Source organism: Nocardia sp. NPDC050412 (genome assembly GCF_044458825.1).
Lineage (GTDB): Bacteria > Actinomycetota > Actinomycetes > Mycobacteriales > Mycobacteriaceae > Nocardia.
Window position 1 is genome coordinate 112,318 of record NZ_JBITIJ010000017.1, and the last position, 50,609, is coordinate 162,926.

General features: G+C 64.7%; 48 protein-coding genes and 3 pseudogenes (1 of these 51 running past the window's edge). 29 read left to right on the plus strand and 22 right to left on the minus strand.

All coding sequences use genetic code 11. The features are described 5' to 3' along the window. The 3 genes from otsB to ACIBI6_RS34605 form a co-directional block, all read left to right on the plus strand. Positions 1 to 3,076 carry the 3' portion of a trehalose-phosphatase gene (otsB, locus tag ACIBI6_RS34595; protein WP_396959092.1) on the plus strand. The gene continues 890 nt to the left of window position 1, outside the view, so only the last 3,076 of its 3,966 coding nucleotides appear in the window; its start codon lies off the left edge, out of view; it ends in the stop codon at positions 3,074 to 3,076. 46 nt (positions 3,077 to 3,122) lie between these two features. Further along, positions 3,123 to 3,593: a nitroreductase family deazaflavin-dependent oxidoreductase gene (locus ACIBI6_RS34600; RefSeq protein ID WP_396959094.1), complete on the plus strand. Its 471-nt coding sequence runs from the start codon at positions 3,123 to 3,125 to the stop codon at positions 3,591 to 3,593. Positions 3,594 to 3,803: 210 nt separating this feature from the next. Next, complete coding sequence (locus ACIBI6_RS34605; protein WP_364348329.1) at positions 3,804 to 5,171, plus strand: wax ester/triacylglycerol synthase family O-acyltransferase; 1,368 nt, start codon at positions 3,804 to 3,806, stop codon at positions 5,169 to 5,171. A 96-nt stretch (positions 5,172 to 5,267) separates the two neighbouring features. Here ACIBI6_RS34605 and ACIBI6_RS34610 read toward each other — a convergent pair whose 3' ends face one another. The 4 genes from ACIBI6_RS34610 to ACIBI6_RS34625 form a co-directional block, all read right to left on the minus strand. Further along, on the minus strand, positions 5,268 to 5,669 hold the full coding sequence (locus ACIBI6_RS34610; protein WP_396959096.1) for a DUF302 domain-containing protein: 402 nt from the start codon (positions 5,667 to 5,669) through the stop codon (positions 5,268 to 5,270). Further along, positions 5,617 to 5,958: a DUF2892 domain-containing protein gene (locus ACIBI6_RS34615; RefSeq protein ID WP_396959172.1), complete on the minus strand. Its 342-nt coding sequence runs from the start codon at positions 5,956 to 5,958 to the stop codon at positions 5,617 to 5,619. Before ACIBI6_RS34615 ends, ACIBI6_RS34610 begins: the two co-directional genes overlap by 53 nt. Before the next feature lie 31 nt (positions 5,959 to 5,989). Then, positions 5,990 to 6,259 carry a metal-sensitive transcriptional regulator gene (locus ACIBI6_RS34620; RefSeq protein ID WP_364348323.1) on the minus strand — a complete coding sequence of 90 codons (270 nt, stop codon included), beginning with the start codon at positions 6,257 to 6,259 and terminating at the stop codon, positions 5,990 to 5,992. 90 nt (positions 6,260 to 6,349) lie between these two features. After that, the gene (locus tag ACIBI6_RS34625) at positions 6,350 to 8,509 is read right to left on the minus strand and encodes an MMPL family transporter (protein WP_396959098.1); all 2,160 of its coding nucleotides are present in this window, start codon (positions 8,507 to 8,509) and stop codon (positions 6,350 to 6,352) included. A 150-nt stretch (positions 8,510 to 8,659) separates the two neighbouring features. On the opposite strand from ACIBI6_RS34625, the gene ACIBI6_RS34630 reads away from it, so the two are divergent. The 6 genes and pseudogenes from ACIBI6_RS34630 to ACIBI6_RS34655 all read left to right on the plus strand — a co-directional run bounded on the left by ACIBI6_RS34630 (position 8,660) and on the right by ACIBI6_RS34655 (position 15,159). Next, positions 8,660 to 9,115 (plus strand): disulfide bond formation protein DsbA, encoded by a 456-nt coding sequence (locus ACIBI6_RS34630; RefSeq protein WP_396959174.1) that lies wholly within the window; start codon positions 8,660 to 8,662, stop codon positions 9,113 to 9,115. 540 nt (positions 9,116 to 9,655) lie between these two features. Continuing rightward, positions 9,656 to 12,029: pseudogene (locus ACIBI6_RS34635) on the plus strand (heavy metal translocating P-type ATPase). A gap of 180 nt (positions 12,030 to 12,209) precedes the next feature. Next, positions 12,210 to 12,887: a response regulator transcription factor gene (locus tag ACIBI6_RS34640; RefSeq protein ID WP_396959100.1), complete on the plus strand. Its 678-nt coding sequence runs from the start codon at positions 12,210 to 12,212 to the stop codon at positions 12,885 to 12,887. 47 nt (positions 12,888 to 12,934) lie between these two features. Next, positions 12,935 to 14,095, plus strand: a complete 1,161-nt coding sequence (locus ACIBI6_RS34645) for a sensor histidine kinase (RefSeq protein ID WP_396959102.1) — start codon at positions 12,935 to 12,937, stop codon at positions 14,093 to 14,095. A gap of 91 nt (positions 14,096 to 14,186) precedes the next feature. Beyond that, positions 14,187 to 14,690 (plus strand): hypothetical protein, encoded by a 504-nt coding sequence (locus ACIBI6_RS34650; protein ID WP_364348308.1) that lies wholly within the window; start codon positions 14,187 to 14,189, stop codon positions 14,688 to 14,690. Between the two features lie 157 nt (positions 14,691 to 14,847). After that, positions 14,848 to 15,159: a hypothetical protein gene (locus tag ACIBI6_RS34655; RefSeq protein WP_396959104.1), complete on the plus strand. Its 312-nt coding sequence runs from the start codon at positions 14,848 to 14,850 to the stop codon at positions 15,157 to 15,159. Here the strand turns inward: ACIBI6_RS34655 and ACIBI6_RS34660 are convergent. Next, a complete protein-coding gene (locus tag ACIBI6_RS34660; protein ID WP_396959106.1) occupies positions 15,101 to 15,784 on the minus strand; it encodes a cutinase family protein in 684 nt (227 codons plus the stop codon). The genes ACIBI6_RS34655 and ACIBI6_RS34660 overlap by 59 nt on opposite strands. A gap of 52 nt (positions 15,785 to 15,836) precedes the next feature. Next, positions 15,837 to 16,856, minus strand: a complete 1,020-nt coding sequence (locus ACIBI6_RS34665; RefSeq protein WP_396959108.1) for an NlpC/P60 family protein — start codon at positions 16,854 to 16,856, stop codon at positions 15,837 to 15,839. Between the two features lie 249 nt (positions 16,857 to 17,105). On the opposite strand from ACIBI6_RS34665, the gene ACIBI6_RS34670 reads away from it, so the two are divergent. Continuing rightward, on the plus strand, positions 17,106 to 18,902 hold the full coding sequence (locus ACIBI6_RS34670; protein ID WP_396959110.1) for a recombinase family protein: 1,797 nt from the start codon (positions 17,106 to 17,108) through the stop codon (positions 18,900 to 18,902). On the opposite strand, the gene ACIBI6_RS34675 is transcribed toward ACIBI6_RS34670, so the two are convergent. The 3 genes from ACIBI6_RS34675 to ACIBI6_RS34685 all read right to left on the minus strand — a co-directional run bounded on the left by ACIBI6_RS34675 (position 18,808) and on the right by ACIBI6_RS34685 (position 21,704). After that, a complete protein-coding gene (locus tag ACIBI6_RS34675) occupies positions 18,808 to 19,878 on the minus strand; it encodes a tyrosine-type recombinase/integrase (RefSeq protein WP_396959112.1) in 1,071 nt (356 codons plus the stop codon). The two genes, ACIBI6_RS34670 and ACIBI6_RS34675, sit on opposite strands and share 95 nt — an antisense overlap. Next, the gene (locus ACIBI6_RS34680; protein ID WP_396959114.1) at positions 19,875 to 20,408 is read right to left on the minus strand and encodes a hypothetical protein; all 534 of its coding nucleotides are present in this window, start codon (positions 20,406 to 20,408) and stop codon (positions 19,875 to 19,877) included. The genes ACIBI6_RS34675 and ACIBI6_RS34680 overlap by 4 nt, the downstream gene beginning before the upstream one ends. 906 nt (positions 20,409 to 21,314) lie before the next feature. Then, positions 21,315 to 21,704, minus strand: a complete 390-nt coding sequence (locus ACIBI6_RS34685) for a hypothetical protein (RefSeq protein WP_396959116.1) — start codon at positions 21,702 to 21,704, stop codon at positions 21,315 to 21,317. On the opposite strand from ACIBI6_RS34685, the pseudogene ACIBI6_RS34690 reads away from it, so the two are divergent. Beyond that, a pseudogene (locus ACIBI6_RS34690) lies at positions 21,645 to 21,965 on the plus strand (acyl-CoA dehydrogenase family protein); the annotation flags it as partial. The gene ACIBI6_RS34685 and the pseudogene ACIBI6_RS34690 overlap by 60 nt on opposite strands. A 47-nt stretch (positions 21,966 to 22,012) precedes the next feature. Here the strand turns inward: ACIBI6_RS34690 and ACIBI6_RS34695 are convergent. Further along, a complete protein-coding gene (locus tag ACIBI6_RS34695; protein WP_327100392.1) occupies positions 22,013 to 22,801 on the minus strand; it encodes an IclR family transcriptional regulator in 789 nt (262 codons plus the stop codon). 190 nt (positions 22,802 to 22,991) lie between these two features. On the opposite strand from ACIBI6_RS34695, the gene ACIBI6_RS34700 reads away from it, so the two are divergent. Together ACIBI6_RS34700 and ACIBI6_RS34705 are read left to right on the plus strand one after the other, a co-directional pair. Continuing rightward, complete coding sequence (locus ACIBI6_RS34700) at positions 22,992 to 23,657, plus strand: helix-turn-helix domain-containing protein (RefSeq protein ID WP_329407893.1); 666 nt, start codon at positions 22,992 to 22,994, stop codon at positions 23,655 to 23,657. A 227-nt stretch (positions 23,658 to 23,884) separates the two neighbouring features. After that, positions 23,885 to 24,526 (plus strand): XRE family transcriptional regulator, encoded by a 642-nt coding sequence (locus ACIBI6_RS34705; RefSeq protein ID WP_327100390.1) that lies wholly within the window; start codon positions 23,885 to 23,887, stop codon positions 24,524 to 24,526. 142 nt (positions 24,527 to 24,668) lie between these two features. Here ACIBI6_RS34705 and ACIBI6_RS34710 read toward each other — a convergent pair whose 3' ends face one another. The 8 genes from ACIBI6_RS34710 to ACIBI6_RS34745 are packed head-to-tail and all read right to left on the minus strand — an operon-like array spanning position 24,669 to position 32,012. Further along, positions 24,669 to 25,124, minus strand: coding sequence for a hypothetical protein (locus ACIBI6_RS34710; protein ID WP_396959119.1), 456 nt, complete (start codon positions 25,122 to 25,124; stop codon positions 24,669 to 24,671). Further along, positions 25,121 to 26,713, minus strand: a complete 1,593-nt coding sequence (locus ACIBI6_RS34715) for a long-chain fatty acid--CoA ligase (RefSeq protein ID WP_396959121.1) — start codon at positions 26,711 to 26,713, stop codon at positions 25,121 to 25,123. The genes ACIBI6_RS34710 and ACIBI6_RS34715 overlap by 4 nt, the downstream gene beginning before the upstream one ends. Positions 26,714 to 26,743: 30 nt before the next feature. After that, positions 26,744 to 27,577 carry an SDR family NAD(P)-dependent oxidoreductase gene (locus ACIBI6_RS34720; RefSeq protein WP_327100387.1) on the minus strand — a complete coding sequence of 278 codons (834 nt, stop codon included), beginning with the start codon at positions 27,575 to 27,577 and terminating at the stop codon, positions 26,744 to 26,746. After that, a complete protein-coding gene (locus tag ACIBI6_RS34725; RefSeq protein ID WP_396959124.1) occupies positions 27,574 to 28,464 on the minus strand; it encodes an alpha/beta fold hydrolase in 891 nt (296 codons plus the stop codon). Before ACIBI6_RS34725 ends, ACIBI6_RS34720 begins: the two co-directional genes overlap by 4 nt. A 16-nt stretch (positions 28,465 to 28,480) precedes the next feature. After that, positions 28,481 to 29,047 carry a 3-phenylpropionate/cinnamic acid dioxygenase subunit beta gene (locus ACIBI6_RS34730; protein ID WP_327100386.1) on the minus strand — a complete coding sequence of 189 codons (567 nt, stop codon included), beginning with the start codon at positions 29,045 to 29,047 and terminating at the stop codon, positions 28,481 to 28,483. A gap of 60 nt (positions 29,048 to 29,107) precedes the next feature. Next, complete coding sequence (locus ACIBI6_RS34735; protein ID WP_396959126.1) at positions 29,108 to 30,322, minus strand: NAD(P)/FAD-dependent oxidoreductase; 1,215 nt, start codon at positions 30,320 to 30,322, stop codon at positions 29,108 to 29,110. Further along, positions 30,319 to 30,657 (minus strand): non-heme iron oxygenase ferredoxin subunit, encoded by a 339-nt coding sequence (locus ACIBI6_RS34740; RefSeq protein WP_327100384.1) that lies wholly within the window; start codon positions 30,655 to 30,657, stop codon positions 30,319 to 30,321. Before ACIBI6_RS34740 ends, ACIBI6_RS34735 begins: the two co-directional genes overlap by 4 nt. Beyond that, positions 30,654 to 32,012, minus strand: a complete 1,359-nt coding sequence (locus tag ACIBI6_RS34745; protein ID WP_327100383.1) for an aromatic ring-hydroxylating dioxygenase subunit alpha — start codon at positions 32,010 to 32,012, stop codon at positions 30,654 to 30,656. Before ACIBI6_RS34745 ends, ACIBI6_RS34740 begins: the two co-directional genes overlap by 4 nt. Before the next feature lie 164 nt (positions 32,013 to 32,176). Between ACIBI6_RS34745 and ACIBI6_RS34750 the strand changes: the two genes are divergently transcribed. The 8 genes and pseudogenes from ACIBI6_RS34750 to ACIBI6_RS34785 all read left to right on the plus strand — a co-directional run. Then, positions 32,177 to 33,160, plus strand: a complete 984-nt coding sequence (locus tag ACIBI6_RS34750) for a zinc-binding dehydrogenase (protein ID WP_396959128.1) — start codon at positions 32,177 to 32,179, stop codon at positions 33,158 to 33,160. Between the two features lie 34 nt (positions 33,161 to 33,194). Continuing rightward, positions 33,195 to 34,133, plus strand: a complete 939-nt coding sequence (locus tag ACIBI6_RS34755) for a 3-carboxyethylcatechol 2,3-dioxygenase (RefSeq protein ID WP_396959130.1) — start codon at positions 33,195 to 33,197, stop codon at positions 34,131 to 34,133. Then, positions 34,130 to 34,960: an alpha/beta fold hydrolase gene (locus ACIBI6_RS34760; protein ID WP_396959132.1), complete on the plus strand. Its 831-nt coding sequence runs from the start codon at positions 34,130 to 34,132 to the stop codon at positions 34,958 to 34,960. Before ACIBI6_RS34755 ends, ACIBI6_RS34760 begins: the two co-directional genes overlap by 4 nt. Before the next feature lie 36 nt (positions 34,961 to 34,996). Further along, the gene (locus tag ACIBI6_RS34765; protein WP_396959134.1) at positions 34,997 to 35,809 is read left to right on the plus strand and encodes a 2-keto-4-pentenoate hydratase; all 813 of its coding nucleotides are present in this window, start codon (positions 34,997 to 34,999) and stop codon (positions 35,807 to 35,809) included. Beyond that, a complete protein-coding gene (locus ACIBI6_RS34770; protein ID WP_396959136.1) occupies positions 35,806 to 36,786 on the plus strand; it encodes an acetaldehyde dehydrogenase (acetylating) in 981 nt (326 codons plus the stop codon). Before ACIBI6_RS34765 ends, ACIBI6_RS34770 begins: the two co-directional genes overlap by 4 nt. Beyond that, on the plus strand, positions 36,783 to 37,811 hold the full coding sequence (gene dmpG, locus ACIBI6_RS34775; protein WP_327100377.1) for a 4-hydroxy-2-oxovalerate aldolase: 1,029 nt from the start codon (positions 36,783 to 36,785) through the stop codon (positions 37,809 to 37,811). Before ACIBI6_RS34770 ends, dmpG begins: the two co-directional genes overlap by 4 nt. A 91-nt stretch (positions 37,812 to 37,902) precedes the next feature. Beyond that, complete coding sequence (locus ACIBI6_RS34780; RefSeq protein ID WP_396959139.1) at positions 37,903 to 38,883, plus strand: alpha/beta hydrolase; 981 nt, start codon at positions 37,903 to 37,905, stop codon at positions 38,881 to 38,883. A gap of 320 nt (positions 38,884 to 39,203) precedes the next feature. Continuing rightward, a pseudogene (locus ACIBI6_RS34785) lies at positions 39,204 to 39,284 on the plus strand (hypothetical protein); the annotation flags it as partial. A 34-nt stretch (positions 39,285 to 39,318) separates the two neighbouring features. On the opposite strand, the gene ACIBI6_RS34790 reads toward ACIBI6_RS34785, so the two are convergent. From ACIBI6_RS34790 to ACIBI6_RS34800, 3 genes are all read right to left on the minus strand, one after another. Next, the gene (locus ACIBI6_RS34790) at positions 39,319 to 40,521 is read right to left on the minus strand and encodes an NAD(P)/FAD-dependent oxidoreductase (protein ID WP_396959141.1); all 1,203 of its coding nucleotides are present in this window, start codon (positions 40,519 to 40,521) and stop codon (positions 39,319 to 39,321) included. Beyond that, positions 40,518 to 40,739, minus strand: a complete 222-nt coding sequence (locus tag ACIBI6_RS34795) for a ferredoxin (protein ID WP_327100374.1) — start codon at positions 40,737 to 40,739, stop codon at positions 40,518 to 40,520. Before ACIBI6_RS34795 ends, ACIBI6_RS34790 begins: the two co-directional genes overlap by 4 nt. Before the next feature lie 157 nt (positions 40,740 to 40,896). Further along, positions 40,897 to 41,841: a LysR family transcriptional regulator gene (locus ACIBI6_RS34800; protein WP_396959143.1), complete on the minus strand. Its 945-nt coding sequence runs from the start codon at positions 41,839 to 41,841 to the stop codon at positions 40,897 to 40,899. Positions 41,842 to 42,254: 413 nt separating this feature from the next. Between ACIBI6_RS34800 and ACIBI6_RS34805 the strand changes: the two genes are divergently transcribed. From ACIBI6_RS34805 to ACIBI6_RS34840, 8 genes are read left to right on the plus strand one after another with little or no spacing between them, the layout of a single operon-like run. Next, on the plus strand, positions 42,255 to 43,226 hold the full coding sequence (locus ACIBI6_RS34805) for a VOC family protein (protein ID WP_327100372.1): 972 nt from the start codon (positions 42,255 to 42,257) through the stop codon (positions 43,224 to 43,226). Further along, positions 43,223 to 44,182 carry an amidohydrolase family protein gene (locus ACIBI6_RS34810; RefSeq protein ID WP_396959146.1) on the plus strand — a complete coding sequence of 320 codons (960 nt, stop codon included), beginning with the start codon at positions 43,223 to 43,225 and terminating at the stop codon, positions 44,180 to 44,182. The genes ACIBI6_RS34805 and ACIBI6_RS34810 overlap by 4 nt, the downstream gene beginning before the upstream one ends. A gap of 57 nt (positions 44,183 to 44,239) precedes the next feature. Then, complete coding sequence (locus ACIBI6_RS34815; RefSeq protein WP_396959148.1) at positions 44,240 to 45,631, plus strand: Rieske 2Fe-2S domain-containing protein; 1,392 nt, start codon at positions 44,240 to 44,242, stop codon at positions 45,629 to 45,631. Beyond that, a complete protein-coding gene (locus ACIBI6_RS34820; RefSeq protein ID WP_396959150.1) occupies positions 45,628 to 46,155 on the plus strand; it encodes an aromatic-ring-hydroxylating dioxygenase subunit beta in 528 nt (175 codons plus the stop codon). Before ACIBI6_RS34815 ends, ACIBI6_RS34820 begins: the two co-directional genes overlap by 4 nt. Further along, on the plus strand, positions 46,152 to 46,997 hold the full coding sequence (locus ACIBI6_RS34825) for an SDR family oxidoreductase (RefSeq protein WP_396959152.1): 846 nt from the start codon (positions 46,152 to 46,154) through the stop codon (positions 46,995 to 46,997). The genes ACIBI6_RS34820 and ACIBI6_RS34825 overlap by 4 nt, the downstream gene beginning before the upstream one ends. Before the next feature lie 27 nt (positions 46,998 to 47,024). Then, positions 47,025 to 48,212, plus strand: a complete 1,188-nt coding sequence (locus ACIBI6_RS34830; RefSeq protein ID WP_396959154.1) for an alpha/beta hydrolase family protein — start codon at positions 47,025 to 47,027, stop codon at positions 48,210 to 48,212. A 52-nt stretch (positions 48,213 to 48,264) separates the two neighbouring features. Beyond that, complete coding sequence (locus ACIBI6_RS34835) at positions 48,265 to 49,254, plus strand: cyclase family protein (RefSeq protein ID WP_396959156.1); 990 nt, start codon at positions 48,265 to 48,267, stop codon at positions 49,252 to 49,254. Positions 49,255 to 49,303: 49 nt separating this feature from the next. Further along, on the plus strand, positions 49,304 to 50,317 hold the full coding sequence (locus tag ACIBI6_RS34840; RefSeq protein WP_396959158.1) for a fumarylacetoacetate hydrolase family protein: 1,014 nt from the start codon (positions 49,304 to 49,306) through the stop codon (positions 50,315 to 50,317). Here ACIBI6_RS34840 and ACIBI6_RS34845 read toward each other — a convergent pair. Then, on the minus strand, positions 50,281 to 50,508 hold the full coding sequence (locus tag ACIBI6_RS34845) for an SDR family oxidoreductase (RefSeq protein ID WP_396959160.1): 228 nt from the start codon (positions 50,506 to 50,508) through the stop codon (positions 50,281 to 50,283). The two genes, ACIBI6_RS34840 and ACIBI6_RS34845, sit on opposite strands and share 37 nt — an antisense overlap. Between the last annotated feature and the right edge of the window lie 101 nt (positions 50,509 to 50,609).

Sequence of the window (50,609 nt, forward strand, 5' to 3'; positions counted from 1 at the left end):
TCCGGATGCCGCCGTCCTGGTCGACGGCGCGGCGGCCGCGATTACCGAACTCGCCGGTATCTGCCCGGTCGCGATCATCAGCGGTCGCGATCTCACGGACCTGCGCAAGCGGGTTGGTCTGGAGGGGATTTGGTATGCGGGCAGCCATGGTTTCGAATTGATCGATCCGGCCGGCGGTTACCACGTGCACGACGCGGCACCGACCGCCGAGCACGCCATTGCCGCTGCCGCGGATGAGCTGACCCGTCGAATGGCCGAAATGCCCGGAATTCTGGTGGAGCACAAGCGATTCGCCGTCGCAGTGCACTACCGCAACGCCGCACCCGGAGTGGTGGCCAGTGTGATCGGCGCCGTGCACGCGGTCGCGCAACAGTCCGGGCTTCGTATCTCCAACGGTCGCAAGGTAACCGAGTTGCGCCCCGATACGGACTGGGACAAGGGCCGGGCGCTGGACTGGATCCTCGATCAGCTCGCCCGCCCGGAGCTGCCGATCTACCTCGGCGACGATCTCACCGACGAGGACGCCTTCGATGCAGTCGCCGCACACGGGATCGGAATCGTCGTGCGCCACAGTGAGGATGGCGATCGCCGCACGGCCGCACGGTTCGCGGTGGACGGACCGGACCGGGTCAGGAAAGTCCTCGACCGGCTAGCCGGGACATTGCATCGCGAATCCGACGCGGACACCGCCGATGCCTGGACCCTGGCCTTCGACGGCTACGACCCCCAGACGGAGAAACTCCGAGAAGCACTCTGCACGCTCGGCAACGGATACGTCGCCACGCGCGGCGCGTCGCCGGAAGCACGGGCGGGGGAGCACCACTATCCCGGGACTTATGCGGCCGGCATCTACAACCGGCTCACCGACGAAATCGCCGGGCGGCAAGTCTCCAACGAGAGTCTGGTGAACCTGCCGAACTGGCTGCCGGTGTCGTTCCGGATCGAGGACGGCCCGTGGTTCGACCTCGACACCACCGAACTGCTGTTCTACCGGCAGGAACTGGACCTGCGCCGGGCCGTGTTCACCCGCCGCTTCCGGTTCCGCGACGCCGCGGGCCGGATCACCGCGGTCGAGCACCGGCGGGTGGTCGCTATGCACCGGCCCCATGTCTGCGCTCTGGAGACCACGGTTGTCGCCGAGAACTGGTCGGGGCGCCTGGTGATCCGTTCGGCCCTGGACGGAGCTGTCCGAAATGAGCTGGTGCAACGCTATCGGGGACTGTCCGGCGACCATCTCACCGATATGCAGGGGACAAAGCTGTCCGCTGATTCGGTGTTGCTGACGGTCCGGACCAGCCGGTCTGGAATTTCGGTGGCACTCGCGGCGCGCAGCAGGATCCTGCAGAACGGGGAAATCATCGACCGGGCAGGAGATTTCGTCGAACAAGATGGAGTGGTGGGACATGATTTCACCGTCGAGGTGGTCGGCGGGGCAGCGGTCACCCTGGAGAAGACGGTCACCATCTGCACCGGGCGTGATCACGCGACCTCGACGCCGGAGGAGGAGGTCGTGCGCTGGCTCAGCGCCGAGGGCGGATTCGGGCAACTGCTCGACGGTCATGTCGCGGCCTGGGAACGCCTGTGGGATCGGCTGTCCATCGAACTCGAAGATCGCAAGAACGCGGCCCGCGTGCTGCGCGTGCATCTGCTGCATCTACTGCAGACGCTCTCGCCCAATACCGCCGATCTCGACGTCGGTGTCCCCGCGCGCGGACTGCACGGTGAGGCGTACCGCGGACATGTGTTCTGGGATGAACTGTTCGTCTTCCCGGTGCTGAACCTGCGTTTTCCCGCCCTGACGCGATCGTTGCTCCGGTATCGCTACCGGCGACTACCCGAGGCGCGACGCGCGGCGCACGAAAACGGCCTGTCCGGAGCGATGTTCCCATGGCAGTCCGGCAGTGACGGGCGCGAGGAAAGCCAGCAAATGCATCTCAATCCACGCTCCGGACGGTGGAATCCCGACCCGAGCCAGCGAGCCAATCACATCGGCATCGCGATCGCCCACAACGTGTGGCAGTACTACCAGGTGACCGGCGACCGCGAGTTCCTGCGCGAATGTGGTACCGAGATGCTGGTGGAGATCGCCCGGTTCTGGTCCAGTATCGCCAGCTACGACACAACCCGGGACCGCTACCGAATCCGGGGTGTGATCGGACCGGACGAATTCCATTCTGGTTATCAGGCACGGCCTTTCGACGGAATCGACGACAACGCCTATACCAACATCATGGCGGTGTGGGTGATTCGTCGCGCTCTCGACGCGCTCGACCTGCTCGCGCCGCGCGAACGCACCGAACTGCTGGAAACCCTCGGTGTGGCGCCATCGGAACCACAGCATTGGGCCGACGTCAGCCGCCGCATATACGTGCCGTTCCATGGTGGCATCATCAGCCAGTTCGAGGGCTACGACCAACTGGCAGAACTGGATTGGGCACGGTACCGGCAGCGGTACGGCGATATCCAGCGACTGGACCGCATACTCGAGGCGGAGGGCGACGACATCAATCGCTACCGGGCCGCCAAGCAGGCCGACGTGCTGATGCTGTTCTATCTGCTGTCCTCCGACGAATTGCGGGAACTGCTGGGAGAACTCGGCTACGACCTGCCCGCATCGATGATCCCCTGCACCATCGACTACTACCTCGCCCGGACCTCACACGGATCGACACTGAGCAGCGTCGTCCATTCTTGGGTGCTGGCCCGCGCCAACCGGGAGCGAGCGATGGAATTCTTCGACAGTGTCCTCGAGTCCGATATCGGTGACATCCAGGGTGGCACCACCGCCGAGGGTATCCACCTCGCCGCGATGGCAGGCAGCATCGACTTGTTGCAACGCTGCTTCACCGGGCTCGAAACCCGTGCCGAGCGTTTGATATTCGCGCCGCACTGGCCGTCATCCCTCGGTGCGCTGACCTTCCCGATTACCTACCGCGGGCACCAACTGAGAATCCGAATCAGCGGCAGCGACGTCGAGGTCAGGTCGGAGCCGGGAAACTTGCCACCGATCGAGATCGAATGCCGCGGACAGATCGAACAGTTGGCTCCCGGCTGGACCTTCCGGGCTCGCGCCTAGCGGCCCCTGATTCGAACAGCACACTGTGGCAACGGAGGAGCCGATCATGCGGTGGTATCACGACTATCTGCGCTGGCTGTATCGCACCGGCCGTCCGAATCTGTTCGCGCGCGTACAGAATTGGCTCTCAGCCCGCGCTTTCGCGGCCGGAATCATGCCCCGCCGGGTCGCGGCGTTGGGGATCCGGGGGCGGCGCAGCGGTCGCCTCATCTGGTTTCCGATCGTGCTGACCGAATTCGACGGTCGGCGCTATGTGGTGTCGATGCTCGGTGCCAACGTCAACTGGGTGCGCAATCTGACCGCCGCGGGCGGCCGAGCCATCCTGCGGCACGGTCGCCGGGAATCGGTCCGGCTGGTGTCGGTCGATCCGGAAAGCCGGGCCCCGATCCTACGGCGCTACCTCCAACTCGCACCCGGCGCGCGACCGCACATCCCAGTACCACGCGATGCCCCGGTCGCCGCCTTCGAGCCTATCTCCCCGGACTATCCGGCATTCCGAATCGCCCCGGGCCAGTAGGCCCCGCACCGCGCCGCGCGACAGGACATCGGCCACAGGACGTCGTTGAGACCGTTCCGCGCGCTTGCCCGAGTGTCGGGGGCCAACGTCACCATCCCCGGTTACCTTGGCATCGGCCCGGCGGCACCCCACCGAGAAGAATTGCCGTTATAGCAGGCAGTTTCCCAGCCGGTGGCCGGGCCTCGGCGGCTGCCGGGGTAGGTGGCTGTGATGAGCGAATTGGGCCCGCTCGATTCGGGTTTCATGGAGATGGAAGACGCCGACCGGCACATCAGTCTCGGGATCGGCGCGGTTGCGATCATCGCCGGTCCGGTACCGACGCGCCAGGAGTTCACGGCCGCGATGGCTGGCAGCCTGGTGAGCGATAGTCGGCTCCGCCAGCGAGTACGCCGGACCGTCGCGGATCTCACCGCCCCGGTGTGGGAGGACGATCCAAATTTCGATCTGGCACATCACCTGCGGTGGACGGCGCTGCCGGAGCCCGGCGACGAGGCGGCGCTGCGCGAATTGGTCGCCGCCGAACTCGAGGAACGACTCGACCGAGACCACCCGCTGTGGCAGTGCATCGTCGTCGAGCATCTGGCAGCGGATCGCTGGGCGCTGATCATCAAAGCCCATCACACTATGGTGGACGGCGCGTCCGGCATCGGCCTGTTCGAGAGTCTCTGCGATCCGGAATCCAGCACGAGTGCGCCGCGCCTGAGCACCGGTACACGTCAACGGATCAACGCTTTCGGCTTGGCGGCCGAGGGCATTCGACTGTCGATGGCCATGCCAAGAATGGCCTTCGACATCACGCGGGCCCTGATTCCGGTCGTGTACGCCGCGGTAACGCCGACCGGCACATCCTCGTTCAACGGCCCGATCGGCCGACAGCGGCGCTACGCCGTCGCACGCACGTCACTGGCGGACATCGCGAAGATCCGGGCCGCATTCGGTGTGACTGTCAACGATGTCGCCCTCGCAGCCATCGCCTCGGCCTACCGCACCGTGCTGCACAAGCGCGGCGAGGAACCGACCGCCGATAAGATCCGCATTCTGGTGCCGGTGTCCATGCGTCGCGAGGACGCGAAATATGTTCTCGACAACCGAGTTTCGGCGATGCTGCCGTATCTTCCGGTCGAGATCTCCGATCCGGTCGAGCGGCTCACCGCCGTCCACCAGCGCATCGCACGACATCGATCACGCGGTGAGGCCGAAGCCGAGAAGTCCGTACTGTCGATGGCGGGTCGGCTCCCGTTCGCATTCGTCGCGTGGACCCTGCGGCTGGCCATGCATTACCCCCAGCACGGTGTCAGCGCGCTCGCCACGAATGTCCCCGGCCCGAGGCGGAAGTTATCGCTACAGGGCCGTGAGGTCCTGGAAATCCTGCCCTGTATCCCGATCGCCATGCGACTGCGCACCACCATCGCGATCCTCAGCTACACCGACCGGCTGACCTTCGGCATCACCGGTGACTACGACACCACCCCGGATATCGACCTGATCGCCGACGAAATCGAGCACGGAATCACAGAACTGCTGGACCGTGCCCGCGAACGAAACCAGAAGACGACTCTCGGCGATCGGCCGTCTTGACCAGATACGACCGGCAAGCCGTATGGGCATCTGGACCGTACCGCCAGCGTGACCCGTGTGCGCGTGGGTTGACCGACCGCATCATCGGACGTCGAGTCAGTGGTCTTGTAGCGATTGGATGGCTGCGCGGAGTTTGGTGGTGGCTTCGGCGGCGATGGGTTCGAGTTCGGGTTCGCCGGTGACCTGGACCATGAGGTCCGGGTTCATGGCTTCGACGATGATGGTCTCGGCGGCCGTGGGGTCGCTGCGGACGATCACGTTGCAGGGCAGTAGGAGTCCGATCTGGCGGTTCACGCCGACGGCGCGGTGAGCCAGGGGTGGGTTGCAGGCACCGAGGATTCGGTAGTTCTCCATATCCTGGCCGAGTTTGGCCTTCAGTGTGGCTTGCATGTCGATGTCGGTGAGGACGCCGAATCCCTGTTCGGACAGGGCTTTACGGGTCAGTTCAACGGCTTCGTCGAAGCTGGTGTGCAGTGTGGTCGAGAGGGCTAGGTTCATGATTGCGGTCTGCTTTCTGCCGGTTCGGTTGGGTGATGCGGTGTCGGGTGTGTGGCATTGCGCAGTTGGTCGCGGTGTCGGGAACGCCCAGGCGATGGAGCAGTAGTGTCGCCGGACACCATCCCATGGCGCTGTAGAACAGCAGGTTCGCGCCGACGATTCCGGTCAATATCAGCCACCATTGCGAGGCCACCGCGGCCAGCAGTGTGCTGACCAGTACGAACGTGCCTGCCAGCAGCGGCACGAGCCGCGCGATGGACCAGCCGCGCTGGCGAGTCGGTATGTGCATGATCTCCAATCGTGTGGGGACTCTTGGTTGTTCAGGCCAGGGCGAGGAAAAGCTTCTCCAGCTCGGCTTCGGTCATCGGCTCGGAACCGTCGGTGCTTTGTCCGGTGAGGCATTCGCGCAGTCCGGTGGCGACGATCTTGAATCCGGCCCGGTCGAGTGCGCGTGACACGGCGGCGAGTTGGGTGACGACGTCCTTGCAGTCGCGGCCCTGCTCGATCATGGAGATCACTCCGGCGAGTTGGCCGTGTGCGCGGCGCAGCCGGTTGAGTACCTGGGCGATAGTTTCTTCGTTGCCGACCATGGTGTTTCCCCTTTCGTTTGAATACCTCACTCAAGGATACCCGTGGGGGTATATGCGGGTCGGTGGGTGCGGTGCGCGGTGGAGGTGATTTCAGTGGTGGGCGAAGCTGATCGGGGGGAGTGCCTTGCGCAGCCAGTTCGGTGACCACCAGGCGCCGTGTCCGGTCAGCCGCAGTAGTACCGGCAGTAGCACCAGTCGTACCGCGGCCGCGTCGAGCAGGACCGCGACGCCGAGGATGATGCCCATCTCCTTCGGGGGCAGCGGCTCGGAGAGTGCGAAGGTGAAGAACACCGCGACCATTACCGCGGCGGCGGCGAAGATCACCCGTCCGGAGTGCGCCAGGCCGTCGACCTGGGCGGTCTTCGGGTCACCGGTGTGCTCGTAGTGTTCCTTGGCGGTGGCCAGCAGGAATACCGTGTAGTCCATCGCGATCGCGAAGATCATGGCGAAGAAGAACACCGGTCCCCACCCGTCGAGGAAGCCTTGCGGGGTGAAGCCGAGCAGTCCTGCGCCGTGTCCGTCCTGGAAGATCAGTTTCGCGACGCCGAAGGCCGCGGCGGTGGACAGCAGGCTGACCACGGTGCCGAGGGCGGCGATCACCGGTGCCTGCAGCGCGATCAGCAGCAGGGCAAAGCCGAGGACGAGGATGATCGCCACGATGATAGGGAAGTAGTCGTCGAGAGCTTGCTGCAGGTCGAGGTTCTCCGCGGGTGCGCCGCCGACCAGTGCGGCAGCGGGCAGCTCGTCACGCAATCGGTCGAGGATTCCGCCCATCCGCGGGTCCGATGGATCGACCTCGGGTAGTGCCTGCATCGTCGCTAGGCCGCTGTCGTCGAGTGCGAGCTGCGGCGGGGTGACCATGCTGATCCCGTCAACCCCTTTGGCGGCCTCGGCAGCCTGTGCGGCCTGGGTGGCCGGGGTGATGATCTGCAGCATGCCGGGTGCGCCCTCGCCCATCTGGGCTTGGATCAGTTCGTAGCCTTGGCGCACCGGCGCGTCAGTCGGCACGACCTGGATGGAGGGCATGGCTACTTTCAGTCCGAACACTGGGATCGACAGGGCGATCAGCACCGTGACCGCGCCGATCGCGAACGGCCACGGATGGTTGTGTAGCAGCCCACCCCACGCGGCGAACCGCGGCGAGCGATGCTGCTGCCGCATGGCGTGCGGCAGCGCACCGGCATTGATCTTGCCGCCCAGCGCCCCCAACGCGGCGGGCAGCAGGGTCATGGTGGCCAGCAGCACGAAGAACACCGCGAACATGATCCCGACCGCCATCGTGCGCACCGCGGGCGCTGGGACGATCAGCACCGCCGACAAGCTGACCAGGACCGTCAGCCCGGACAGCGCAACCGCCTTGCCCGCGGTATTCATCGTTTCGGCAACCGCCGCGTCGGGGCTGGGGGCGGTGGTGCGTGCGTCACGGAATCGGGCGACGATGAACAGCGCGTAGTCGATACCGAGCGCCAAGGCGAACATCATCGCGAAGTTCATTGCCCACACCGAGATCGGGGTGAGGTGGTTGAGCAGTACCAGTCCACCGGCCGAGGCGACCAGCCCCGCCAGGGTGAGCAGCAGCGGCAGCCCGGCGGCGACGAGGGATCCGAACGCCAGCACCATGATCGCCAAAGTCACCGGCCAGGAAAACATTTCGGCCTTGATCATGGCGTCGTGGTTGGCCTTGTTGAAGTCGCTCCACAGCGCTGAGCTGCCCGTGGGATAGACCTCGATGCCGTTGCCGGACAAGGCGCTCAACGCGTCGGAGTGCTCGTCGACGGCCTTGACCATGTCATCGGTGGAGGCGTTCGCACCCGCAATGAAAATCCCGGTGTGCCCGTCCGGGGTGATCGAGGTCCCCGACTGTGGTGCGATCAGTTCACCGAAGCGCGCATCGCCGGTGAAGACCTCGGCGATCTCGCCGAGAACCCGCTGGACACCCGGACTCTCGATGGTCTCGTTATCGGAATGGACCACCACCTCCACCGCCGCCGAGGAGTTCCCGCCGAAATGCTGCTGCGCCAGCTCGCGCACCCGCACCGACTCCGACCCATCGGCCTGCCACCCCGCTCCCGCGAGCGAGGTGAACACACTCGGCGCGGCGGCGCCCAGGACGATCAACACCAGCAACCAGACACCGAACACGACCCGGGCATGCCTGGCCATCACGGATCCGAGCCTGCCCAGCATCCCGCCGGAGCTGCTCGGCCGTGCGGTGTCGCGAGCCGGGGAAACAACCACAGAGTCGGTCATCGCTATCTCCTTCATACCCCAGGGGGTATATTGACGTCAGACCCGAAGATACCCCCAGGGGTATATGAGAGTGAAGGGTGGCATTCGGCACAGCGCATGTCGGAGTCGCCGGACGCCGATATGGAAGGAAGCTGAAAATGGCCGCGATAGATCTCTACCTCGACCCGGTGTGCCCATTCGGGGCGCCTCTTCGCGGCCGTCACCGACCAGCACGGACCGGATGGGTTCGCGCGCCTGTATCGAGCCTTCGGCGCGAGCGCCCATGCCCAGCGGGAAGAGGTCACTCTCGCCGCCATCGCGGACATACTCCAAAGTCTCGGAATGGACCGGTCACTGGCCGATACCCTCGACGCCAGCGAACTGGACCAAGCCGTTGCCGACGCCCACGAGGTCAGCCAGCAAGTGCTAGGAGGGCGCGGTGGCAGCCCGATCATCGCCATCGACGGCCACGGTTTCTTCGGCCCGGTCCTCACTCGGATTCCCGATGTCGAGAAGGGCGCCGCCCTGCTCGACGCCCTGATCATCGCGGCGAGAACGCCGGAATTCGCTGCCCTGCAACGGCCGTACTCGGGCCCGCCGACCACCGAACGCGAGCAGGGCACCTGATGTGCTACTCGGTCAGCTGCCGCAGACGCGGAAAGACGACACGGTCCGGGCGCGGAGCCTACGTCGACCAGGTCCGGGTCATTGTCCCGAAAACACAGTGATCCAAGAATATCGGGTCAGACCGCTTGACAGCACTCACGGCAACGTCGGTGACTCGGGGTGCGCGGTAGCGCGCACAGCGAATGGAACGGACAGCAGACCCGCTCCGGCCATCGGCTGATGTGCAGGGCGGGTGTGGTCACACCCGCAGAATCGAAAGTCGTGGCAACGACGGTGTCGTCCATGGCTGTCCGCGCGCCCGCCGACAGCGCGAACCAGCATCATGATGCGGACTTCGGGAACGCCGGATTGCTCGATCGTCCACACGGGTACGTCCGGCGGGGTGAACGCGCCACAAGCCCTGACCGCCGCCTATCGACTCAGCGGTGGCCTAGGACATCGGCAAAAGGGACCCCGGCCTCTTCCGTCGATCATGCGCGCTGCGGTGCAGTGGGATGGATCGGCGTTTACCCCGGTCGGGAGGAGTATCTGATGAGTCGAATGACCAGGCAGGCTCGGTCGTGGGCGGCACGGCTGGGCGGTTGGCTGGCACCGGTGCTGGTGGTGGTCACTGTGGCAGCGCTGGCGATCGGCGCGGTCCTGTGGGTGTTCGGTTTAGGCGGTGCTGCCGACGGGTTCTGGATCGCGGCGACAGTGGCGGCGTTCGTTCCCGCGCTCTTCTGGATGATCGCCACGCTTGTGAAGGGCCGGGCCGGTGTCGACCTGATCGCGGTGTTGTCGTTGGCGGGAACGCTGTGGGTCGGCGAGTATCTCGCAGGCGCATTGATTGCCGTCATGCTGGCCGGTGGACGAGCCCTCGACGCCGCCGCCGAACGCCGTGCTTCACGGGATCTGCGCGCCCTGTTGGAGCACGCACCCCGGTCGGCTCGCCGTCGTGTCGGCGATGAGGTGACGGTGATTCCGCTCGGCCAGGTCGTCGTCGATGACGTGCTGGCGGTCGCCGCGGGTGAGATAGTGCCGGTCGACGGGCGAATCCTGAATACCGTTGCGGTACTGGACGAGTCGGTGCTGACCGGGGAACCGCTGCAGGTGGAGCGTGGGGTCGGCGAGCCGGTGCGCAGCGGTGTCGTCAATGCCGGCGATGCGTTCGAGATGCGTGCGAGCGCGACGGCGGCCGAGAGTACCTACGCCGGGATTGTGCGGCTGGCCGAGCAGGCCGGCGCCGAGAACGCGCCGGTGGTGCGGCTTGCCGACCGATATGCGGCGTGGTTCCTGCCGCTCGCGCTACTGGTCGCAGGTGCCGCTTACGCAATGAGCGGGTCGGCGGTGCGGGCGGTCGCCGTCTTGGTGGTCGCGACACCGTGCCCGCTGCTGTTGGCCGCCCCGGTGGCGATCGTCTCGGGACTGTCGCGGGCGTCGCGCCTGGGAGTCGTCGTGCGTGGCGGTAGCGCATTGGAAATGCCTCGGCGACGCAACAACTTTGGTGATGGACAAGACCGGCACTCTCACCGCGGGCCGCCCACAAGTCGTCGAAGTAATAGCCGCACCGGGCCGCGAGGCGGCGGAGATGATGCGGCTGGCCGCGTCGGTGGATCAGGTGTCGCCGCACGTGCTGGCCGAAGCGATAGTCACCGAAGCACTCTCGCGCGGTATCGACCTGTCGGCACCCACCGAAGTGGCTGAGCAGGCCGGGCGCGGGGTGTCGGGCACCGTGGACGGCCACCGGGTTGATGTCGGCAAACTGCGCGACTCGTTCACGAGTGCCGGCTGGGCCCGCGCGGTCGTCAACAAAGCAAGCCTGGACTCGGCCGCGATCGCCTGGATCGTCGTCGACGGCGAACTCGCAGCAGCGATCCTGCTGCGAGACCCATTGCGCCGACACGCACCCCGCACCATTCGGCGACTGCGTGAGGCCGGTCTGAACCGACTGGTCATGCTCACCGGCGACCGGCCTGAACCCGCGCGCGAAGTCGCCACCGTACTCGGCCTGGACGAGGTGTATGCCGAGCAAAGCCCCGCCGACAAGGTCGATGCCGTGCGCCGCGAACGTGAACACGCGGTGACAGTGATGGTCGGTGACGGTGTCAACGACGCCCCAGCACTGGCCGCCGCCACCGTCGGCGTCGCGATGGGGGCGCGCGGATCCACCGCCTCGTCGGAAGCCGCCGACATCGTGCTCACCACCGATCGTCTCGACCGGCTTGCCGATGCCATGGACACTGCCCGCTGGTCACGCCGCATCGCCGTGCAGAGCGCCGTCGTCGGCATGAGTATGTCGCTGCTGGCCATGATCGCCGCCGCCGCCGGCTGGCTGCCACCCGCCGCCGGTGCGCTGCTGCAGGAAGGCATCGATGTGGCGGTGATCCTCAATGCGCTACGCGCCCTGCGTGGCAATCCGGCACTGCGCACCGATCTCGCCCCGGACACCGAGGCTATGCTGCGCCGCTTCGCCGGTGAACATGATGCACTGCGCGATGCACTCGGATTGCTCCGCACCGCCGCCGATCGTCTCGCCGAGCGCAGCGGCGACGAGACCGCGTTGCCCGCGGTCGAGGCCGCATACAGATTTCTCGTCGACGAGCTGATGCCTCATGAAGAGGCCGAGGAAACCGAACTGTATCCGGCTCTGGCTACTCCACTCGGCAGCGCCGAGGCCACCGCCACCATGAGTCGCACGCATGCCGAGATCCAGCGGCTCACCACGCGAATCGGTAACCACCTCCGCATGGCGCGTATCACTGGCCGCATCGGCCCCGACCAGATCGATGATCTTCTGGCCTGCCTGTATGGACTCTACGTCCTGCTGAAGCTGCACTTTCGACAGGAGGAGGAGAACTATTTCACGCTCACCGACGAACCCGAATACGCCTCCCCGCCAACCCAATCCGGCATCAGGCCATCCCTGCGACGATGATCGACCTGCCAGTAGACCGCCTCCGGCTACACCGTGTCCGACTCAGGACACCGACCGGCAAGGTAGGTACAGCCACCCCGCAACAACGGGAGTCGTTGTCATTAACTCCCAGCGGATAGGGCGCCAGGCCACCACCACTGGTCGAGCGAGACGGTTTCGCCGAAGTGCGAGAATGCGCGGGTGATCGATACCGATCTGCCGCGGGTGCTGGTCGTCGAGGACGACCCGCAATTGCTCGCGATGCTTGGTGGGTTGCTCACCGAGGAGGGGTATCAGGTCGACATCGCCGCAGACGGCCAGCAGGGATTGCACCTCGGTCTCACTCGCGAGTACGACGTGATGCTGTTCGATCGGGGGTTGCCCGCGATTGATGGGCTGGATCTGCTGACCAGGCTGCGGGTCCGTGGCATCGTCACTCCGATGTTGATCCTGTCCGCACTCGCCAATCCGGCGGATCGGGTGGCGGGACTCGACGCCGGCGCCGAGGACTATCTGGGTAAGCCGTTCGATGTGGCGGAATTGCTCGCCAGGCTGCGGGCTCTGCGACGCCGACACCTGGATGTCGCGCGTTCGCTGCCGGTGCCGAAAGGAAGACTCGAGCTGGACAGCCGCTGCGTCGTCGTGGCTGATACCGCGGCAGTGGTCCGGCTCTCCGAACGGGAATGCGATCTGCTGGCCACGCTGGCATCGCGGCCAGGAGTTGTATTCTCGCGCAAACAATTGCTGGCTATCGTGTTCGACGACGCCGAGAGCCCGGTGGTGGTCGATACCTATGTCCACTACCTGCGCCGAAAGCTCGGTCGCACGGTGATCGACACCGTACGTGGCCGCGGGTATGAGCTGGGACGTGGTGGGTGAGGCGGCGCCGGACCGACTCAGCAGACGCGCGCCTGATCCGGCGGACGATGCTGCGGATCGGACTGCAGTCGGCTGCCGCCGTGCTGGTGACCGTGCTGTTGCTCAGCGTGGCCGTGACCATGGTCGTATCGCACAGTGCGCGCAATGACCAGAACAGGTCGCTGGCCACAGCCATCGCCGAGGCCGACGATGTTAACGACCCACCCGCGGGGACCTGGCTGGTTATCCGGCGGGCAGGCAGCACGCGGGCCAGTCCGGGGCTGCCGCCGGGTCTGCCCGACGAGGCCGCCATGCGGCAGGCCGAACACGACGGTGCGCCGCGAACCGCGGAGCTGTCGATCGGTGACCGACGGTACCGGATCCGCACCGAGCAGCGCGGCGACGCGGTGATCCAGGCGGTGTACGACCTGCGGGCGGCCGAGCGCGAGGCACGGGGTCTGGGCGCGGTCTTGCTGGTGTGCGGCGCCATCGGAATGCTGCTGGCGATACTGACCGGTGCCTGGGTCGCGCGCAGGGCGGTAACCCCGCTTATCGCGGCGCTGACATTGCAACGCCGGTTCGTCGCCGACGCGGGCCATGAACTGCGCACCCCGCTGACGCTGTTGAGCACCAGGGCCCAGCTATTGCGGCGGCACCTGCGCGGCCACCCGGCCGAAGCCGAGGTCGACAGTCTGGTAGTCGATGCTGGTCAGCTGGCCGACATTCTCGATGACCTGCTGCTGGCGGCCGATCCCCGACAGGAGGCTCAGCCTCGGCCATTCGATCTGGCTGCCCTGCTACGGGATGCGGTGAGCGCCGCCGAACCGGCGGCCGACCAGCGTGGTGTCCGACTAGAAATGATCGCCGCACCGGTGCAGCTGCAAGGCTTCGAAGCGGGGCTGCGGCGAGCCGTGAATGCTTTGTTGGACAACGGAATACGTCATGCGGATAGTCTGGTGCGGGTGGTGCTCGGAAGCGATGGCCGACATGTGCGGATCGATGTCACCGACGACGGCCCCGGGATCGATACCGATGTTCTGCCCATCCTGTTCACCCGTTTCGCGTCGACGCCGACCACCGCGAACCCGAGCGAACGACGTCGCTACGGGCTCGGTCTGTCATTGGTCAGCGAGATCGCCGCCAGGCACGGCGGTACGGTTTCGGCTCGCAATCACGACGGCGGCGGCGCGACGCTGTCGATGACGCTGCCCACCGGTGCGCAGCGCTGAATTGCCTTCGTCTCACCGCGTCCCAGAAACCTCCAAGAATCGGCTCATAGGGTTGGTCGCACCACGTTACCCGGTGACCGAGGAGATTCGAATGGCTATGGGGTTCAATACGATCAACGGGCTACCTACCCACATCCTGCTGGTTCACGTTGTCGTCGTACTGGTGCCGCTGGCCGCACTAATGCTGGTGGCGTCCGTGTTGTGGCCCACTGCTCGACACCGCTTGGGCCCGATCACGCCCCTTGTGTCGTTGGCCGCGCTGGTGGCGATTCCGTTGACGACCGAATCCGGCGAGTGGCTCGAACACCACACCGCCCATGATCCGTTGGTGCGCATCCACACGCAGTTGGCCGATGGTCTGCTGCCGTGGTCGGCGGTGACTTTCCTGCTGGCGGTCGTATGGTGGGCCACGCACAGCGAGTGGGTCGCCCGATGGTCTCGGACCGCCAGGATCGCTGCTGTTACCGCGAACCGGGTTGTCATCATCGCGATGGTTGCCGTCGCGGTGGCTGTGTCTGCTGGTTCGGTGGTGCAGGTCTACCGAATCGGTGACAGCGGCGCGAAGGCCGCCTGGCATGACCGGCTCGGATCGTAGCCGGGACAGGATCGGAGCGTCGATCAGGCTGTTTTCAGGTTTGCGCTCAGGGGGCTGCGAGGCGACATCGAGCAAGCCCACGAGGTCGTGCAGCAAGTTTTCGTCGCGGTGTGGCAAGGTGCCGACGAGTGCGGGTAGCTGGGCGAGGTCGCCGATGATGGCGGGCACGTTCGCGGCGAACCCCGACAGCCCACCGAGCATGGTGACCACTTGGGCGAGCATCTGGGAGGGATCCAGACCTCCGATCGAGGTCGGAGTCGTGGCCGGTGCTGTCGCAGCCGTGCCCGGGGCTGTGCTGGGCATCGGTGCCGACGTCGAGCCCGGGATCGGTGCGGAGCTGGTCGTCGCGGTGGTCGAGGGCCAGGCGGGCGCGGGGGTGGCCTGGGCCGGAGCAGGATTGGGGGGCGAGGTCACGGCGCGGCCCACCGCGGCCAGGGCAGGCGATGCCTGCGGCGAGGTCGAGCAGTAGAGGTCACCCTCGGCACACAGCGTGCGGACACGGTCGGTGAGGGCGCCGAAGTCCTGGGAGCGCGGTCCGGCGATGCCCTGGCCGGACACGGGGTTCCCGAGCTGGGCGGTGGCCGGTCGCGGTGGGGGTCGGAGACGAGTCCGATCGCCACGACTCGGGAGGCGGGTATCGGGCCTGCCTGGTTGCCGATCGCGGTGGCGAGGTCACCGACGATATCGGCGCCTTGGGAGTAGCCGGCGAGAACCACTCTCGTGCCCGAGCACAAGCCTGCGAGGGTGGCGGTGAGTGCTTGTGCGCCTGCGGTTTGCGAGGTGGTGTAGGGGGCGGTGTAGGCGAGAGTGCGCACGTCGATGTCGCTGCCGTAGTGCGCGGTGAGTCCCTGGGCGACCGGGGTGAGCATCCCCACCGGACGGGTCGGGTCGGCGGCCGGGGTTGTCTCCCATGTGCCCGGTACCAGCAGCGCGGTCCAGCGCGAGCAGGACGCTGCAGTGGGGGCCGGTGTCGGGTCTGCGGCGGCGCCACCGGCCCCGACAACGGTCGCGGCGGTGACGGCCGCACACAGCAGGCCACGAGCGGAGCGACGGGCGCGAGAGGGCCTTGGGTGGGTGTGGTGGTGAAGGCGCATGAGGGGTCTCCTATCGGGTCGGATTCGTCACTGGGGGCTCGGCGGCGGCGCGCTAGGGTGAGTCGCGCGAATCCGGTTGTGCGGGTGAAGCAATGGCGGAGGGGCGGGTCGCGCCGTAGAAGTCGTCTCCAGGCCACCGGTAGTCACTGACCTGGACGGGAGCTCCCACATCCGGCGCGTGCACCATCCGCCCGGCTCCCAGGAAGAGACCGACGTGGTGGACGTTGTTGTCGGTGGTGCCGTAGAACACGAGATCACCAGGGGCGAGCTGGTTTTCGGGGATGCGGGGGCCGGTGTGGACCTGGTCGTCGGTGGTGCGAGGCAGGGTGACTGCGGCGGCCCGGTAGGCGGCCTGGGTGAGCCCGGAACAGTCCCAGCCACCGTTGACCTCGGGACCGTTGCCGCCCCACACGTAGGCGACCCCGAGCTGAGCACAGGCGAAGGAGATCGCCTGCGCGGCAGCTGTGCTCGCGGCTGCGACGGTGTGGCAGTCACCGTCACCGGAGGGAGTGGTGGCGCGGTAGCGGGCTGCCTGGTCGAGGACTTGGTCGACGTAGGAGTCGGCGTGGTTGTAGGCGAAGATCGCCGCACGCAGATCCGCGGGCGCACCGGAGTCGCACAGGTAGTGGGCGGCGGCGTGGATGGCGTCGCTGGGGTTGTAGCGCGAGGGCGGGCTCGCCCCGCCCGTAGGCAGGTGGTGCCGGGCCACCACAGCCTCGAAGGTCGGTTCGAGGAACTGCATCAGGCCCCCGGCCCCGGCCGAGTTCTGTCCGGCCTGCACCCCCGGCAGAGGTGAGCGGCGGTGGTCGGTCTCGATCTTGCCGATCGCGGCGAGCACCGACCACTCCAGACCGGGACAATCACTCGCCGCGTTCTGGTAGAGCACCAGCAGTTCCGGCGGGATGTCTTCTCGCGCTTGGGGACTCGGGGTGCTGCGCGCACTCGCCGACGAACCGGAGCTGGGAGTGGGGAGCGGTTGCTGGTAGACGATGACGGTGGTGACCACGGCGGCGATCACGACGACACAGAACACGACCGAAGCGCAGCCTGCGCCGAGGGCTTTGACCAGCATCGGGTATCGGCGACCGCGTTGTTGATCAGGAGGGGGATTACGTCATGAGCCGGCGACGACGTGCGGTGACTCGGATTGTGTCGAGGAGCTGGTTGTGCAGACCCCGTCGGATCCACCGATGTTGGGACCGGCAGCAGCTGATGCGGTGCTGCGTCTGCTGTACAACGCCGCGCAACGGCAGGCGCGGGACAAGTCTGGGGAACCAGCCCAGCGACATAGCGAGTTCCGCGATGAACGGAGGGCGGCGTAGTGGTGAGGTTCGCGTTCTACGGGCGAGTGTCGACCGAGGATCAGCAGGACCCGGAGGCGTCCCGGAATTGGCAGCTGGCGCGGGCGCGGGCGTTGACCGATCGGCACGGCGAGATTGTGGCCGAGTTCTTCGATGTCGGTCAGTCTCGGTCGATTCCCTGGAAACGTCGACCGCAAGCGACGCGGCTGCTGCAGGCGATGCGGGACCCGGATCGTGGTTTCGACGCGGTGGTGATCGGCGAGCCGCAGCGAGCGTTCTACGGCAACCAGTACGGCCTGACCTTCCCGGTCCTCACCCACTACGGACTGCAGTTGTGGGTACCTGAGGTCGGCGGTGCGGTCGATCCGGACTCTGAGGCCCACGACTTGGTGATGTCGGTGTTCGGGGGTATGAGCAAGGGCGAGCGCAACCGGATCAAGATACGGGTTCGTGCGGCGATGGCCTCCCAAGCCAGTGTCGAGGGCCGCTTCCTGGGCGGGCGGCCTCCGTATGGGTACCGGTTGGCCGACGCGGGGCCGCATCCGAATCCGGCCAAGGCCGCCGACGGGAAGCGGTTGCATCGGTTGGAATCCGATCCTGTGACCGCACCGGTCGTGCAACGGATCTTTGCCGAATATCTCGGTGGCCGAGGGATTTTCGCGATCGCGGAGGCGCTGACCCGCGACGATGTCCCCTCGCCGTCGGCCTACGACCCCGGACGAAACCGACACCGCCCCGGGGTGGCGTGGTCCAAGGGCGCGATTCGGGTGATCCTGTCCAACCCTCGCTACACCGGGCGGCAGGTGTGGAACAAGCAACGCAAAGACGAAATCCTCATCGATGTTGAGGACATCGCTTTGGGGCATGAGACCCGGATGCGATGGAATGACCGTGACCAGTGGGTCTTCTCTGATCACTTGGTGCACGACCCGATCATCGACCCAGACACGTTCGAACGCGCCCAGCAGGTCTTGGCCGCGAAGGGAGCCGGCCGGGGGACGCGGGAACGGCACCGCACCCATCACACCTATATGTTTCGCGGTCGGCTGCGGTGTGGGCTGTGCCAGCGGCGGATGCAAGGCCAGCGAAGCCGGGAAATGCTGCTCTATCGATGCCGGTATCCCAACGAGTACGCCCTGGCGAACAAAGTCGTCCATCCCCGCAACGTGTATCTGGCCGAACGGGATCTACTGGGCCCACTCGATGATTGGCTGGGCACCTGCTTCGCCCCGCACCGAGTTGCCGAGACCATAGAAACTCTCTACCGGGCCCAACCCGACCATGACCTCGACCCGTCAGCGGCGGCCGTCGCACAGGCGATCGAGGATTGTGACCGGATCCTGGCCCGACACCGGGCAGCCTTGGAAGCCGGTGCCGACCCGCATCTAGTGGCGCAGTGGATGGCCGAGGTGCAAGCCCGCCGCGCCGAAGCCCTCGCCCGTTCGCGGCCGATCACAAGGCAACGGCGAATGACCAGCGAGGAGATCCGCAATCTCATCAAGGAACTCGGAGATATCCGGCGAGTGTTGTCCGGGGCGGATCCGCTGGACAAAGCCGAGGTCTACCGGCACCTCAACCTGCAGATGACCTACCACCCCGCCAAACGACTCGTGCGGGTCGAGACATCTCTCGACCCGCACAGTTGGGGTTATGGTAAGTGTCCGGAGGGGGACCAGGACACTCGAAATGTGGTATTTATGCACACTTTTCGTGTACATGCGATCACCATACCCCTTTTTCGTGTCCCTTCTCTTCGTGGGCCTGCAGCGCCGTCGAAGTGCGTTCGATACGGGCAAGTGGATGCGGTTGCCCGGTGACTGCGACCAGCGCCTGGGCGCATTCGACCAGGGATGCCTTCGTGTAGATCGGTGTCGCAGTCGTGCCCGGGTCTCGGTGGGCCGCATACCGGCGTGCAACCGCTTCCCCGAACTCTCGCTCGACGAAAGTCAAGGTGGTATGCCGAAGCCAGTGCACTGTCACACCTTTCGCGTCAGCCCAGGGCAGATACCGGCGGAACCGGCCGTGGAGGTTGTCGTAGCGTCGACCGGTGATCGGGTTCCCGCTGCGGGTTCGCAGCACTCGGTGTTCGGCTTTCGCGGAACTTCCGCCCCGGGTCTCGACATGCTCGACGAGTCTGCGCATGAGCAGGGGAGTCACAGGATGCCACGCGTCCACGCCGCCTTTGTGATGCAGCAGGACGGTGCAATCGCCTGCGCTCAACTCGTCCAGACGCAGTTTGAGCGCGGCTTCACGGCGGCATGCCGTCTCGATGTGCAGGCGCACGATCAGAGCGTCCAACTCGACATCGTTGCCCGTTTCAGAGGCAACGCGCCCCAGATCGGAAACCTGCTCTGGGGTCAAAGCGTGACGGCTGCTTTCCAGCTTCCGGGGCATCGGGACCTTGGCCGCGGGGTTGTCCGCCGGAGCGATCAAGCTGTCCATCTCGGCGAAGCGGTACAAACACCGCACCGCGTGCAGGAAGTTCCTGGCCGCGCCCGTACCTCCCCGCCAATTCGACCTGACCACGGCGTTGGCCTTGTGCCGATTCATCAGATGAAGGATCTCGGTGGGCGTCGGCTCGCTCAAACGCCGGTGACCCCACTCGACCACGAGAATTCGCCAGTAAGTTGTGTAGCTCTCCCGCTGCAACACCGACACAGCGCACGACACCCGAGGAACGAACTCACCGAATGTCGGCACCTCGATACCCGCCGCTCTGACATTCTTTCCTACGACCGTCAAGCCCAGCCGCGAGATCGCCTGCAGCAGCTCGGCCACCTCGGCGTCTTTCATCGCCCTTGCTGCCACAAGTCCGGGAAATATGCCCACAGCGCCGCCGTCAACATCCGCGGCGGGTACACCACGAGCACTTCATCGGCGAGGGACACCGCTATCAACACCCGATCACCCGCATACAGCCGACACTTGTTGCGGATATCGGATGGAAGTATCAGAAACCTGCGTTGGTGGAGCGGCTGGCCATCACGTGAACGCCGAACCTTCACCACGCTGCGCTCTACGTCCATCGAAAGCGGTTGCCCTGGAGCCCAACCCAGCACCCTTACTGCAGATCTGGCAGCGAGCCGGCCCCGGTTGTCGATGGTCGTGACCGAACAGTAGAGGGTTGCGATCGGTGCCTCGTCCAGGACTGTCGGGAACGCGAAGTCCGCCAGCGCTTTCGACGGCGCCGGACGGGCAGCGACGGTTTGGTACAACCCTTCGAACAACCCGGTGATCGGCTCGCGTTGCAGATCGCTCGGGGACCAGCTTGGACCCGGCATGTCTTGCGGGCCATCGTCACTCGCAGACAGCCGCTCAGTCACTGACCGGCTCCAGCCATGACCGCGGTGATCACACCACTGAAGATCGAGAGATTCAACCTTTGCCCAGCCTGCCAACCCACCCGCGCGAAGCTGTGAGGTCTCGGCACTCGCAGTCTGCCGTTTCTCGCCGCATCCGCAGCACATCGTCCCGTAATCGGCGGGGTTTGGCTGTAACGGAGCAGAGGACTGACCCGCAATCCGCACCTGGGTTGAATCTTTGGGAGGACGGCGGCGAAAAGCCAGAAGTCAAACATCGAAGACATGGGGCACTTCTTTCGCGCCCTGTCCACTGATTCTCCCAACATCCATAAAAGCCGATCCTGGCAGTTTGCGCCACAACTGGTGTGCGCGGTCCCTGCCAGCGTCGGTCGTGCGACACTCCACCGACGGTCGGGAGTGCTGGCCTAGGTACAGGTACCGCGATGAAACCGTGGCTGTGGAAGTGTTTAACCCGGTCGTCGGAGGACGCGTTGGCCGCTACCTTCCGGCGTGTCTTAGCGTGGCACGCCAACGACCTCCTGCCACCAAGCAAGTCCGCATCCTCGTCCGATTCTCGTTGGGGTCCAAGTCGGGAGGGGGAGCTGACCCACATCCCCAACCTCGCATTCGTCGCCGACCTGCAGTTATCCTGAGCATTCTCGGAGCGACTGCCAGGGGCGCGGGGTTGCGCCTTCGGCGGGGCGTGTCGAACATGGGAATGGGGGACGACCTGCGGTTTTCGGGTGGGCGGCTGGTTACCGAAGCGAATTACCAGCTGTAGTGACGGGTGGTGCCTGTCATCACTTCTCTGGGGATCTTCCGGGCGGCGACTGCCGATTCGGGAGAGTATTTGCAGCTCAGTGGCTTTCGCGCAGACTGTAGCAGATCATGACACGTGTGGTGCTGCAGTCGCTGGCCAGATCGAGGTCAGGCGGGGCGTGGTGCGTACATGATGATCGCGACGCCGACCTGGCAGATCACGGCGCCGGTGAGGTCCCAGCGGTCGGGAGTCGTCCAAGGCCAAGATCGTATTACCTCAGAACTGTAGGGCTCCCCAAACCCAGCCGCCGCCACCGGGCACAACCGCGCAGCCAGATCGGAAAGGTCTTGGCGGGCATCGACGGAAGTGTGCGATGGCGTGTGCACGCCTGGGATCGCGTTCGGTGCCGCTTGCGGAGCCTGGGCTGTGTTTTCGGTGATTGCTCGGTCGGTGTGCTGTGCGGGGGAGTCGTCCACAACGTGGCCGGTAGCGTACGGATGCTCGTCGCCGTGAGTGGAGTGGGCGAGGGCCAACAGTGCGACGGTGGATTGCGCCATCGACCCTTCGATGATCAACGGCCACAACCACGCCTCGCTGTGCGGGACGACGGGCGTGATCACCGTCGATCACCCCCGCCAGCAAACATCCCCGAGGGTGCCGGAGCTGATGAATTCCGATTCAGTACCATTGTCGCGGAGGAGATTTCGTCACTGAGCCTGGGAATCGCCTCATGCTTCAGCATCCACTCCGATGTGCGTCCGCCCTACCTGGTCGAGTTCGGCACCGAGGAACAGAAACGGCGATGGCTGCCAGGAATGGCCGCGGGGGAGCTGATCTGCGGTATCGGCATGACCGCGGTTCGAGATCATGCCGTGCGAGGCAGCTGCGCCCGGGCGAGCGTCTGGGAGGCGGATGCGCAGACGCGGCGCAGTGCGTGCTCCAGTCGGCGGCTGTCGAACCGGCCATGTCGTCCGGCTACGGAGAGAGCGGCGATCGCGCGGCCCCGGGAGTCGAAAACCGGTGCGGCCAAGCACACCAGCCCGAGGCGGCTTTCCTGATCGTCGTCGGCGATGCCGTTGGCGCGGATGGTCGCGAGCTCGTCCGCGAGGCGATCCGGATCGGTACGGGTATGCGAAGTGAGGGCTGGGAGCCCTCCTGCGATAACCCTGGCGGCGGTGTGGGAATCGTACGCGAGCAAGATCTTCCCGACAGCGGTCGCGTGCGCGGGGAGCCGCCCGCCGATTCGCGAGGGAGCCGGGATCGTGCGATGTCCGTACAGCTTGGCCAGGTATACGACGTCGGTGTCGTGCAGGGCCGCCAGATGCACTGTGTGACGGGTCATCTCGTACAGGTCGGTCAGGAACGGCAGCAGCAGGTCCCGGACGCGCTCATGCTCGGGCGAGTACACCGCCTGGCCCAGCTGATGCAGCCGAGCTCCGAGCCGGTAGCCGGTGCCGATACGTTCGACCACGCCGTTTCGCTCGAGCATCCCGAGCACCCGGAAGGCCGTCGATTTGGAAAGATCTGCGCGCCGGGCGAGCTCACTGACACCGACACCGGTGCTGGCCTGGTCTCCGAAGGCGACCAGCAGGCTGATGGCCTTGTCGACGGCGGCGCGATCGTCGCGGACCGGATCGGCAAAGGACGTGGTCATTGTGAGTTCCTCCGGCTAACGGCTGGTGTCCAATCTGATACACCGCCTCGGCACTTATATATGACAATCATGCAAACTGGCGGACCGTTCGTCAATAATGACGACTGGCATATTAAAAGTGACGATCTGTACGTGATCAGGTGTCCGACCACACATTCAGCCCAGTGCGGCACGTGAGATGCTCGGATGTATGACCACTTCGGAATCTTCGCCGAGCGCCCGCCGCATGCGATCCGACGCGGCACGAAATCACGCCAAGATACTCGCCGCGGGGGACCGCCTGCTCTCCGAACGTGGATTGGATGTCACGCTCGACGATGTGGCCGCCGCCGCGGAGGTCGGAGTGGGGACTGTGTACCGGCGGTTCGCGAACAAATCCGAGTTGATCGCCGAGATCACCGGCGGATACGTCACTCGATTGGAGGAGGCTGCCGCGGCGGCCGACCGGAATCCGGATCCATGGTCGGGGTTGGCGGGCCTGCTCGAGCGAACCTGTGAGCTCGTGGCAGGAAACCGGGGACTGGCCGCTGCCATGAGCGAATCGGCCGACGGCGCAAGGACCTTCGCGCGCTTCGAAGCGGCCGTCGCACCGGTTCTGGAGAACTTGGTGGACCGGGCCCGGGCCGACGGTGCAGTGCGAGCGGATCTCGCCCCGGCCGATGTTCTGGCATCGATCACGATGGTGCACTCCGTCGCGGCCTTCACCGGGGCTGTGCGGCCGGGCAACTGGCGGCGCTATCTGGCGTTGCTGTTGGATGGAATGCGGTACCCGGCCGCTCCGGCTGTTGAGCCCGCACTCACGATGGCGGAGATCCGGAGCGCGCGGGCGATCGCGGCGGCGCGGGACCGTCGCTGAATCAGAGGCAAGGACAACCCGGTTCATCAAGAGTGACGGCGGTTGCCGGGATCGCGCTCAGGGTGCGGTCGCGGGTACGTTTCGGTTCGAACGCGGCTGCTCGCTTGTGGAATCCGGTACCACGGTCACCCGGCCGATTCGTGATCGGCGATTGGCCATCTGCTATCGCACACACTCTCAGCCGGCCCCTACTGGAAGTTGACCGTCTGTTCGTCAACAATGACGACATGTACATCAAAAGTGACGGCAAGATCGACGAGAACGAGCTGGTGGCTCGGAACGTCCGTCGGTATCGCCGTGAGCGGGCCATGTCCATCGGCGAACTAGCCCGTCGTTCCGGGTTGTCGAAACAGACCCTGTCCAAGATCGAACAGGGAGTCGGCAATCCCACCGTGGAGACGCTGGCGTTACTGGGCGCCGCGCTGGATGTGTCGGTGCGTCGACTGCTGACCGAATGGGGTACCCCCGTCTATGTCCAGCGAGCGAGTGAAGCGGAATGGTTCGAGTCGATGAACCGGTCCGAGCGCATGCTCGACGAGACCTACGGTTCGGGCTATGTGCGGACGCTCGTGCTGCGGCTGGAGCGGGACAGGCAGCAATCGACCACAATCGAGCCGCACGCCCCTGGCACCCTGCATCACCTCTATGTGATCACCGGCAAATTGCGCACTGGGCCTATCAGCGACTCGGTCGACTTGGTCGCTGGTGATTTCGTTCGGTTTCCGGGTGATGTGCCGCACTGCTATGTCTGCCTGACTGACCGCGTGGTCGCTCACATGGTGACGACGTATCCACAAGTGCGTCAGTTCGGTCCCACGGTGCACGAGGGCTCGCACCGGCCGGGGGTTCCGATGACCGTGCCGGACTGACCAGGCCGGTGCGCGGACCCTGGTAGCAGCAATGCGAACATCGCCAGGACGATCATCAGCAGGCTCGTGACCAAAGCGAGCCAGCAGTATCGCTCTGCGGCGTGTCCGTCCACTGGACGCCGGGCTCGCGGGCGGGAGCGAATCACGTGCCCGGCACGTGGTCGAGGTCCATGTCGACGGCGGTGACCCAATCTGGTTCCGCAACCAGCACACGGAGTTCGATGTCGGGCAGGTCGACGTCGACGACGTAGCGGAATCCTGCTGCCCGCGCGTATTCCAGGGTGCTCGGATCGTCGGTTGGCACCGCGAAAATGACCTTGCGGCACTGGGAATCCGCGGCCTGGACGGCGGAGGTGAGCACTCGGAGCATGTCCATCTTCTCTTGCGGGTCACCGTCGCTGATCCGGATCTCGAGGTCGTGAGATCCGACCGGATAGGCGTTGCGTAGTCGCCCCGCCACGCAACGTTCCAGCTCGACAGACGCGCGGAAGTCGGGCGTGCGGCAGATTTCGGCGAGAAGAATTGTACGCGAGCGGTCTTGGATGGCGAACGTCCACGGATCCGGCAATTCCAGGATTGGAACGGGGGGCGTGGTCATGGTCGCACTTCCTTGTCGATCAGATGCCGGATCCTGACCTTGTCGAGCTTTCCGGAGGCGTTGCGCGGCACGGTTTCGACAACATGCAACCGCCGAGGAAGTTTGTACCGTGCGAGTTTCGACGCCGTGTGCTGCCGGACATCCTCGAGCGTGAGCTCGGTCCCCGCCGCGCAGCTGATGACGGCCGTGACGGTCTCACCCCACTGATCATCGGGTGTGCCGATCACGGCGACATCGAGAATGCCGGGCAGATCGGCCAGCGCTCGTTCGACTTCGGCGGGATAGATGTTCTCGCCGCCGCTGACAATCATGTCCTTGAGCCGGTCGACGATGTAGAGGAAGCCGTCCTCGTCGAGATATCCGATGTCCCCGGAGTGGAACCATCCCTCCCAGTCGAAGGCCGCACCGGTCGCCGCCGGGTTGTTCCAGTACCCCGGTGTGACGTTGGGGCCACGCACCACGACTTCACCGGCACTGCCAGCCGGTACAGGGGTATTCGTTGGGTCGACAACCCTGACCTCGGTGTGGGGCATGGGGATTCCTGCGGAACCGATCTTCGCCTCGGTGAACTCGGCGGGGAGATGGGTTGCGAAGGGCGCGGTTTCGGTCAATCCCCACGCCTGCTGCAACGTGATCCCCTGTGCTGCATAGTGTTCGATGAGAGACGTCGGGACCGGAGCTCCGGCCACCACAATGGTGCGCAGATGGGGGAGCGCTGTGCGAGCCAACTCGGGCACCCGTGCCAGCGCGGCGAGCATGGCTGGAACCGCGAAAAACGAATTGACCTCGAAGTCGATCAGATCGCGAAGAAAAACAACAGGTTCGAAGCCGCGGCGGATCACCAATGTGCCCCCGCGGACCAACGTGCGCAGTGCCAGTGCGTTGAGGCCGCCGATATGGAACAGCGGGGCGGCGGCGTGGGTAACGTCTCCGCGACGGGTGTCGAGACGAGAATCGACGTTGATCCCGTTCCACCATAGATTGCCGTAGGTGAGAATCACGCCTTTGGGGAATCCGGTTGTGCCGGAAGTGAACATGAGGATCGCGGGCTGGTCGAAAACCCGTCGTAGCGGGACTGTCGTCGGCTTTCTCATGGTGGTGAGTAGCGGGCTCCAAGGCTCCCACCCCAGAGGCGAGCCCTCCGCCGGCACTTCGGTGTCGTCGTCGACGAGCAGAAGGAGACGCACAGCGGTTTCATGCCGCACCGCGTCCAACAACTCACGATGACTGGGCTCACAGACCGCGGCGATGGCGCCGCTGCTGCGCAGCACCGCGCCCAACTCCGGCTCGGCGAGACGGAAGTTGACGGGCACGAAGATGGCACCCAATCGGAAGGCGGCGAGCATGGTGATCAGGAACGCGGGACTGTTGAGGCCGAGATAGGCGATCCGGTCTCCGGCGCCCACACCGCGGTCGGCGAGGGCGGCTGCGAGTCGTGCGGCTCGAACGTCGAGCTGCGCGAAGGTGAGATCGCCTCCCGCATACCGGATCGCGAGTTTGCCCGGGTGGTGGTGGGCGGTCACCGCGATCGCGGATGCTGGATTGACATCTACTGTGGCACCGGGACTCACCGGATGCGTCATGGTCATCGAAACTCCTTTGGCTCGCGGCCGGGCGTGTCAGAGGTGGTCGCCGCCGGCTGCGCTGGCGAAACCGCGCACTCGGATGCCACCGTCGACCTCGATTGCCTGGCCGGTGATGGGGCCGCTCTGTTCACGGGACGCGAGCAGCACATAGGAACCGGTGAAGTCACGGGGATCGGTGCTGGAGTCGTGCAGCGGAATGGGGGGCGGCGGCGTATCGGCGGTCCGCTTGGCGAACGACGTCGCTATCGAACGATCGCGCAGGGCAAGGGATTCCGGTCCGCGCAGGTCGGTGTTCATGCCGCCGCAGGCGACGCCGTTGACGCGTACCTTCGGTGCCAGTTCGTAGGCGAGTTCGCGCATCAGACCCAGACAGGCATGCTTGCTCGCCGTGTAGATCGGTCCCCCTCCGGCGACATAGAAAGAGGCGTTGGACAAGGTCATGATGATGCTGCCGCGCGTCTTCACCAGTTCGCGCCAGGCGGCCTCGGCGGCCAGCATGTAGCCCTTGACGTTGATCGCGAACAACTCGTCGAAGGTGGCGGACAGCTCCTCGGCGGTCAGCCTGGTGAGCTGGCGCTGGTAGTCCCAGATACCGGCGTTCGTCACCAGGGTGTCGAGTTTGCCGAATTCGGTCACGGTTTCGCCGACGGCCGCGTGGAGCTGCTCGGAATCGCGGACATCGGCCTGTACGGCGTGCATGCGGGATCGGTCCGGCGAGTTCGCGCATACCTCCTTCAGCCGGTCGAGGTCCCGGCCAACTATCGTGACCGAAGCGCCTTCGGCGACAAAGCGTTCCGCCACGGCGCGACCGATGCCGGAGCCGCCGCCGGTGATGAGTGCGACGTAGCCGTCGAGCCAGCCGCTCATGCCAGATCCGCCAGGAAGTCGCCGACGAGTCGTTCGAATTCGCGTGCGCGTTCCAGCTGTACCCAATGCCCGCAGTCGCCGAAGACATGCAGCTGCACGTTGCGGATGTTCTTGAGCATGATCTGTGCGCCGTCGAGGGTGATCGTCCGGTCATCGCGGCCCCACAGCAGCAGGGTCGGTGCCTTGATCTTGTGCAGTTCGCGCCAGAGCGGATCCATGCCGTGGCGTTTCGCGAAGGCGGCGTTGTATCGGTGGTAGAACTCGATGTGGCTGTCGTCCAGCGACGCCTCGTAGCGGGCCTTGATCACCTCCGCACCGAACTGTTTGTGATCGAAGACCATGGTGCGGATGAAGTTGGCCATCTTCTTCTCGCTGGGCCCGCCGCTGTTGTAGTAGCGGAACATCTCCTTCTGGCCCTCGGTCGGAGTAGGGCCGAACGGCAGCCAGCCGCCGCCGGGGGCCATGAGCACCAGACCGGAGATCCGCTCGGGCTGCGACTGCGCCATGGCGATCGCGGCCGCACCGCCGAGGCTGTTGCCGAGCAGATTGAACCGGTCGATGCCGAGCGAGTCCAGGGTCTGGAAGAGGGCGTCGACGGTGATCTGCGTGATCGAGCGCGCGTCGAGCGCGGCCTCGTCGGGCCGGTAGCTGCCGCCGAATCCAGGCTGGTCGGGCAGGATCACGCGGAAGCGGGTGGCCAGCGCGGCCAGGTTCTGGTGATAGTTGCTGACTCCGGACGCCCCCGGGCCGCCGCCGTGCAGCATGACCAGCACCGGGCCCGATCCCGCCTCGGCGACGGCGATCGGACCGAGCGTGGTCGCGACGGTGTGGTGAGTGAGCTGAACGTCGTTCTGCTGCACGGTGGTATCGAGTTCTGTGGTGGACACGATCGGGTTCCTCCCGTTAGAAGAAGGTGGATATGTTCTTGGCCTGCAGGATGTTCTGGTCCAGCAGGATGGTGCGGCGGGCCACTCGCAGCCCGGCCTCGTCGCGGCGCAGGATGTCGGTACGCCCACCCGCGAAGGTGTTCTCCTCGCGTTCGAGCCGGTTGCGGTAGACGAGGAATGCCGACCGAACGAGCAGGTCGTCGGCGGTGAAGCCCGCGTGCTCATTCGGATCGACGTGGTGCACAACCACATTGGTGATCATGTGTCGGGTGCGCGAGGGCGGGTCCTCGGCCCATGCCATGCCTGAGTCGAAACGGCGGATGCGCCAGGCCAGGCTTTCCTTGGACTCGTCGTAATAGGCGGCCTCACCGCGCGCGGCGATCGACAGGGCCTGCTGCCGTCGTAGCCGGTTGGTGCGGGTGGGCATCCAGTAGTCGAGGTCGTCGGCGAGCAACTCCAGCCAGTCGGTGAACCGGCCGTCGTCGAGCAGCTCTGCCTCGAAGTAGTAGAACTGTTCGACCTCGAAGTGGATATCGCGGTCTGCTCGTTGTCCGGCGAGCGACTGCGCTGTCGTGGTGCTCACGCTGTTATTCCATCCCTTCTTCAGGAGACCGCCGAAGCCGTTGTGCCGCAGAACGGCACATCATCCGCGCAGTAGTGTTCGAAGCCCGACCGACGAGTCCGCGAGCCGGTCCGGATCCACGGCGATTCCGCGATCGATGAGGCGGCGCGCCGCACGGACCGCCGCGGAATCGTCGACACCGACCGCACCGACGATCCGGTCACCGACCAGGCCGAAGGCAGCGAAAGCGGGATCGCCGAGTGCGCCGCGCAGTACGGTGCGCTCGGCTCCGCCCAGCGCGCCGACAACCTCGATGTGCCGGTGGTGGCGGTCGGTCCAGAACCATGAGGCACTGTCGGCCGGCGCGGCGATGCCGAGGATGGTCGCCGCGGCGCGCTGACCGTCACGCTGTGCGGCTTCCCAATGCTCGGTGCGTGGCGACAGGTCCCCGTCGCGGCGGGTGCGGGCGGGGTCGCCGACCGCGAGCACTGCGGGATTGGAGGTGGTCTGCGTGTGGTCGACGACGATGCCCCGGTCGACGTCGAGTCCGGCGGCCTCTGCGAGCCTGGTCTCGGGTGCCATACCTACACCGAGGACGACCACGTCGAAGTTGTCGGTCCGGTCGGTTCCGGTCAGCAGTGCCTCGATGCCGGAAGCGTTGTCGCGCAATGTCTGCACACCGGCACGTATGGTGCGGATACCGCGGGCGCTGTGCTGCTCATGCATCCATTGGGCGATCTCGGCGCCGACGGCTACCGTCAACGGCGGGCGGACCGGGTCTACGAGTGTGACCTCGCATCCGAGATCGACTGCGGTGGAGGCGACTTCGGCCCCGATCAAACCCGCGCCGACAACCAGCACCCGGGCGCCGGGCGTCAACGCGGCTCGCAGCCGCGTCGCGTCGTCGGCTGTGCGCAGCACGTGTACCCGGGTGCTGGTGCTGTCTGGAATCGGGGGACGAGCGGCACTGCCGCCGGTGGCGAGCACGACCCGGTCGGCGGTGATCGCCGTGCCGTCGAACAGCTCCACCTCACCGGTGGAAGTGTGCAATGCGGTGACCTTGCTTGCTGGAATTAGTCGAATCTTGTTGTCGTCATACCACTGCGGCGTTTGCAATGCGATCTCGGTGAGCTGTTTGGCGCCGCTGAGGAAGTCCTTGGACAGCGGCGGCCGGTCATAGGGAAACTCACCGGTGTCCACGATAGTGACGTCGCCGACGAATCCCCCCGTGCGGAGTGAGGCGGCGGTACTGACACCCGCGATGCCGCCGCCGACGATCACGACGCTGCCGATCATGGCGCCTCGTTGGGGAACAGGTAGACCTCGCCGTCGCGGACTTCGACGCGGTGCGGACGCGCATCCCGGGTAGCTGGGAGGCATTGCACCTCGCCGCTTTTCAGACAGAACTTGCTCGAATGCATTGGGCATTCCACGAATCCGCCCTCCACCCAGCCTTCGGCGAGGGACGCGATCTCGTGCGGGCAGGTGTCATCGAGGGCGTAGACGCTGCCATCGTCGTCGCGCAGGAGCGCGACGTCGTCGTCGGTGCCGGTGACGGCCTTGCCGATCGCGATACCCTCGCCCACCGGGATCTCGTCCAATGCCGCGACGCGGATTCCATTGCTGCTCATCGGGTTTCCTTCTCGTGCCAGGCCGGGGTGTTCATCAGGTCGCGCCAGCGGCCGTAGAAGGCCCGGCCAGCCGCGTCGCTGTACAGTTCGCTGGTGGTGCCGGGGTGGCGGCCATCCTCTCGCTCGGAGCCGATCCCCATCTGGTAGTTCAGGGGCACCGAGTTGGTGATGAAGCCGTGCGAGATCGCCTGCACCTCGCTCCAGTTCTCACCGTCGTCCTGCTCGAAGATGCCGCTGGGGCCGAAGGTTCGCAGGTTGTACAGCCGCTGTGCCTCACGCACTTCCGGCGGCATCGACTTGTCGACCACCGTCCAGGACCACACCTCCATCCGGTCGGGCCCCTTGGGATGCCAGACGCGGATGGTGCCGATCACCGGCAGGTAGGAGAAGTTCGGGAAGACCGTGGCATGGCCATCGGTGAGCGGTCCCTCCACCCGGGCCTCGCCGAGACGCTCGCGCAGCGCGTCATAGTCGATCCACTCGTGGACCTTCTGGGCGTTGAACCGGTTCTTCGCATGCACCGGGAAACCCGCGCCGTGCCCGTTCGGATCGAGGAACTGACGACCCGTGCGGTGCACGATCTCGTTCTTGGGATTCTTGGTGGGGGACAACACCATCAGCGCCGAGGCGTGGCTCATGTTGACGTGGTACCAGTCGGTGGCGAACTGCTCGGCTGCCAGCTTCCAGTTGCCCTCCAACACCCATTTGTGCACGCCGCCGACGATCACGGTGCCTTCGTCGTCGTGGTCCAGCATGGCGTCGAGATACCAGGCCATATCGCCGAGATAGTCACGCAGCGGCGAGGGCTGGGGATTCCAGGTGCCGAAGATCAGCCCGCGGTAGGTCTCTACGTGCGGCACCTCGACCAGGCCCCAGTCCTTGGTGTCGAACGATTCCGGATAGCCGTCCTTGTTCGGGATCGAGACGAGCTTGCCGTCGAGATCGTAGGCCCAGCCGTGATAGGTGCAGGTGAAGTTGCGGGTCGCCCCTTCATCGGCGCGGCAGACACGGGCACCGCGGTGGCGGCAGGAATTCAGGTAGGCGCGGATGCGCCGGTCCTTGTCCATCGTGACGATGACCGGGTCCTCGCCCATGTAGGTGGTGAAGAAATCGCCCGGTTTGTGGAACTGGTCGATGTGCGCGAGGAACAGCCAGTTCGGAGCGAAGACGCGCCTCAGCTCCTGCCGGTACAACTGCTCGTCGGTGAATATGGCCCGATCCAGCAGGCCGGTGTCGCTGTCGACCAGCCCCGAGACATCGATGTTGCGGACCAGCGCGGCCGGGCGGCGCAATGCGCCACACGGTGTGGCACATGCGGCTTCGCGGCCGGTGGCGGGTTCGATGGTGGAGGTCATGTGTACCAGGGAAGCGGTCGGGCCGGGCCGATCTCCACCGCACGTTCCGCAGGGCGGCACATGCGTCCGGGCACGATAGCCGTGATGTCGGATCCTCCCACCTCGTTCCATTGGACGGCACGCGCGCTATGAAGCGACGGGCCTCGCACGCGACCGTGGCTGGCATGCTCGCAGCACAGGCAATCGCACAGAGTGCTACCGATCCGCTCTCAGGATTGGTAGTGCGCGATATTCCCGTCCCGATCCCGAAGCCCGGGTGGACGCTCGTCCGCGTGGTGGCGACATCGCTGAACATGCACGATCTGTGGACACTGCGCGGTGTCGGCCATCCACCCGAACGGCTGCCCATCATCCTCGGCTGTGATGCGGCGGGTTACGACGCCGCCGGTAACGAAGTGATCGTCCACCCCGTGATCGCTGATCCGGACGCGGGCGATGGCGACGAAACGCTGGACCCGAACCGGGCGTTGATGTCGGAACTTCACGACGGCACGTTCGCCGAATTCCTCACCGTTCCGACACGCAACCTCGTGCCGAAGCCGACGTGGCTGTCCTTCGAGGAGGCGGCTTGTCTGCCCGTCGCGTGGACGACCGCATACCGGATGTTGTTCACCAAGGCGGGCATTCGCGCGGGGGACCGGGTGCTCGTGCAGGGCGCCGGCGGGGGAGTCGCCTCTGCTGCAATCAAACTCGCCGTCGGTGCGGGTGCCGTGGTCTACGCGACCAGCCGCAGCGCCGCGAAGCGGCGCGAGGCTCTGGCGTGGGGTGCACACGTGGCTGTCCCGAGCGGTGAGCGGCTGCCCGAAAAGGTCGACGTTGTCATCGAGACCGTTGGCGCGGCGACGTGGGAGCACTCGTTGCGCTCATTGCGGCCCGGCGGAGCGGTCGTCGTTGCCGGGGCGACCAGCGGTGCCCAGCCGCCGGCCGATCTCGCACGGATCTTCTATCTGCAGCAGCGCATTCTCGGTTCCACGGGCTGCACCCGAGGTGAATTGGTATCCATGCTGCGCATGATGGAGTCCACCGGCGTGCGCCCCGTCATCGATCGGACGTTCCCGCTCACCGATATTCACAAGGGCTTCCAGCTCATGATCGACGGCGAGCTCACCGGCAAGGTCGTCATCAATCCTCCCGCTACGGCACATTGACCGCCCGGCACTACTCACCTCCGAGGTACCACTCATGACCGCAGCAGCTGTGGGGCTGTCCCATTCGCCACTCATCGGCAAGAACGACCCCGAGCCGGATGTACTCGCCCGCGTCGGCGAGGCCGTCACGGCCGCAAGAGAATTCATCCAGGCATTCGATCCGGAACTTGTGGTGCTCTTCGCGCCCGACCATTACAACGGCTTCTTCTACAAGGAGATGCCGCCGTTCTGCCTGGCCACCGAGGCACACGCGGTCGGCGATTTCGGCACCACCGCCGGGCCGCTGTCAGTGGACTCCGGTGCTGCCAAGCTCATCGCGCGAGGGGTGCTCGATCGGGGCATCGATCTGACCGTGTCGTCGAGAATGACCGTCGACCACGGCTTCGTCCAGCCGTTGGAGATGCTGTTCGGCGGAATCGCCGAGGTGCCGGTCGTACCGGTGTTCGTCAACGGGGTGGCGACGCCGCTGGGTCCGGTGCACCGGATCCGGGCCCTGGGCACCGCCATCGGCGACACGGCCAACGAGCTCGACCTCCGGGTGCTATACCTGGCCTCCGGTGGGCTTTCCCATGATCCGCCCGTGCCGGTGCTGGATGGCGCACCACCGCGCGTGGCCGACGCACTCATCGAAGGCCATCCGCCCACGCCGGTCCAGCGTGCCAAGGGCGAGGAACGAGTCGTGCAGGCTGGCCGTGACTACGTCGCCGGAACCTCGACGATGATCCCGATCAATCCGGATTGGGACAATCACCTGCTCGACGTGCTCCAAACCGGCGCCCTCGCGGAACTCGACGACTGGACCGTGGAGGGTATGGCAGAGCACGGTGGCGGCTCCGCACACGAAGTGCGTACCTGGATCGCGGCGTACGCGGCCCTCGCCGCCGGTGGCGAGTACGAGATGAATCACCGCTTCTACGAGGCGATTCCGGCTTGGATCGCCGGCTTCGCGGTAACGACGGCACGGCGTCGATGAAGTACCCGCACTACAGCGACAACGGCCTGACCGGCGCACCCGCGGTCGTGTTCCTCGGATCGCTGGGCACCACCCTCGAGATGTGGGAACCCCAGCTGCAGGCGTTCGGCCGCCACTACCGGACGATTGCGGTGGACCTGCCCGGCCACGGCCGCACCGCGGTCCCGGATGACCGCTGCACAGTGCGGGGATTCGCGGATCAGGTAGTGACGCTACTGGACGCGCTGGGCGTGGACCGCTTCTCTGTGGTGGGCCTCAGCTTCGGTGGCGCGGTCGCACAGGCTCTGGCAGGAATCTGGCAAGACCGGGTGGTCGGAGCTGTGATCGCGTGTCCCGCACCGAGTTACGACTCCGACTTTTGGCGGTCCCGCGCGCTGTACGTGCGCACACATGGTCTCATCGAGATCGTTCGCCGCACCGCGGATCGGCGCTTCGCGCCGGGTTTCGCCCGGCGCGCACCCGACGTATACACGTCGTCACTGCTGACGCTCTCGACGATGAACCCCGCCGGCTATGCCGCCTGCTGCGAAGCTTTGGCCGCACACAACGCCGCGATATTGCTGCCTCGCATCACCGCGCCGACCCTGGTGCTGGCGGGCGAGCTGGATCGGGTGACGCCTCCGTCGCTGGTGCGCGGAGTCGCCGAGGCGGTGCCAGGCGCGATCCTGCGGACTCTGGTCGGCTGCGGGCATCTCGCAAACGTGGAGGACCCGCAGGAGTTCAACGCCCTCGTCGGGGCACATCTCGAGAATTCGATTCGGCGTTTCGGGCGGGCGTACCGCACAGCGGAACAGCTGACTGGCAGCCCGGGTTTGCCCCGGGCATGATCGGCCCGGCAGCTATCGGAAGGACGTGAAACCACCATGAGCACAACCGAAATCGACGCGAACATCGTCGGATTGGCTGCCGACCGCATCACCGGCGCGATCCGCGAACTGCGGCCGATCCCGCCGGTGCGTGACCTGATCGGCGTAGGCGACATCGCACTCGCCTACGCCGTTCAGGAAGAGCTGATTCGCCGCCGTGAAGCGGCAGGCGGTGTCGTCGTCGGCCGGAAGATCGGACTCACATCTCCCGCGGTGCAACAGCAGCTCGGTGTCGACCAGCCGGACTTCGGCGTGCTGCTCGCCGACATGGACGTCTCCGGTGCGGCCGAGATTCCTTCGCGGAAGCTGCTGCAGCCGAAGGCGGAGGCCGAGGTCGCCTTCGTGCTGAAATCGGATATGGCCGAAGGCGAACTGGACGACGCACAGATCCGCGCCGCGGTGGACTACGCGGTGGCCGCGCTCGAGATCGTGGACTCCCGCATCGCGGACTGGGACATCACCATCAGCGACACCGTGGCCGACAACGCTTCCAGCGGACTGTTCGTGCTGGCCGAGACGCGGCTCAGGTTGGACGAGTTCACCCCGCGCGAAGTGACCATGCGGATGTACGCCGACGACGAGCTCGCGTCCGAGGGGACCGGCGCGGCCTGCCTCGGCGACCCGCTCAACGCCCTGGCCTGGTTGGCTCGCACCGCCCGCGAGTACGGAAACCCCTTGCGTGCCGGGCAGATCATCCTCTCCGGTGCGCTCGGCCCCATGGTTCCCGCCCCGCCCGGCACCCGCATTCGTGCCGACATCGGCCCGCTCGGTTCGGTGTCCGCCACGTTCTCCCCGAAGGAGGGGCAATGACCAAGACCAAGGTGGCCATCATCGGCTCCGGCAATATCGGCACCGATCTGATGATCAAGATCCTGCGCCTGTCCGACGCCCTCGAGATGGGGGCGATGGTCGGCATCGACCCCGAATCGGATGGTCTGGCCCGGGCCAAGCGCCTGAAGGTGCCCGCGACTCATGAGGGGGTCGACGGGCTGACCAGCCTGCCCGGCTTCGACGACATCGAGATCGTGTTCGATGCGACCTCGGCCAAGGCGCACATCGCGAACGCGAAAAAGCTTGCGCCGTACGGCAAGACATTGATCGACCTCACCCCGGCCGCGATCGGCCCGTTCGTGGTGCCGCCTGTCAACCTGGACGAGCACCTCGACGCCGGGGTGAGCAATGTCAACATGGTCACCTGCGGCGGACAGGCGACGATCCCCATGGTCGCGGCAGTCTCCGCTGTCACGCCGGTGCACTATGCGGAAATCGTCGCTTCCATCTCGTCGAAATCCGCCGGGCCCGGCACCCGCGCGAACATCGACGAATTCACCGAAACCACCTCCCACGCCATCGAAACCGTCGGCGGAGCGGCGCGCGGCAAAGCGATTATCATCCTGAATCCAGCCGAACCGCCGCTGATCATGCGTGACACCGTCTTCTGCCTCATCGGCGACGCCGACCACGACGCGATCCGGGCCTCGATCGCTGAAATGGCTGACCGGGTATCCCAATACGTGCCCGGTTACCGGCTCAAGCAGGAAGTCCAGTTCACCCCAATTCCGGCGGACGAGCCGGTCAACACCTTGGTGCCCGCCGGTGCGGGGCCGGTGACCACTCGGGTTTCGGTGTTCCTCGAAGTCGAAGGCGCGGCCCACTACCTGCCCGCCTACGCCGGGAACCTCGACATCATGACCTCCGCGGCGCTGCGCGTCGCGGAGTCCATCGCTCGACGCAAAACAACTGCCGCCGACGCTGATTCGCGTCTCGCCACGGAGGCTGCACGATGACCCGCCAGCTCTACATCCAAGACGTCACCCTCCGTGACGGCATGCATGCCATCCGTCACCGCATCGACCCCGCTGACGTCGGCCCCATCGTGGCGGCGCTGGCCGCCGCAGGCGTCGACGCCATCGAAGTCGCCCACGGTGACGGGCTCGCGGGCGGCTCGGTCAACTACGGCCCCGGCAGCCACACCGACTGGGAATGGATCGAGGCCGCCGCCGCCAACATCGGCGACGCCGTGCTCACCACCCTGCTGCTGCCCGGCATCGGCACCATCGCGGAACTGAAGCGCGCCCACGACCTGGGGGTGCGATCGGTGCGGATCGCCACCCACTGCACCGAGGCCGACATCTCCGCCCAGCACATCGGCACCGCCCGGGAACTCGGCATGGACGTGTCCGGATTCCTGATGATGAGTCATATGGCCGAGCCGAAGGAGCTAGCGGCCCAGGCCAAGCTGATGGAATCGTATGGCGCACAATGCGTCTACGTCACCGACTCCGGTGGCCGACTGACAATGGACGACGTGCGGGAGCGCATCCGGGCCTACCGCGACGTACTCGACGCCGACACCCAGATCGGCATCCACGCCCACGAAAACCTGTCGCTGTCGGTGGCCAACAGCGCCGTTGCCGTGGAAGAGGGTGTCACTCGCGTCGACGCCTCCCTCGCCGGCCAGGGGGCCGGTGCGGGAAACTGCCCGATCGAACCTTTCATCGCGGTCGCGAATATCAAAGGTTGGCAACACAACTGCGATCTCTTCGCCCTGCAGGACGCCGCCGACGACCTCGTGCGCCCGCTCCGTGACCGACCGGTCCAAGTCGACCGCGAAACTCTCACCCTCGGCTACGGCGGTGTGTACTCCTCGTTCCTCCGCCACGCTGAGCTGGCCGCCCAGCGCTATGGCGTCGACGCTCGGACCCTGCTTCTGGAGGTCGGTCGTCGACGGCTCGTCGGCGGCCAGGAAGACATGATCGTCGATATCGCCCTCGATCTCGTCGGTGAAAAGCAGCTCACGCCCGGAAGCTGATTTCCCGACGAACACCGGTGGCCCACCCCGCCACCCCACTCCTGGCCGGGGTGGCCATCGCCACCCTGACCCCTGGCCCCACCCAGGATGAATGCACTGTTCACCTGGGCCTACGACTGCGCAGATCAACGACGAACTCAGGAGAGCCGATATGGCGGAGGCAACCACGGCGCGGCAAGACGTGCGTTTCTTTTCGGGTGACGGCGAATGTCAGGCATGGCTTTACCTGCCGACGGTTGCAACGGTTTTCACACGTGTTCCCATCATCGTCATGGCCCACGGTTTCGGTGGCATCAAAGAGATGGGACTCGACAAATACGCCGAGCGTTTTGTGAAACGGGGCTACGCCTGCCTCGTATTCGACTACCGGCATTTTGGTGCCAGCAGCGGCGAACCACGTGAGCTGATCGACGTGGATCGCGAGCTCGAGGACTACCGAAGTGCGGTCGCCTACGCCAGAACAGTGCCGGAGGCTGATCCCGACCGCGTCGTTTTGTGGGGAACCTCGTTCGCGGGCGGCCACGTCACAGTGACCGCGGCCGACGATCCGCGCATCGCGGCGACGATTGCGCAGTGCCCGTTCACGGACGGCTTCGCAGCGGGTAAGCGGATGCCCTTCTTCACGCTTCTGAGACTCATGGGTCGCGCAGTTCAGGACTGGTGTGCAGCTCGACGGGGCAAGGAGCCCGTGCGAGTCGAAGTGGTCGGGGAGCCCGGAGAAGTCGCGGTGATGACAGCTCCCGACTCGAAGCCTGGTTTCGATTTGCTCATCGCGGATTCCGGCCTGACGAACTGGCGCAGCCAGGTCCCGGCCCGTGTCATGTTCCAAGTGCCCCGGTACATACCCGGCCGCCGCGCCAAAGATGTTCGTACACCGATCCTCTTCTGCATCTGCGATGGCGACAGCGTCACGCCGTCGGGGGAGACCGATCGATACGCCGCCCAGGCAGTTCACGGGGAGGTCCGCCATTACCGGGCAGGGCATTTCGATATCTACGTGGGGGAACCGTTCGAGACAGTGATTCGCGACCAGATCCGCTTTCTTGAGCGGAACGTTCCAGTGGTTGGGTGATACGCGTTTCGTCAAATGACGGAAAACCAAATTGAAAGAGGGTCTGAGTCCTTCGAGAGCCGAAAGCGTTCGAGCGGTGCGTCTCACTTCCAGTGCAGCCACTCCGGCAGCGAGCAATCGATTCGAACAGTCTGGGTGCGTTTCGGTGTTTCCTCTAGCGCAGCGGCCAGGACCCTACCATCGGTCAGACGGATCTCAAGGTCGAAGTGTGATGCAGATGGATAATTTTGGGACGCCCGATCGCGAAGGTCTCTGCAGTTGAGCTCGATCTCGCAGTCCGCGTTCGGGGCGCGGGCTACGACAATTACAGGGATAAACCCGTGAAGCGGCTCCGGGTCGAGGTCGGTCTCAGTCAGCTCCAACTGGCCGAGCGCTCGGATCTCAGTCGACGCATCGTGATCAATCTCGAAGCGGGGGGCAGAAGAGCTAATCCACCTATCTCGCTGTTATGTGCGTGCAGGCTTCGTCGAAAGAAGCTCCTCGTTCGAGCAACTTTCGGTAGGGGCGGAGGAGCTGCTCGTATCCGTTGGAGAAGAGACCGTGGAATTCGCCGTGAGAGCCGAATAGCGCCAGGAAGTTTTCTTGGCTCGGCGATCCTTTAACAAAGACAACATCGTCTTCGGGTCGGCGCCTGCCGTAGGAGTGGAAGCGCATCCCGTACTGATCGCTCCAGAAGTATGGGGGAGTGGTGAATGGGACCAGATCACCTCGCGCGATGTTGAGCCCAACGCGTCGGCCGTGCTCGATGGCATGGGTCCAGTGCTCGACCCGCGACCGGGACTCAAGGAGCGGGTGTTCGAGTGCCGCGACATCACCTGCGGCCCACACATTCGCCACGTTTGTGCGTCCAAACTCATCGGTGACGACGCCGTCGCTGAGCTCCACGCCCGAGTTGACGAGCCAGTCCACGTTCGGTTCGACTCCAATTCCAACCAAGACGAGGGGAGTCTGATGCGATGAGCCGTCACTGAAGTGCAGGACGTACTCGCCTTCGTCGCCGGTGATCGCGCTCAGCGTGATGTCGCCGTGCATATTCACACCGCGGCTCGCATGGAGCTCTTGGAGAAATCCCGCGATTTCCGGGCCGATAAGCGGTTCGAGAGGAAGACGCTTGTTGTCAAACACGTCTACGATGACACCGCTCTCGGCCAGTCCGCTGGCGACTTCAAGACCGATGAAGCCGGCTCCGACGAGGGCGATCCGCCGATGGACCGTCAACGCAGCGCGAAGCGCGATCAGATTGGATGCCGTTCGCAGCACGGGAAGCGGTTTGCCATCCGTGGTGCGAATTGTACGAGCTCGCGCGCCTGTGGCGATGATGATCGACTCCCACGGCATCGGCTCGCCGTTCATGGTGATGAGATAGTGGCGGTCGATATCGAGCCCCGCGGCGGTCTCCCCGCTCCGAAGCGTGATGTTGGTTTCCTCGAGCCTCTCGGTGCTTCGGAGGTCCATGAATTCCGGTGCTCCTTCGCCCACCAGAAGTCCCTTCGAGACCGTTGGTCGATCGTAGGGCGCGCGAGTTTCCTCATTCAGTACGGTGACCGGTCCCTGATAACCGCCTTCTCGAAGCCCATCTGCGGCGCTCAACCCGGCCGCAGAACCTCCAACGATGAGGATTCCTTCGTGGGGTGTCATGAGATCGACTCGAGAGGGCGCTTAGCGAGAGCCTGGGCGGGGCAATAGCGGATGGCTTCGTCCAGATCCTCTTCCTCCGACGCGTCGACGGCGTGGACCTTGAGTACTGCGACGGGGCTACCCGGGGGTGTCTCGAACACCTCGGGCATGACACTCACACAGACTCCGTACGCCCGGCAGCGGGTGGTGTCGAGATGGATTTCGAATTGCTCGGTCACTTGAAATCACTGCCCATCCGGGCTGCAGGTTCGACGGTCATCTGAGCTCCTTTGCACCTCTGACTAACCCACCGGACGGCCAGCGCCCAGTTCCGCAAAGTTTATGGCGCCGAATGAAATCGATACAAGCTATGTCCGTCGATGACAGAGAATCAATCTATTTGATATCAGAATTCGATGTACGTCGGAATTCTCCAGCCTGTTGAGCCGCGTCGCGGAGCTTCGATCGCAGCCAGAGATGGCCAGACTCCTCCGTGTAGCTGGGGTGCCAATACATCGCCTCGGAGACCTCTCCCAAGGGGATGGGAGGTTCGAGCAGGCGGAGTCCGACACGACGCGCAACCATGCGAGCGGGAGTGCTCGGCATAAGCATGATCAATCGTGTGTCCTGCAGCAGGAATGGAGCAGTGCCAAATCCGGTGGCAACTTCGGTTCTGCGGGGGACGCCGAGTCGATCCAGTTGACCTTCGACCAGGGCGTAAGTATCGCCGAATGTGATCGCGAGATAGGGCAGATCACTGAACTGCTCAAGGGTGAGTTGCTCCCCGACATCGGGATGCTTGCGGTCGAGTGCCACGACATAGGTGTCAACGAACAGGCGCTCGTGCGCGAGCGATCTCATCTCCGCAGCGCTGACCGTCTCGGGCGGGGAGAGTACGAGGTCGAGGTCGCTGTTTGCTAGAGGCTCTTCGATCCTTGCACTGACGGGCACGACGCGAATGCGGACGTTGGGTGCGTCGGTGCGGAGGGTGGTCATCAGAGGATGAAGCAGGGTGATCGTGCTGTACTCACTTGCCATGATTGTGAACATCCGCGCATCGGTCGCCGGATCGAAGTGTCGGCGTGAACGCAGAAGCAGCTCCGTATCCGCGAGTAGCTGGCGGACCGGACTCACAAGGGACGCCGCAAGCGGAGTGGCCACCATGTTCCTGCCTCGGCGCTCGAGAATCGGATCATCGAAGAGTCTTCGAAGCCGCTTCAGGGTAGCGCTCATTGCGGGCTGGCCGACGGACAGGCGGCTAGCCGCGGAAGTTACATTTCGGTCGACCATCAGCGCATCAAACGCGACGAGAAGATTGAGGTCGACGCGGCGCAGATCCATGCATGCACTGTAGTGCCGCGACTCTGTTACATCAACCAAGCTGATATATGACTATCGCGAATCATTGTTTGAAGCGAAACGGGAGTCGGCCTAACGTCATCGGGAAGTGGCCCCTCGCCGATTAGCAACCGGCCGCGCTGAGCAAGAGAGTCGATGATGACCAGAACCCTTGAACGACAGGCCGTTGATCCTTCGACGCCGTTAGACCCGTCAGACCAGCGAACATTACGCGAGACCCTGATCGTAATGCTGAGCGAGGCGCCGGGCTTGGCCTCGGACATCGCCGCGAGCCTCCAGCTTCCCGAGGCCGTTGTCCACGCTGTTCTTGTGGACCTAGTGGCGGAGGAGCTCGCTGTGGAGGGATACGGCGGCTCTGTCCGTTGGTACGGCGCACGAACGATCGGAACGGTGTAATGGCACGTCTCCACAGCCTGGGTTATGTCGGATTCCAGACTCCCCGGATCGACGAATGGGAACCGTTGGCGTCCGAAATTATCGGATTTGAAACCTCTCCGCAGGTGGACGGCTCGCTCCGTATTCGCTGGGATGACCGTGCGTACCGCCTGCAGCTGCATCCAGGTCCAGATGATCGCATCGCCTACATCGGATGGGAGATTCGAGACCAGCAGGAACTCCGCTCGTTCGTCGACCACCTTCGCTCACACGGTATTTCTGTTGCTGAGGGCTCCGAAGAGCTTGCCCGCGAGCGAAGTGTCCAGCAGCTGGCGACCTTCACCGATCCTTACGGATTGCCTCTTGAGGTATTCACGGGCCAGACGTACTTGGACCGCACGTTCAGAGGTCGGCGGGCGACTACCGGTTTCATCACCGGCGCTCAGGGGGCTGGCCACATCGTGGTCGTGGTCCCCTCGCTCGAAGGTGCATATGCCTTCTACCGGGATATCCTCGGGTTCCGGGTGACAGACGTGGTCGACACCGGATTCGGCGTGATGTCATTCTTGCGTCTCAATCCACGCCATCACAGCCTTGCCTTGTGGGAGATGCCCGGCGCGCCGGACGGCCTTATCGGATTGCAGCATCTCATGGTCGAGGCGCACGACTTCGACGACGTGGGTCGCGCATACGACCTAGTCGAAGCGAGCGACTACGAGCTCAGTTCGACGATGGGGCGCCACGCGGGGGATGAGCAGATGTCGTTCTATGTGCGCACTCCGAGCGGTTTCGATCTCGAGTACGGCGCCGACTCGCTTGTCGTCGAAGACGAGAATTCTTGGACGGTCCGCTACTACAACAAATCCGCGGGCGCAAAGAACGAGATCTGGGGACATCATTTCCGCCCCCTCGCCCCCCAAACGTCGATCCGGCCGTTTCATCCCGCGGCAGACGGCGAATCTGAACAGACCCCAGTCTCGGCTATCCAATGATCGACAGTCACGCTCACGTCTTTTTTGATGAGCTCCTCGGGAAAGCCGGCCCGTATGGTCCGGCCGTACGCGAGTTCGCGCCGGGGCAGTTCGAGGTCGTGACAGGAGGGTACTCGTTCGCCATCGGCGCGAATGATTCATTCGCACCCGTCATGGAATCGCGGGTCGCGGCGATTGAGCCCGCGGGCATCACCACTCAGGTGTTGTCGCTCTCTCCGCTTTGGCTCTTCCACGAGGCGCCGGCGGCAGTGGCTGTGCCCTTCCTGCGGGAAGCCAACGATCTCACAGCTGAAATGGTTGGGAAGGCACCGGGTCTGCTTCGTGCGTTTGCGGCGCTCCCGGCCCAGGACATTTCGGTGGCGATCGATGAGTTGCACCGCAACGTCAAGCGGGGGTTTGTCGGCGGGTATATCGGATCCAACGCGCGGGTCAATCTTGACGACCCGGAGCTGGACGATCTGTACGCGGCGCACGAACAACTGGATGTCCCCCTGCTGATCCACTCGATCGTGCCTGGGGTGGATGGCCCTCCTGGCGACTCGCGGCTGAACCGATGGCTCGGAAACGTGACCATCGGGTACCCCATCGAGGAAACGTTGACGGTCACTTCCCTCATTCTCGGCGGGGTGCTCGACAGACACCCCAAGCTGGACGTGCTGATCCCTCACGGCGGTGGTGCATTTCCCGCGATCGCGGGTCGGATCTTTGACTCGCTCCGTCTTCCTGGCGCTCCCATCTCAGCGGAACAGGCCCGTGAAGGTTTGAGCCGATTGTGGTTCGACACGCACGTGCATTCGCCACATACGCTCGATCTTCTGCTGGAGGTCGCCAACGTCGATCACCTCGTCTACGGGTCGAACTTCGGCGGATGGGACAGCAGCTCGACGTCCGAGGTCGCGAATATGGCCGAGCTCCTCGATGCCAACGCTCGCCGACTGTTTCGAATGACGCCATAAGCCCGCACGACACCTAAAGCGAATCCCGAGCACCATCAGTGACACAACGGAGTGGAAATGACACTGATCGACAAACAACCGTCCATACCCACAGACGAACTGATCGAGCGAGTCACATCATCGATCGAGGAGGGCGCCATCCCGGTTGAGATCTATAACGATCTGGGGATCTTCCAACGCGAGATGGACAACATCTTCGGCAGCTGCTGGGTGTTCGTCGCGCATGAGAGCGAGATTCCGAATAAGGGCGACTTCGTTCAGCGCCGCATCGGTATTGACCCGGTTATCGTCACCAGAGGCGGTGGCGGAGACATCAACGTGCTCTCCAACTATTGCCGGCACCGCGGGACTCAGGTCTGCCAGACCGACGCCGGCAATTCGCGATTCTTCAAGTGCCCGTACCACGGGTGGACCTACTCCAATAACGGTGCCCTCGTAGGCACGCCCCACGTGCAGGATGCCTACGGTGAGCGGATGGACCCGGAGAAGTTCGGTCTTTTCAAGGCTCCCCGCGTCGAGTCCCGGCACGGCTTCATCTTTGCGTCACTCGCTGCCGATGGTCCCAGCCTCGATGAGTATCTCGGTGGAGCGGGCTGGATGTTCGATCTGGTGGTAGGTCTGCACCCCAAGGGTCTGCGTGTGGCTGGGCCCCCGGAGCGCTATCAGGTGAAGGCCGATTGGAAGACCGCTGCTGAGAACTTCGCCGGCGACACCTACCACATCGATTCGCTGCACTGGAGTGTAGAGGAGATCGGGCTGGCGCAGGGCTTTCAGGCGAACACCGCCATCTCCGTTACCTACGAGATGGACAACGGGCACGCCTTCAACGGCCATACCTGGACGAAGGTGATCCACCCCGGATACGTCTTGTGGGGATACCCGCCAGAAATCACTGAGAAGTTCGACCTGTCGGAGATGGACGAGACACAGATGTTCGTCCTGAACCACGAGCCGCCGGCAACGGGAACGATCTTCCCGAACCTGAGCTTCATCCGGATCGCCGCGGCGATACCCCCGGGGACACCTCCGACGATCCTCACGAGCTTCCGGCAATGGCAACCCGTCGCTCCCGGGGTCCTCGAGATTTGGAACTGGCAGTTCGTGTGGGACTTCCAGACACCGGAGGAAGTGGAGGCAGCCCAACAACTGGGGCAGTTCACTTTTGGCTCCGCGGGCATCTTCGAGACTGACGACACCGTCGCCTGGGAAGGAGCTCCGCGCGCCGCCAAGAGCCCGTGGATGAAGCGGGAGCAGTTCGCTTTCAACTTCGATCAGAGCAAGCGCAGCCCGATTGACCGCGAAAACGACCCGAACTGGACCGGTCCCGGGATCAAACGAAACACAGGCTTCGGGGAAATGAACCAGCTGCACTTCTACAGGCAGTGGGCCAATGTCATGCGAGACGGCATCGACGGCCAGCTGAACCCGGCTCGTAAGGAGGGGCAATGAACGCCGCCGGCTCTATCGACACCGCAGACCGCGTGCTGCTCAGAGAGAACGTGACCCAGTTCCTGGCGCGCGAAGCGCGACTTCTTGACGAGGGTCAGGAGGAGGAGTGGTACGGCACTCTAGACGATGAGTACGAGCTCTTCATCCCAATACGTCAGGCGACCGAGCCACGCTCCAACGAGATCGACCGCTCGGGCTACCGCACCAAAGAGACCAAGGCTCATGTCCGCATACGCCTGGACCGGCTCGCGACTGGTATGGCGTATTCGGAAGTTCCCCCGTCTCGTACCATGCGGATGGTCGGGTCCATCGATATAGAAAAAACCGATCGCCCCGACGTGGTAGCCGTACGCAGCGCGGTGCTGCTCTACCGACAGCGCGGCATCGATCCGCACTTCGATCTCCTGCCCTACAGGCGCTATGACACTCTCCGGTCCACGGCCGAGGGGTTGCGGCTGTTGAGCCGGGAGATCATCCTGACTGAGGTCAGCCTTGCTACCCCCAATCTCGGCCTGTTCCTATGAACGTTGGGCAGCCGGTCACGCTCGATGACCATGTGGTACTTGTCACGGGAGGGGGATCGGGGTTAGGGCTGGGCCTCACCCGCTACTTCACCGATATCGGCGCGCAGGTGATCGTCCTCGAGTACGACGTGAATAAGGTGAAGGCCCTTCAAGCGGAGTTCGGTGATCGAGTTCTCGCGGTCGTTGGGGACGTTCGCAGCGTTGCGGATTTGCAGCACTGCCGTGATGTCATCGTCGAGCGGTTCGGCCGCTTGTCCGCAGTGGTAGGAACGCAGGGCATCTCCGATGGCGTCGTCCGTGTCGAGGATATGACGGCTGAGCATATTGACGCGCTTTTCGACGAGGTCTTTGGCGTGAACGTCAAGGGCTACATGCTCACCGCAAAGGTATTCCTCGAACTCCTACGAGCCGATCGCGGAGCGATCGTGCTCACCGCGTCGCAGGCGGCATATGCAGCTGACGGAGGCGGCATCGTCTACACCGCGAGCAAGGGCGCCGTGACGAGCCTGGTCAATCAACTTTCCTTCGAATTCGCGCCCGAGATCAGGGTGAACGCAGTAGCGCCGACAGGAATCGGCAAGAGCGAACTCCGAGGTCCGGAGACGCTCCACCTTCAAGACTCGAAACAGTCAGATTCCGCCGACGTTTTCCGCGAGCAGTTCGAGTGGCTGGCCCCCATGCAGCACTTGCCCGACCCCGAGGAGTATGGCCCCCTCTACGCGTTCCTCGCCTCACGGCAGAACCAGATCATGACAGGTCAGACCGTCATCGCCGATCAGGGAGCCCTCAATCGTGCGTTGATAAACATGGGCGACCTGATCAAGCGGATGCCCAAGGCCTGAGTTACCGGACCAAGATAGGAACAGTCGATGTTTGAGTACTTCCCGGGCAATTATGTCTGGAATCTTGCTGTGGTCGGCGCGCTCAACGCGGGCGGTCAGATCGATGAGGTGGACCGCGCGTGTCGACCGCTGCTCGAGGCGGCGAAAGGCGGCAGTGATGCCGGCACCGACCAGTTCTTGCGCGCGTGGACCGACCTCACCGACTCCGTGGCGGGCCAGGCCGAGCAGGCCGAGCGGGATGGGCATTCTCTCTCAGCTGGGGGAATTTATGCGCGCGCATCCAACTATTTGTCCACGGCCGAGCGCATGCTCCCCGCCGGTCACCCCGATCGTCTGACTACCTACCAGCGTGTGCTAGATCTCACGCAAAAGGCGTTTGACCTGCGCGACTACAACGTGTCCAGGGTGGCCATCCCGTTCGGCGAGACCACGCTCCCCGCGTACTTCTCCGCGGCCCCGGAAAGTCAGAACGGCCCCGCGCCCGTCATCGTGCTCCTCAACGGCCTGGATTCCACCAAAGAGCTCATGTACTCGTCCGGCTTCTGGTCTGAGCTGGCGGCACGCGGCATCTCCTGCCTGATGCTCGACCAGCCCGGAACGGGCGAGGCCCTACGACTGCAGGGCCTCGTCGCGGTGCGGGAATCCGAGACGTGGGGCAAGTGGGTAGTCGACTGGCTGGAAACACGTAAGGACGTGGACCCCGCCAAGATGGGGGTCGTTGGCTGGTCTCTCGGGGGGTACTACGCCCCGCGGGTCGCCGCCTTCGAGAAGCGCTTTTCGCTGTGCGTGGCATGGGGTGCCAACCACAACTGGGGCGCGGTCCAGCGTCGCAGGCTCGAGCGAGAAGGCGAAAACCCTGTCCCCCACTACTGGGATCACGTCAAGTGGGTGTGGGGGTACGACGACCTCGACGAGTTCATCGCTTTCGCCGACTCGATCCATCTGGATGGCGTGGTCTCGGAGATCACCGTCCCCTTCCTCATCGTCCATGGCGAGAACGACCGACAGATCCCGGTCGCATATGCGCATCGCTCATACGATCAGGCCGTGAACGCACCATCTCGCGATCTACGGATCTTCACCCGCGAGGAGGGTGGCGCCGAGCACATCGGCCTCGACCACCTTCCCGCCATGTGCACCTACATCGCGGACTGGGTGAGCGACACGTTCGCGGCCACAGACTCAACCCACACGTCTGCCGAGGTCGCCGGTTGACGGCCTTGCCGCAGATGGCGCAGCGCTTGACACTACTTTTCAGGACGGACTCATGTCGCAGGTAGACAGCTCCAACTCGAGCCTCAACTCTGACGTGGAAGTCGCAATTGCCGAAATGGCGTCGCGGGTTTCAAATCGGGGTCGTTGGGGCGCTGAAGATGTCCTCGGAACGATGAATTTCCTGAACGACGACAAGCGGCGCGAGGGAGCCGGGCTCGTCCGCCGGGGCGCGGCGTTCTCTCTCGCACAGGGCTTCAACAGCGACGGTCCCCAAACGGGGTGGCGTCAACGCAACAACCCGGTACATACCATGTTGGCGACAGGTCTGGATGCAGAGTTTGGCGCGCAGGGGTTGCCACATGGTTGGGGTGGAGCGGATGACTATATCGTCACCCCGCTTCAAGCGTCGACGCAGTGGGATGGCTTGGGGCACGTCTTCGATCATGGCGAGGCGTACAACGGACGTCGCGCGTCCCAGGTCGTCACTAGCGACGGGGATCTGGTGACGGGTATCGAGACCGTCGCCGATCGCATCGCTGGGCGCGGGGTGCTCTTGGACGTCGGGCGTGCAATAGGTTCGGATGGCGAACTCACCGACGGTTATGCCATAACGGTAGATGACCTCGAGCGGACGATCGATCTTCAAGGGGAGAGATCGGTGGTCGGTCGAGGCGACATCATGCTCGTCCGGACAGGGCAACTGTCCCGTGCCCGTCGGGATGGTTGGGGAACCTACGCCGGCGGCGCCGCGCCGGGGCTGTCCTTTACGACAGCCGAGTGGCTCCATGGTCGCGAAATCGCCGGCGTCGCGACTGACACCTGGGGGTTCGAAGTGCGGCCGAACGAGTTTCCCGATGCCTTCCAGCCCCTGCACCAGGTCGTCATCCCACACATGGGACTGTTCATCGGCGAGATGTGGGACTTCGACAAGTTGGCTGAGGACTGCGCCGCGGACGGGATTTACGAGTTCTTCCTGACGGCGGCCCCCCTTCCTGTGACGGCAGCCGTCGGGGCACCGGTCAACCCGGTCGCGATCAAGTAGCCGACATTCGTATTCACGCGTCACACAGCTAGGGAGAAGAGTCCGTTCCATGCGATTCGCCACGTGGGAAATTGATGGCACCGTCACGACCGGAGTCGCTGGCCCGGACGGTCTCCATGCGTTCGCCGATCAGCGGCCCATCTTGGAAATCGTCCGCCAGGGCCTACCTGCAGCACTCGAGGCTGGGACAGCAGCGTTGCGCTCCTCTCCCATCACGTTCGAAGCCGCGCGGCTGCTGCCGCCTCTCAATCCGCCGACGGTGCGGGACTTTGCTGCGTTCGCGGAACATATTGACGGCGTCTCCCGGCTGGTGACGGGCGAAGGCGGGGTCATCCCAGAGTGGTACGAGGCGCCGGTCTTCTACTTCAGCAACCCATACGCAATGATCGGGGCTTACGACGATGTTGCCGTCCCCCCCGGCTGCGACGTGCTCGATTATGAGTTGGAGGTTGCCGCCGTCATCTCGGGGGATGGCTCGTCGGTCGCTCCTCATGACGCGAGAAGCCATATTTTCGGCTACACAATCTTCAACGACTGGTCCGCTCGCGACATCCAGACACGCGAGATGAAAGTTGGCCTCGGTCCGACAAAGGCGAAAGACTTTGCCACCACCCTCGGGCCCTTCCTCGTCACCGCCGACGAAATCGACGAGTTCCGAACGTCGGACGGCTTCCTCGATCTCGAAGCCACAGTCTCACTAAACGGGACAGTGATTGGCCGTGACAACCTACGGAACATGAGCTGGACATTTGATGAGCTTGTGGCGCAGGCCTCGCGGGGCACATGGGTCAGGTCGGGCGATGTCCTTGGGTCCGGCACGGTTGGTAACGGCGGGTGCCTTGGCGAAATTTGGGGACGATCGGGGGAACGCGACCCTTCGCCGCTTCAGCCCGGAGACGTCGTGGAAATGACAGTCGACGTTCTGGGCTCGATCCGCAATGTGGTAGTCGCGGGACCACCTGCTCCACAGATTCCTGAGGGCCGCCGACATGACTGGGCAGTCCACCGCCGAGCTAGGTGGGGTGCTTATAGGGGCTGCTCGTCACTCGATCGTCGCCGGTAGTGCTCCATCTCAACACGAAATAGGCTCCGGCAATTCGGATCAGCGCCTCGTCCGAGGGGAATCCCCGCCGTGATGTCGTCGATGACTTCCTTCGGAATGACGGAGACCATGGGTGTCTGCACCAGTCCAGGACAGATCGCGTTGACTCGGACGCCGGATGCCGCGAATTCCAACGCTGCCGTCCTGGTCATTCCTCGTGGCCTGTCCCCGGTGAATGAGTCCGTCCAGTTTTAGGGTCCTTGTTGGCCCTGGTTGGGGCTGGAAGGGACACTGAAGGACATGGCAGGACGGA

Bases quoted from the DNA above. Each gene is read 5' to 3' on its own strand.
- ACIBI6_RS34600 (WP_396959094.1), top strand. From the start codon at position 3,123: ATGCGGTGGTATCACGACTATCTGCGCTGGCTGTATCGCACCGGCCGT.
- ACIBI6_RS34605 (WP_364348329.1), top strand. From the start codon at position 3,804: ATGAGCGAATTGGGCCCGCTCGATTCGGGTTTCATGGAGATGGAAGAC.
- ACIBI6_RS34610 (WP_396959096.1), bottom strand. From the start codon at position 5,669: ATGAACCTAGCCCTCTCGACCACACTGCACACCAGCTTCGACGAAGCC.
- ACIBI6_RS34615 (WP_396959172.1), bottom strand. From the start codon at position 5,958: ATGCACATACCGACTCGCCAGCGCGGCTGGTCCATCGCGCGGCTCGTG.
- ACIBI6_RS34620 (WP_364348323.1), bottom strand. From the start codon at position 6,259: ATGGTCGGCAACGAAGAAACTATCGCCCAGGTACTCAACCGGCTGCGC.
- ACIBI6_RS34625 (WP_396959098.1), bottom strand. From the start codon at position 8,509: ATGACCGACTCTGTGGTTGTTTCCCCGGCTCGCGACACCGCACGGCCG.
- ACIBI6_RS34645 (WP_396959102.1), top strand. From the start codon at position 12,935: ATGCTGCGGATCGGACTGCAGTCGGCTGCCGCCGTGCTGGTGACCGTG.
- ACIBI6_RS34650 (WP_364348308.1), top strand. From the start codon at position 14,187: ATGGCTATGGGGTTCAATACGATCAACGGGCTACCTACCCACATCCTG.
- ACIBI6_RS34655 (WP_396959104.1), top strand. From the start codon at position 14,848: ATGGCGGGCACGTTCGCGGCGAACCCCGACAGCCCACCGAGCATGGTG.
- ACIBI6_RS34660 (WP_396959106.1), bottom strand. From the start codon at position 15,784: ATGCGCCTTCACCACCACACCCACCCAAGGCCCTCTCGCGCCCGTCGC.
- ACIBI6_RS34665 (WP_396959108.1), bottom strand. From the start codon at position 16,856: ATGCTGGTCAAAGCCCTCGGCGCAGGCTGCGCTTCGGTCGTGTTCTGT.
- ACIBI6_RS34675 (WP_396959112.1), bottom strand. From the start codon at position 19,878: ATGAAAGACGCCGAGGTGGCCGAGCTGCTGCAGGCGATCTCGCGGCTG.
- ACIBI6_RS34685 (WP_396959116.1), bottom strand. From the start codon at position 21,704: ATGGCGCAATCCACCGTCGCACTGTTGGCCCTCGCCCACTCCACTCAC.
- ACIBI6_RS34695 (WP_327100392.1), bottom strand. From the start codon at position 22,801: ATGACCACGTCCTTTGCCGATCCGGTCCGCGACGATCGCGCCGCCGTC.
- ACIBI6_RS34700 (WP_329407893.1), top strand. From the start codon at position 22,992: ATGACCACTTCGGAATCTTCGCCGAGCGCCCGCCGCATGCGATCCGAC.
- ACIBI6_RS34705 (WP_327100390.1), top strand. From the start codon at position 23,885: ATGTACATCAAAAGTGACGGCAAGATCGACGAGAACGAGCTGGTGGCT.
- ACIBI6_RS34710 (WP_396959119.1), bottom strand. From the start codon at position 25,124: ATGACCACGCCCCCCGTTCCAATCCTGGAATTGCCGGATCCGTGGACG.
- ACIBI6_RS34715 (WP_396959121.1), bottom strand. From the start codon at position 26,713: ATGACCATGACGCATCCGGTGAGTCCCGGTGCCACAGTAGATGTCAAT.
- ACIBI6_RS34720 (WP_327100387.1), bottom strand. From the start codon at position 27,577: ATGAGCGGCTGGCTCGACGGCTACGTCGCACTCATCACCGGCGGCGGC.
- ACIBI6_RS34735 (WP_396959126.1), bottom strand. From the start codon at position 30,322: ATGATCGGCAGCGTCGTGATCGTCGGCGGCGGCATCGCGGGTGTCAGT.
- ACIBI6_RS34740 (WP_327100384.1), bottom strand. From the start codon at position 30,657: ATGAGCAGCAATGGAATCCGCGTCGCGGCATTGGACGAGATCCCGGTG.
- ACIBI6_RS34745 (WP_327100383.1), bottom strand. From the start codon at position 32,012: ATGACCTCCACCATCGAACCCGCCACCGGCCGCGAAGCCGCATGTGCC.
- ACIBI6_RS34750 (WP_396959128.1), top strand. From the start codon at position 32,177: ATGCTCGCAGCACAGGCAATCGCACAGAGTGCTACCGATCCGCTCTCA.
- ACIBI6_RS34755 (WP_396959130.1), top strand. From the start codon at position 33,195: ATGACCGCAGCAGCTGTGGGGCTGTCCCATTCGCCACTCATCGGCAAG.
- ACIBI6_RS34760 (WP_396959132.1), top strand. From the start codon at position 34,130: ATGAAGTACCCGCACTACAGCGACAACGGCCTGACCGGCGCACCCGCG.
- ACIBI6_RS34765 (WP_396959134.1), top strand. From the start codon at position 34,997: ATGAGCACAACCGAAATCGACGCGAACATCGTCGGATTGGCTGCCGAC.
- ACIBI6_RS34770 (WP_396959136.1), top strand. From the start codon at position 35,806: ATGACCAAGACCAAGGTGGCCATCATCGGCTCCGGCAATATCGGCACC.
- dmpG (WP_327100377.1), top strand. From the start codon at position 36,783: ATGACCCGCCAGCTCTACATCCAAGACGTCACCCTCCGTGACGGCATG.
- ACIBI6_RS34780 (WP_396959139.1), top strand. From the start codon at position 37,903: ATGCACTGTTCACCTGGGCCTACGACTGCGCAGATCAACGACGAACTC.
- ACIBI6_RS34790 (WP_396959141.1), bottom strand. From the start codon at position 40,521: ATGACACCCCACGAAGGAATCCTCATCGTTGGAGGTTCTGCGGCCGGG.
- ACIBI6_RS34800 (WP_396959143.1), bottom strand. From the start codon at position 41,841: ATGGATCTGCGCCGCGTCGACCTCAATCTTCTCGTCGCGTTTGATGCG.
- ACIBI6_RS34805 (WP_327100372.1), top strand. From the start codon at position 42,255: ATGGCACGTCTCCACAGCCTGGGTTATGTCGGATTCCAGACTCCCCGG.
- ACIBI6_RS34810 (WP_396959146.1), top strand. From the start codon at position 43,223: ATGATCGACAGTCACGCTCACGTCTTTTTTGATGAGCTCCTCGGGAAA.
- ACIBI6_RS34815 (WP_396959148.1), top strand. From the start codon at position 44,240: ATGACACTGATCGACAAACAACCGTCCATACCCACAGACGAACTGATC.
- ACIBI6_RS34820 (WP_396959150.1), top strand. From the start codon at position 45,628: ATGAACGCCGCCGGCTCTATCGACACCGCAGACCGCGTGCTGCTCAGA.
- ACIBI6_RS34825 (WP_396959152.1), top strand. From the start codon at position 46,152: ATGAACGTTGGGCAGCCGGTCACGCTCGATGACCATGTGGTACTTGTC.
- ACIBI6_RS34830 (WP_396959154.1), top strand. From the start codon at position 47,025: ATGTTTGAGTACTTCCCGGGCAATTATGTCTGGAATCTTGCTGTGGTC.
- ACIBI6_RS34835 (WP_396959156.1), top strand. From the start codon at position 48,265: ATGTCGCAGGTAGACAGCTCCAACTCGAGCCTCAACTCTGACGTGGAA.
- ACIBI6_RS34840 (WP_396959158.1), top strand. From the start codon at position 49,304: ATGCGATTCGCCACGTGGGAAATTGATGGCACCGTCACGACCGGAGTC.
- ACIBI6_RS34845 (WP_396959160.1), bottom strand. From the start codon at position 50,508: ATGACCAGGACGGCAGCGTTGGAATTCGCGGCATCCGGCGTCCGAGTC.